Annotated in this window: 43 protein-coding genes, 1 tRNA gene, 1 other RNA gene and 1 riboswitch (1 of these 46 only partly in view); of the genes, 30 read left to right on the top strand and 15 right to left on the bottom strand. The window is 62.8% G+C overall.

What is annotated here, in order from left to right:
• Positions 1-113: 113 nt before the first annotated feature.
• Positions 114-198 (bottom strand) — tRNA-Ser (locus ACX80B_RS06620).
• A gap of 93 nt (positions 199-291) precedes the next feature.
• On the opposite strand from ACX80B_RS06620, the gene ACX80B_RS06615 reads away from it, so the two are divergent.
• The 4 genes from ACX80B_RS06615 (at position 292) to recR (ending at position 4,137) form a co-directional block, all read left to right on the top strand.
• Entirely contained in the window at positions 292-675 is a 384-nt protein-coding gene (locus tag ACX80B_RS06615; protein ID WP_459294291.1) for a hypothetical protein, read from the top strand.
• Positions 676-751: 76 nt separating this feature from the next.
• Positions 752-847: signal recognition particle sRNA small type (ffs, locus tag ACX80B_RS06610), an RNA gene on the top strand.
• A gap of 278 nt (positions 848-1,125) precedes the next feature.
• Positions 1,126-3,504 (top strand): DNA polymerase III subunit gamma and tau, encoded by a 2,379-nt coding sequence (locus ACX80B_RS06605; protein WP_459294334.1) that lies wholly within the window; start codon positions 1,126-1,128, stop codon positions 3,502-3,504.
• 33 nt (positions 3,505-3,537) lie between these two features.
• Positions 3,538-4,137 carry a recombination mediator RecR gene (gene recR / locus ACX80B_RS06600; protein WP_459294289.1) on the top strand — a complete coding sequence of 200 codons (600 nt, stop codon included), beginning with the start codon at positions 3,538-3,540 and terminating at the stop codon, positions 4,135-4,137.
• Between the two features lie 35 nt (positions 4,138-4,172).
• On the opposite strand, the gene ACX80B_RS06595 is transcribed toward recR, so the two are convergent.
• Positions 4,173-4,931, bottom strand: a complete 759-nt coding sequence (locus ACX80B_RS06595) for a GntR family transcriptional regulator (protein ID WP_459294287.1) — start codon at positions 4,929-4,931, stop codon at positions 4,173-4,175.
• A 332-nt stretch (positions 4,932-5,263) separates the two neighbouring features.
• On the opposite strand from ACX80B_RS06595, the gene ehuB reads away from it, so the two are divergent.
• From ehuB to ACX80B_RS06570, 5 genes are all read left to right on the top strand, one after another.
• Positions 5,264-6,187 carry an ectoine/hydroxyectoine ABC transporter substrate-binding protein EhuB gene (gene ehuB / locus ACX80B_RS06590; RefSeq protein ID WP_459294285.1) on the top strand — a complete coding sequence of 308 codons (924 nt, stop codon included), beginning with the start codon at positions 5,264-5,266 and terminating at the stop codon, positions 6,185-6,187.
• A gap of 12 nt (positions 6,188-6,199) precedes the next feature.
• On the top strand, positions 6,200-6,934 hold the full coding sequence (gene ehuC, locus ACX80B_RS06585) for an ectoine/hydroxyectoine ABC transporter permease subunit EhuC (RefSeq protein ID WP_459294283.1): 735 nt from the start codon (positions 6,200-6,202) through the stop codon (positions 6,932-6,934).
• A complete protein-coding gene (locus tag ACX80B_RS06580; protein WP_459294281.1) occupies positions 6,931-7,587 on the top strand; it encodes an amino acid ABC transporter permease in 657 nt (218 codons plus the stop codon). The genes ehuC and ACX80B_RS06580 overlap by 4 nt, the downstream gene beginning before the upstream one ends.
• On the top strand, positions 7,571-8,353 hold the full coding sequence (gene ehuA / locus ACX80B_RS06575; protein ID WP_459294279.1) for an ectoine/hydroxyectoine ABC transporter ATP-binding protein EhuA: 783 nt from the start codon (positions 7,571-7,573) through the stop codon (positions 8,351-8,353). Before ACX80B_RS06580 ends, ehuA begins: the two co-directional genes overlap by 17 nt.
• A 160-nt stretch (positions 8,354-8,513) precedes the next feature.
• Positions 8,514-9,800, top strand: a complete 1,287-nt coding sequence (locus ACX80B_RS06570; protein ID WP_459294277.1) for an aspartate kinase — start codon at positions 8,514-8,516, stop codon at positions 9,798-9,800.
• 61 nt (positions 9,801-9,861) lie between these two features.
• On the opposite strand, the gene ACX80B_RS06565 is transcribed toward ACX80B_RS06570, so the two are convergent.
• Complete coding sequence (locus tag ACX80B_RS06565; RefSeq protein ID WP_459294275.1) at positions 9,862-10,110, bottom strand: hypothetical protein; 249 nt, start codon at positions 10,108-10,110, stop codon at positions 9,862-9,864.
• 99 nt (positions 10,111-10,209) lie between these two features.
• Between ACX80B_RS06565 and ACX80B_RS06560 the strand changes: the two genes are divergently transcribed.
• The 6 genes from ACX80B_RS06560 to purL all read left to right on the top strand — a co-directional run bounded on the left by ACX80B_RS06560 (position 10,210) and on the right by purL (position 15,875).
• The gene (locus tag ACX80B_RS06560; protein ID WP_459294273.1) at positions 10,210-10,725 is read left to right on the top strand and encodes a MarR family winged helix-turn-helix transcriptional regulator; all 516 of its coding nucleotides are present in this window, start codon (positions 10,210-10,212) and stop codon (positions 10,723-10,725) included.
• Positions 10,712-11,644, top strand: a complete 933-nt coding sequence (locus ACX80B_RS06555; RefSeq protein ID WP_459294271.1) for a 3-methyladenine DNA glycosylase — start codon at positions 10,712-10,714, stop codon at positions 11,642-11,644. The genes ACX80B_RS06560 and ACX80B_RS06555 overlap by 14 nt, the downstream gene beginning before the upstream one ends.
• A gap of 28 nt (positions 11,645-11,672) precedes the next feature.
• Complete coding sequence (locus ACX80B_RS06550; RefSeq protein ID WP_459294269.1) at positions 11,673-12,266, top strand: serine protease inhibitor; 594 nt, start codon at positions 11,673-11,675, stop codon at positions 12,264-12,266.
• A gap of 108 nt (positions 12,267-12,374) precedes the next feature.
• Positions 12,375-12,671 (top strand): phosphoribosylformylglycinamidine synthase subunit PurS, encoded by a 297-nt coding sequence (gene purS, locus ACX80B_RS06545; protein WP_459294267.1) that lies wholly within the window; start codon positions 12,375-12,377, stop codon positions 12,669-12,671.
• A gap of 71 nt (positions 12,672-12,742) precedes the next feature.
• Positions 12,743-13,480, top strand: coding sequence for a phosphoribosylformylglycinamidine synthase subunit PurQ (gene purQ / locus ACX80B_RS06540; protein WP_459294332.1), 738 nt, complete (start codon positions 12,743-12,745; stop codon positions 13,478-13,480).
• A gap of 7 nt (positions 13,481-13,487) precedes the next feature.
• On the top strand, positions 13,488-15,875 hold the full coding sequence (gene purL / locus ACX80B_RS06535; protein ID WP_459294265.1) for a phosphoribosylformylglycinamidine synthase subunit PurL: 2,388 nt from the start codon (positions 13,488-13,490) through the stop codon (positions 15,873-15,875).
• Positions 15,876-16,203: 328 nt separating this feature from the next.
• Here purL and ACX80B_RS06530 read toward each other — a convergent pair whose 3' ends face one another.
• From ACX80B_RS06530 to ACX80B_RS06520, 3 genes are all read right to left on the bottom strand, one after another.
• On the bottom strand, positions 16,204-17,097 hold the full coding sequence (locus ACX80B_RS06530) for a hypothetical protein (RefSeq protein ID WP_459294263.1): 894 nt from the start codon (positions 17,095-17,097) through the stop codon (positions 16,204-16,206).
• A gap of 296 nt (positions 17,098-17,393) precedes the next feature.
• On the bottom strand, positions 17,394-18,155 hold the full coding sequence (locus tag ACX80B_RS06525; RefSeq protein WP_459294261.1) for a hypothetical protein: 762 nt from the start codon (positions 18,153-18,155) through the stop codon (positions 17,394-17,396).
• On the bottom strand, positions 18,149-18,544 hold the full coding sequence (locus ACX80B_RS06520) for an MmcQ/YjbR family DNA-binding protein (protein WP_459294259.1): 396 nt from the start codon (positions 18,542-18,544) through the stop codon (positions 18,149-18,151). Before ACX80B_RS06520 ends, ACX80B_RS06525 begins: the two co-directional genes overlap by 7 nt.
• A gap of 76 nt (positions 18,545-18,620) precedes the next feature.
• On the opposite strand from ACX80B_RS06520, the gene ACX80B_RS06515 reads away from it, so the two are divergent.
• Positions 18,621-19,427 (top strand): DUF1206 domain-containing protein, encoded by an 807-nt coding sequence (locus ACX80B_RS06515; protein ID WP_459294257.1) that lies wholly within the window; start codon positions 18,621-18,623, stop codon positions 19,425-19,427.
• A gap of 90 nt (positions 19,428-19,517) precedes the next feature.
• Here the strand turns inward: ACX80B_RS06515 and ACX80B_RS06510 are convergent, their stop codons facing one another.
• A complete protein-coding gene (locus tag ACX80B_RS06510) occupies positions 19,518-19,934 on the bottom strand; it encodes a CoA-binding protein (protein WP_459294255.1) in 417 nt (138 codons plus the stop codon).
• Positions 19,935-20,082: 148 nt separating this feature from the next.
• Between ACX80B_RS06510 and ACX80B_RS06505 the strand changes: the two genes are divergently transcribed.
• From ACX80B_RS06505 to ACX80B_RS06490, 4 genes are all read left to right on the top strand, one after another.
• Positions 20,083-21,099 (top strand): ABC transporter ATP-binding protein, encoded by a 1,017-nt coding sequence (locus tag ACX80B_RS06505; protein ID WP_459294253.1) that lies wholly within the window; start codon positions 20,083-20,085, stop codon positions 21,097-21,099.
• A gap of 103 nt (positions 21,100-21,202) precedes the next feature.
• A riboswitch (SAM riboswitch) is annotated at positions 21,203-21,305 on the top strand.
• Between the two features lie 5 nt (positions 21,306-21,310).
• Positions 21,311-23,359, top strand: coding sequence for an acetate--CoA ligase (gene acs / locus ACX80B_RS06500; protein WP_459294251.1), 2,049 nt, complete (start codon positions 21,311-21,313; stop codon positions 23,357-23,359).
• A 43-nt stretch (positions 23,360-23,402) separates the two neighbouring features.
• On the top strand, positions 23,403-24,785 hold the full coding sequence (locus tag ACX80B_RS06495) for an O-acetylhomoserine aminocarboxypropyltransferase/cysteine synthase family protein (RefSeq protein ID WP_459294249.1): 1,383 nt from the start codon (positions 23,403-23,405) through the stop codon (positions 24,783-24,785).
• On the top strand, positions 24,782-25,297 hold the full coding sequence (locus tag ACX80B_RS06490) for a CoA-binding protein (RefSeq protein ID WP_459294247.1): 516 nt from the start codon (positions 24,782-24,784) through the stop codon (positions 25,295-25,297). Before ACX80B_RS06495 ends, ACX80B_RS06490 begins: the two co-directional genes overlap by 4 nt.
• A 45-nt stretch (positions 25,298-25,342) precedes the next feature.
• Here ACX80B_RS06490 and ACX80B_RS06485 read toward each other — a convergent pair whose 3' ends face one another.
• Together ACX80B_RS06485 and ACX80B_RS06480 are read right to left on the bottom strand one after the other, a co-directional pair.
• Positions 25,343-25,771, bottom strand: a complete 429-nt coding sequence (locus ACX80B_RS06485) for a DoxX family protein (RefSeq protein ID WP_459294245.1) — start codon at positions 25,769-25,771, stop codon at positions 25,343-25,345.
• Between the two features lie 98 nt (positions 25,772-25,869).
• Positions 25,870-26,496: a Pr6Pr family membrane protein gene (locus ACX80B_RS06480; protein WP_459294330.1), complete on the bottom strand. Its 627-nt coding sequence runs from the start codon at positions 26,494-26,496 to the stop codon at positions 25,870-25,872.
• Between the two features lie 143 nt (positions 26,497-26,639).
• Between ACX80B_RS06480 and ACX80B_RS06475 the strand changes: the two genes are divergently transcribed.
• The 3 genes from ACX80B_RS06475 to ACX80B_RS06465 all read left to right on the top strand — a co-directional run bounded on the left by ACX80B_RS06475 (position 26,640) and on the right by ACX80B_RS06465 (position 29,371).
• On the top strand, positions 26,640-27,272 hold the full coding sequence (locus ACX80B_RS06475; protein ID WP_459294243.1) for a hypothetical protein: 633 nt from the start codon (positions 26,640-26,642) through the stop codon (positions 27,270-27,272).
• A gap of 110 nt (positions 27,273-27,382) precedes the next feature.
• Positions 27,383-27,937: a hypothetical protein gene (locus tag ACX80B_RS06470; RefSeq protein ID WP_459294241.1), complete on the top strand. Its 555-nt coding sequence runs from the start codon at positions 27,383-27,385 to the stop codon at positions 27,935-27,937.
• A 126-nt stretch (positions 27,938-28,063) separates the two neighbouring features.
• Positions 28,064-29,371 carry a hypothetical protein gene (locus tag ACX80B_RS06465; RefSeq protein WP_459294239.1) on the top strand — a complete coding sequence of 436 codons (1,308 nt, stop codon included), beginning with the start codon at positions 28,064-28,066 and terminating at the stop codon, positions 29,369-29,371.
• Positions 29,372-29,377: 6 nt separating this feature from the next.
• Here the strand turns inward: ACX80B_RS06465 and ACX80B_RS06460 are convergent, their stop codons facing one another.
• Both ACX80B_RS06460 and ACX80B_RS06455 read right to left on the bottom strand, forming a co-directional pair.
• A complete protein-coding gene (locus ACX80B_RS06460) occupies positions 29,378-30,184 on the bottom strand; it encodes a carbon-nitrogen hydrolase family protein (RefSeq protein ID WP_459294237.1) in 807 nt (268 codons plus the stop codon).
• 107 nt (positions 30,185-30,291) lie between these two features.
• Positions 30,292-31,581 carry an adenylosuccinate synthase gene (locus tag ACX80B_RS06455; protein WP_459294235.1) on the bottom strand — a complete coding sequence of 430 codons (1,290 nt, stop codon included), beginning with the start codon at positions 31,579-31,581 and terminating at the stop codon, positions 30,292-30,294.
• Between the two features lie 222 nt (positions 31,582-31,803).
• Here ACX80B_RS06455 and ACX80B_RS06450 point away from each other — a divergent pair, with 222 nt between their 5' ends.
• Together ACX80B_RS06450 and ggt are read left to right on the top strand one after the other, a co-directional pair.
• Positions 31,804-32,412, top strand: coding sequence for a hypothetical protein (locus ACX80B_RS06450; RefSeq protein WP_459294233.1), 609 nt, complete (start codon positions 31,804-31,806; stop codon positions 32,410-32,412).
• 142 nt (positions 32,413-32,554) lie between these two features.
• Positions 32,555-34,483, top strand: a complete 1,929-nt coding sequence (ggt, locus tag ACX80B_RS06445) for a gamma-glutamyltransferase (RefSeq protein WP_459294231.1) — start codon at positions 32,555-32,557, stop codon at positions 34,481-34,483.
• 82 nt (positions 34,484-34,565) lie between these two features.
• Here the strand turns inward: ggt and ACX80B_RS06440 are convergent, their stop codons facing one another.
• Positions 34,566-35,543, bottom strand: a complete 978-nt coding sequence (locus ACX80B_RS06440; protein ID WP_459294229.1) for a D-2-hydroxyacid dehydrogenase — start codon at positions 35,541-35,543, stop codon at positions 34,566-34,568.
• Positions 35,544-35,680: 137 nt separating this feature from the next.
• Between ACX80B_RS06440 and ACX80B_RS06435 the strand changes: the two genes are divergently transcribed.
• The 4 genes from ACX80B_RS06435 (at position 35,681) to ACX80B_RS06420 (ending at position 42,467) form a co-directional block, all read left to right on the top strand.
• Positions 35,681-38,698, top strand: coding sequence for an FAD-binding and (Fe-S)-binding domain-containing protein (locus tag ACX80B_RS06435; RefSeq protein ID WP_459294227.1), 3,018 nt, complete (start codon positions 35,681-35,683; stop codon positions 38,696-38,698).
• 82 nt (positions 38,699-38,780) lie between these two features.
• Positions 38,781-39,962 (top strand): M24 family metallopeptidase, encoded by a 1,182-nt coding sequence (locus tag ACX80B_RS06430; RefSeq protein ID WP_459294225.1) that lies wholly within the window; start codon positions 38,781-38,783, stop codon positions 39,960-39,962.
• Between the two features lies 1 nt (position 39,963).
• The gene (locus ACX80B_RS06425) at positions 39,964-41,187 is read left to right on the top strand and encodes an aminotransferase-like domain-containing protein (protein ID WP_459294223.1); all 1,224 of its coding nucleotides are present in this window, start codon (positions 39,964-39,966) and stop codon (positions 41,185-41,187) included.
• Positions 41,184-42,467 carry a M20 family metallopeptidase gene (locus tag ACX80B_RS06420; RefSeq protein WP_459294221.1) on the top strand — a complete coding sequence of 428 codons (1,284 nt, stop codon included), beginning with the start codon at positions 41,184-41,186 and terminating at the stop codon, positions 42,465-42,467. Before ACX80B_RS06425 ends, ACX80B_RS06420 begins: the two co-directional genes overlap by 4 nt.
• On the opposite strand, the gene ACX80B_RS06415 is transcribed toward ACX80B_RS06420, so the two are convergent.
• The 3 genes from ACX80B_RS06415 to ACX80B_RS06405 all read right to left on the bottom strand — a co-directional run bounded on the left by ACX80B_RS06415 (position 42,456) and on the right by ACX80B_RS06405 (position 44,644).
• Positions 42,456-42,878 (bottom strand): DUF3151 domain-containing protein, encoded by a 423-nt coding sequence (locus ACX80B_RS06415; protein ID WP_459294219.1) that lies wholly within the window; start codon positions 42,876-42,878, stop codon positions 42,456-42,458. The genes ACX80B_RS06420 and ACX80B_RS06415 overlap by 12 nt on opposite strands.
• An 11-nt stretch (positions 42,879-42,889) precedes the next feature.
• On the bottom strand, positions 42,890-43,909 hold the full coding sequence (gene fbaA, locus ACX80B_RS06410; RefSeq protein ID WP_459294217.1) for a class II fructose-bisphosphate aldolase: 1,020 nt from the start codon (positions 43,907-43,909) through the stop codon (positions 42,890-42,892).
• 99 nt (positions 43,910-44,008) lie between these two features.
• A complete protein-coding gene (locus ACX80B_RS06405; RefSeq protein ID WP_459294328.1) occupies positions 44,009-44,644 on the bottom strand; it encodes a TrmH family RNA methyltransferase in 636 nt (211 codons plus the stop codon).
• Between the two features lie 94 nt (positions 44,645-44,738).
• Here ACX80B_RS06405 and ACX80B_RS06400 point away from each other — a divergent pair, with 94 nt between their 5' ends.
• Positions 44,739-44,886, top strand: partial view of an HAD-IIA family hydrolase gene (locus ACX80B_RS06400; protein WP_459294215.1) — the 5' portion only. The gene runs 659 nt beyond the window's last position; 148 of the gene's 807 nt are visible here — the first part of the coding sequence; its start codon is at positions 44,739-44,741; its stop codon lies beyond the right edge, outside the window.

Below are 44,886 nucleotides of genomic sequence, written 5' to 3'. Positions count from 1 at the left end.
AAAATCGACCCATCGAAGAACTACCAAAAAGCAATTTCCCGCCTGAACAGGTGACTCGTTAAAGACTAATGTCTCGGGACATCGTTCTACCGATGTCCCGAGACATTACACAGCGGAGGATGGGGGATTTGAACCCCCGAGGGCGTTAACCCAACACGCGTTCCAGGCGTGCGCCATAGGCCGCTAGGCGAATCCTCCTTGAATGAAGCAGGTTCCAGACTACCTGAACCCCCTCCGTGTGCCGAATCGGAGCCAACCAGTGCACCGCCGTCGTCGTGCCACACTATTGACATGACCGAGATGGATTGCCTGGTTGTCTATGTCCCTACTGATTCCGTTCCCGCTGTAATGGGGGCCCTCGACGCGGCCGGTGCCGGACGGATCGGAAACTATTCGCAGTGCGCGTTCCTCTTCCCGGGCACCGGCCAGTTCAAACCCAACGACGGCGCCGCCCCGGTGATTGGAGACGTCGGCACCCTCGAGCAGGTGGCGGAGACGAGAATCGAGACCAGATACCCGCGAAGCCGCCGGGACGACGTTCTCGCCGCCATGGCCCGCGCCCACCCCTACGAAGTTCCGGCCTTCATGACCTTCCCGATTGGTGCTCCCGGCAAGGTGTTCGACGACGACGGCCGGCCCCTTTCGGGTACCCAGCCCCAAGGTCGGGACAACTGATTCATCGCCTCACTGCCGCTCCTGTTCGTCCATTCACAGTGGACTTCGGCGGGTCCTCAAATCGGGTAGACTATTCAGCGGCCCCTCACGTGGCGTCATCCTGTGAACTCCCCCAGGACCGGAAGGTAGCAAGGGTAAGCGGGCTCTGGCGGGTGCGTGAGGGGTCTTCAACTTTAACGTCCTTCGGTGGCCCGCCGGCTGCCGCCACCGGTGGAAGACCGCCGCTGTCAACAAGTCCATATTTGAGGTGCATTCTGTCGGCCAGTGCCGATAGGGTTTTACTGTGACTGGAGGAACGCCGTGAGCTCTGCTGATATCCAAGCGATCGATGAGATCCCCGTGGACAGCCCTGCCCCGGAAACCGCCCATTTAGGTGCCGCGGCCGGAGCGGCGGCCCAGTCGAACGTTGCGCTGTACCGGCGGTATCGTCCGGAAACCTTTGCCGATGTCATCGGCCAGGAACATGTCACCACACCGTTGATGACTGCCTTGCGCAAGAACCGCGTCAATCACGCCTACCTCTTTTCCGGACCGCGTGGCTGTGGAAAAACGACGTCCGCCCGCATCCTGGCGCGGTGCCTGAACTGTGTCGAGGGCCCTACGGATGTTCCCTGCGGTGTCTGCGGCAGCTGTGTGGAGCTTGCCCGTGGCGGCAGCGGCAGCCTTGACGTTATCGAGATCGACGCGGCAAGCCACGGCGGTGTCGACGACGCGCGCGATCTGCGCGAGCGTGCCACCTTCGCGCCGGTGCGCGACCGCTACAAGATCTTCATCATCGACGAGGCCCACATGGTGACCTCCGCGGGATTCAACGCCCTGCTGAAGATCGTTGAAGAGCCGCCGGAACACATCAAGTTCGTCTTCGCGACGACGGAGCCGGACAAGGTCATCGGCACGATCCGGTCCCGCACCCACCACTATCCCTTCCGGCTGGTTCCGCCCGAACCGTTGATGGCGTATCTGGAGCAGCTCTGCAACCGGGAATCCGTACCGGTTGCCCCCGGGGTGCTTTCCCTGGTTGTGCGTGCCGGCGGTGGCTCGGTCCGCGATTCGCTTTCCGTGCTGGACCAGCTGATGGCCGGGGCAGGAGATACCGGCCTGGACTATGAGCTGGCCGTCTCGCTGCTTGGCTACACGCACGCATCACTGCTTGACGACGTCGTGGACGCCATTGCCGCGGCTGACTCCGGCACCGTCTTCCGTGCAGTCGACCGGGTCATCCAGACCGGACACGATCCGCGCCGCTTCGTTGAGGACTTGCTGGAACGGTTCCGGGACCTCATCATCATCAACGCCATGCCGGACAGTGCCCAGGCAATCCTGCGCGGAATGCCCGAGGACCAGATTTCCCGGATGCGGAACCAGGCCAACCGGCTCGGCTCCGCCGAACTGTCCCGCGCCGCCGACATCACCAACACGGCTCTCACCGAGATGACCGGCGCCACCTCGCCGAGGCTGCACCTTGAGCTGCTGTGCGCCCGCATCCTGCTGCCCGGCGCAGATATGAGCGAACGCGGCGTCGCGGCCAGGGTGGACCGGATCGAACGCCGGCTCGAGTACGGCGGCACACCGGTCGCCGGAGTACAGGCTGCACAAAGGGACGCCGACGACGGATCTGCCTCCAGTACCCCGCGACCACGGCCTGACGCAGCGGAGGCACGCAGGCCGATGCCGGACCCCGAGGAGCCCGCCGCGCAAAGCCCGGCACCTGGACCTGAACCTGCGGAGCCGCAGCCACAATCACAGCAACAGGGCCCACCTGCCCAATCACCGTCAGCACCTGCTGAATCCGGACCCTCCCAAGACTCCGCTGAGCCTGCTTCCCCTGACGCCGCCGAATGGGAGGGCAGACCGGAACCTGCGGCCGACTGGTCCAGCGCGCAGGCCGATCCACCCTCAGATCCGGCACCGGAAGCTGCGGCGGCGGGAGCCTCCCGGAGCGTCGAGTCTTCCGGCGGCGGCAGCGGGAGTGTGGAGATGGTCCGCCGGGCCTGGCCGGAAATCATGGACGAGCTCTCCGGGATCCGGAAAGTCTCCTGGATGATGGTCAAGGATTACGCTTCCGTGAAGTCATTCGATGGTTCCCTTCTTGAGCTTGGCTTTGACTCCCCGGGACGTGCTGCCGGCTTTAACCGTCAGGACCACCTCGACAATCTCAGCCGTGCCATCAATAAGGTGCTCGGAATCAATTGCGCGATCAAACCGGTCCATGATGCTCCGGGAGCGGGTGACCCAAACCCAAAAGCATCTAGCCGGCCAACGCCGGCGGCGGGGACCAGCAACGATTGGGACGCGCCGCCGGCTGCCAACACCGCTTGGACAACTCCACCCTCGGACGACCCTGCCCCGGCAGCCCCAACCCCGGCAGCCTCAACCCCGGTTGCTCCACCCTCGGACTGGGACAGCGATCCTGCCGAAGAACCGCCCGCGACCTGGGAACCCGAACCGGAGCGCGATGACAGCTGGGATGCCAGTGCCGTTCCCACCTCGGACGGCGTGGAAGCAGGACCGGACCCCGCTGCTGGTGCAGGCGACTGGCAGGATGCCAACCCAGAGCCTGCAGAACCCGTCCCGGATGCCGAAGCCTCCAATGGGCAACGCCCCTCGCCGGAGCGGCTAAGCCGGTACCAGCAGATGTCCCAAAGGGCAGCCGCCGAAGTTCCGGCTGCACCGGTCCCGGACAGCAGTAACTTAGACTTTAGGGACATCGAGGATATCCCCAGCGCCGATGACGAAACGATCGAGGACTCGGGGCTGGTCGGCCGTGCCGCCGTCGAACGGATCCTCGGTGGCCGGCTGGTGGAAGAGCGCAGTGTCGGCGGTCCTTAACCAACGCCGTTTCAACTATTAGATTGAGGTTCCGTGTACGAAGGTGCCGTTCAAGAGCTTATTGACGAGCTCGGCCGCCTGCCCGGGGTGGGTCCAAAGTCGGCCCAGCGGATTGCCTTCCACATTCTGGAAGCCGATCCGGAAGACATGAAGCGGCTCGTCGCCTCCATCACCACGGTGAAGGAACGGGTGAAATTCTGCGAAATCTGCGGCAATGTCACGGAGCAGGAAACCTGCAGCATTTGCCGGGATCCGCGCCGCGACCCCAGCATCATCTGCGTCGTCGAGGAATCGAAGGACGTTATTGCCGTCGAGCGGACCCGTTCCTTCAAGGGTAGGTATCACGTGCTGGGCGGCGCCATTAATCCGATCGCCGGTATTGGGCCCGAGCAATTGCGAATTCGTGAATTAATGACCCGGCTCTCGGATGAACAAATCCAGGAAATCATTATTGCCACTGACCCGAATCTGGAAGGCGAGGCAACCGCGACTTATCTCGGACGGCTGCTCAAAAGCATCGGTATCACCGTCAGCCGGCTGGCCTCGGGGCTGCCGGTCGGCGGCGACCTGGAGTACGCGGACGAGGTCACGCTTGGCCGCGCCTTCGAGGGCCGGCGCAGCGTTAACAGCTAACGGCAACGTCCATAGTTTGCCGTCGGGCAGCTTGTTCAGCGCTGCGCAATCCGCTCAAGGGTGATAGCCCCGGTGTGGTGTGGTTCCTCGACCGTCTCTACATCAAGGTCGTCCGGATCACCTCCGGTCAACCGCGCTACCGCCTTGTCCATCAACGCCCGGACAGCGGCGACGGCGGCCTCGGCATCACCGGCCCGGATAGCCTTCAGAATCGAGTCATGGGATTCCGCGATATTCCGGCGGACAACGTAGCCCTGGCTGACACTGAAGCTGGCAATCCTCGTTTCGAGCACCAGCGTGGACATGTATTGGCGAAGCCGCTGACTGCCTGAGGCATCCACGAGTGCCCAGTGGAAATCCAGATCCGAGTCGCCAATAGTGCGCGGATCCCGCCCCTGGCTTGCGGTCACAAGTTTTTCGTAGGCGGCTTCGACGGCGGCCACCGCGTCAGGGTCCCCGGTCTCAATCAGCAGCCGGACAGCCTCTGATTCCACGGCTTTCCGTGCCGAGTAGAGATCATGTATTTGCCCGCCCTCGACGACGCTGACGCGCAGCCCACGCCCGGGGGTCGCGGTCAGAAGCCCCTCCTGCACGAGCCGTTGGGCCGCTTCACGCAACGGGCTGCGGCTCACACCGAGCTGCTGGGCAATTTCGATTTCGCCCAGTTGTGTTCCCACGCTGAGGGCGCCGGAATAGATTGCGTTACGGAGCTCCCTGGCAATCAGATCAACTGTTGAGGCACGGGGAACGCGAAAGACTGCTGGAGCTCCGGCAGGCGATATATGTTGGGCCATCTGCGTCCTAACTTTCGACACCACGGCCGCTGAACGCCGCCAACCGACGGACCTTGCTGGTCCGCACTAACCGTAACCGAATCGTTATCCCGGAAAGAAATCGCCTACCAGCGCGAAACCTTAATCATTTTGTGCTGGTGACCGGGCGAAAAAAGGTCTATAAGTTGTATTTGTAGACAATTCTACATACGGATTTAAATATTGTATGTGGTGCCAATCATTGTTTACCGTAGACCAAGATCCATGACCGTTTTTCGGGTCGGGTCGGCTGGGTCAAGCCTTTGGGGGCAGGCTCGGTGGCTTCGTCCCATCGCAACGACCGAAAGAGGCACATGATGAAATCACGTTTTAACTCCGCTGGGCGCATCGGCGTCGCAGCCTCCAGCGTTCTTGCGCTGGGGCTCCTCGCCGGTTGCGGTTCCGGCTCAGGCTCTGACGGTGGCGGCGGGGGTGCGCCCGAGGGCGGTAACACGCTTGAGCAGATCAAGGAAGCGGGCACCGTCAAGGTCGGCATTGCCGGCGAGGCTCCGTACTCCTTCCTCGATGATGGTGATCTCAAAGGCGGATCGGTGGCCATCGCCAAGGAAGTCTTCGCCGGCCTCGGAGTGGAGAATGTCGAAGCCGAACTGGTCGATTGGGACGCACTGATCCCGGGGTTGAACGCGGGTCGGTTCGATGTCATCAGTGCAGGGATGTCCATCCTTCCCGAGCGGTGCGCAGAAGCCGACTTCAGCCTGCCGACCATTATGTACACCACGGCATTGATGGTTGAAGAGGGCAACCCACTTGGCCTGAGTGACCTGCAATCGGTCGTCAACTCCGAGGAAGATGTTCAACTGGCCGTGCTGGCCGGCGGCATTGAATCCGGATATGCAGAGTCCCTGGGCATTGAAGGCGTGACCTCCGTACCCGACGCACAGACTGGTATGGATACCGTAGCCAACGGCCGGGCGGATGCCTTCGCCATGACCGCGATTTCGCTGAATTACATGGCAGATAACAATCCTAACGTGCCGATTGAAGTCACGCAGGCCTTCACAGCCGTCATCGATGGCGAGGAGCAGGTTGGCTCGGGCGCAACGGTATTCCGCCCGGGCGACGACAAGTTACGCGAGGCATACAACAAGGAACTGGAGAAGAACGTTCTCGCCGACGAGGACACCTACCTCGGGGTTGTTGGAGAATACGGCTTCACCGCCGAAAACCTTCCACCCAAGGACCTAACCACAGAGGAATTGTGCGGAGAAGCAGGATAACCTCTCTTCCCCATGGCTACTAATTTCGAAGAGCTGTCGGAGGCGCTGCCGCGCATTCTGGACGGGGTTTGGGCGACCTTGGGCCTGACTATCGGTGGCGCCGCCGCGGCCATAATAATCGCTATTATCCTGGGATTGATGGCCCGGCAACCTAATATCGTCCTACGCGGAATTGCGCGCACGATTATCGAACTCTTCCGCGGTACATCGTTGGTCGTACAGCTCCTGTGGTTCTTCTATGTGCTGCCGATTGTCTTTGGTATCCGGATGGATCCCGTCACAGTCGCTATTCTCGCACTTGGATTGAACTACGGCGCCTACGGAGCCGAGGTGGTCCGCGGTTCGATCAATTCCGTAGCGAAGGGCCAGTGGGAAGCCACCCAGGCTCTGAGCATGTCGAAGATGCACCGGATGCGGCGGATCATATTTCCCCAAGCGTGGGCACTGATGATCCCGTCGCTGACTAACCTGCTGATCCACATGCTCAAGGGCAGCGCCATCGTCAGCTACATCCTCATCAATGACCTAACATTCCACGTGGACCAGCTACGGCTGGACACCAGCACCTGGTTCGCCTACGGGCTGGTCGGACTTGGCGGCTACTTCATCATCGCCTACCTGCTGACGCTGTTGATGAACGTGCTTGAGGTGAGGGCCAAGCACCGCTTGGGACGCGGAGAATCATTGCGCGAGATACTGAGTTTTAAGCCGCCACGTACAACAGCGGGAACGGGGGAACCGGCGTGACCGACTTCAGCTGGCAATGGTCAGCCGTTTGGGAAGTGCTGCCCGAACTCCTGCTCTCTTTTCTCCAGGTGACTCTGGTGGTCACCGTGGCCAGCACCGCCGTCGCAGCTGTCCTCGGCCTGATTATCGCTATGCTGAGGCGGTCAGTGCCCAAGCCGGTGGACGTGGTGCTTAAGTTCACTGTGGACTTCATCCGGATGACGCCCATCGTGGTGCAGTTGTTGCTTGTCTCTTACACCTTTACGAATCTGACACTATTGACAGTCGGCATCGTCGTCTTCGCCATTCACTACTCCACCTACATGGCGGAGGTCTATCGAGCGGGGATCGACGCCGTGCCTGAAGGACAGTGGGAAGCCACAACTGCGCTTTCCATGCCCAAGGGCCGCACATGGCGGGCGGTGATCATTCCTCAGGCTCTGCGGAACACGGTACCCGCGCTGGGTAACTACGCCATCTCCATGTTCAAGGACACTCCATTTCTGATCATTATTGGATTGGAGGAACTGGTGCGGACCGGTCTCAACTACGGCGGCAATACCTTCAGGTACACGGAGGCCCTGACGCTAATTGCCATCATTTTCCTCGCCGCCAGCTATCCCACCGCTCTGCTTATTGGAAGATTGGAAAAGCGCCTTGCCTTCAAGTACTGATATCAGTCCCGCCATCCTGTTCGAGGATGTGGAGAAACGGTTCGGCGATAATGTCGTCCTCAAAGACCTCAACTTCTCTGTCGCCAAGGGCGACCGTGTCACCCTGATTGGCCCCAGTGGCTCCGGCAAGACGACAATCCTCCGTTTGGTCATGACCTTGGAGGAATTGAGCGGGGGGTATATCTACGTCGAAGGTGATCCGTTGACGTACGAACTGCGCGATGGCAAGCGCGTTGCGCTGAAGGAGAAACACCGCAACGAAATCCGCAAGCGGATCGGCATGGTGTTTCAGCAGTTCAACCTGTTCCCCAACATGACGGTGATTGAAAACATCATCGAGGCACCGGTCCACGTTTTGGGGATATCCAAGGCTGAAGCCAAGGAGAAAGCCCATGGACTGCTGAAGCAGGTTGGACTGGAGGACAAGGCCGACCAGCATCCGCTGGAACTTTCCGGCGGTCAGCAGCAGCGTGTTGCGATTGCACGTGCTCTGGCTATGGACCCGGATATCCTCCTACTCGACGAGGTAACTTCGGCACTGGACCCGGAAATCGTGGGTGAGGTTCTGGGCGTGCTGAGGAAGGTCGCCGAAACCACAGACATCACCATGCTGATCGTCACCCACGAGATGCAGTTCGCCAAGGACGTCTCCAACCGCGTGATGATGTTCGACGGCGGTCGCATTGTCGAGGAGGATACGCCCGAAGTGCTGTTCAGCAACCCCAAGGAAGAACGCACCAAGAAGTTCCTCCACGCCATCGTATAAACGCCTGAATTGTGGGCTCGGCGGCCGGCGTGAGGCCGATCGCCGTGCCCACGTTACGTCTTCTAATTCCTGCGCCACCAACAGTCACCGCTAGAATGACTGTGCAGCGCCGTCGATGGCGCCCTGGCTTCCATTTCCTACACTCAGCGAGAATGTGTCTATGAGCTTGATTGTCCAAAAATTCGGTGGATCCTCTGTGTCCGACGCCGAGGGCATCAAGCGTGTCGCGCAGCGGATCGTCGACAGGCAGCGTGAGGGAAACGAAGTAGTCGCTGTGGTTTCGGCCATGGGAGACTCCACCGATGAACTCCTTGACCTTGCCGCCCAAGTCAATTCGGCTCCGCCGGCCCGCGAACTGGATATGCTCCTGACCGCAGGGGAACGGATTTCGATGGCGTTGCTCGCCATGGCTATCGACTCCCTGGGTGCAGTGGCCCAGTCATTCACCGGCAGCCAGGCCGGCCTGATGACCGATGCGATCCATGGCAAGGCGCGTCTGGTTGAAGTGGACCCGCACCGGGTGCAGACCGTTCTCGCCAAGGGCCATATCGCCATCGTTGCCGGCTTCCAGGGGATGAGCCGGGAAACCAATGACATCACCACCATGGGCCGCGGCGGATCGGATACCACTGCCGTGGCCTTGGCTGCCGCCCTTGACGCCGACGTCTGCGAGATCTATACGGACGTCGACGGCATCTACACCGCCGACCCAAGAATCGTCTCGACCGCCCAAAAGATTGACCGGATCTCCAGTGAGGAAATGCTGGAGATGGCGGCCGCGGGCGCGAAAATACTTCACCTGCGGTCGGTCGAATATGCGCGCCGGTTCGGCCTGCCGTTGCATGTACGCTCATCATTCAGCCGGAATGAGGGAACGTGGGTCATCCCCAATCCCGGCGACAAAATCACCATCTCAGAGGGAGTTGCCTTGGAACAGCCCATCATTTCCGGCGTGGCCCATGACCGTTCCGAAGCCAAGGTCACCGTCGTCGGCGTCCCGGATATTCCCGGCAAGGCAGCGGAGATCTTCGGAGTCATCGCCGGCGCTCACACGAACATCGACATGATCGTGCAGAACGTGTCCACCAAGGGCACCGGACGGACGGACATTTCGTTCACGCTTCCGATGGTCGAAGGGGCCGAGGCCCTGGGAGCGTTGGAAGCGGCGCAGCCCGGAATCGGCTTCGATTCCATCCAGTACGACGACCACATCGGCAAGCTGTCGTTGATCGGTGCCGGCATGCGCTCCCACCCGGGTGTTTCGCACCGCTTCTTCAAGGCGCTGTCCGACGCCGGGATCAACATTGACCTGATTTCAACGTCGGAGATCCGGATTTCCGTCGTTACCCGTGCCGATCTGCTCGACTCCGCGGTCCAGGCCGTTCACAAGGCGTTTGACCTCGACGGCGAAAGCGAAGCGACGGTCTACGGCGGAACCGGGCGGTAGCCGGACGTTCCGGGGCGGTAGCCGGACGTTCCTGGCAGGACGTGCTGGGAGGCGATCCGTACTATCGCAGGTTCGATCCGTCTGTCGGGTCTTTGGCCACCAGATAGACCTGGCCGTTCGGCAATTTCTCGACCGTGAACCGGGACATTTGATCGTCGTGTTCCCGTCGCTGCTCATCCGTCGGCGCCTTCACCGGCTCACGCAAGTCGCCCACAGCCGCAGGGCCGAAGATGTGCCGGAGGACGCCGGTACGGCGCATCATCCGACTAGCGAAACTCTCGCCTTTAGCCATGTCGCTGGATCCTTTCACGCAACGCTCCCTGACCTTCAATGATACGCTAACAATTAGTGCCCTAACTAATCCGTGAAGCCATCGCCTGCTTTCCGCAGCGCGGTAGAATCGAAAGCCATGACACAGACCACGCCCGCCCAGGACGAAGACGACCTGCTTCTGGAACGCCAGCTCTGTTTTGCGATCTCCGTCGCGTCGAGATCAATCATCTCCGCGTACCGTCCGGTGCTGGCTGAGCTCAACCTCACCCATCCCCAGTACCTGGTAATGCTGGCACTGTGGGAACGGAGTCCCAGAACGGTCAAGGACCTGAGTTCGGCACTCATGCTGGAACCGGCAACCATTTCCCCGCTCCTGAAGCGGCTCGAGACTTCCGGTTTGATCACCCGCCGCCGGCTTCCAGCCGACGAGCGGTCGCTGGCGGTGCAGCTGACGCCGGAAGGCGCGGCATTGCGGCAACGCGCCTTGGCTGTGCCAGCGATCATGGGCGAGCGTTTGGGGCTCGACCGGTCCGACGCGGAGGAGCTGCATGCCATGATGCGGCGGATTATTGCCGCCACGCACTCCACCAGGGAGCGCCCGGATACCGGGGAGGACCCGGACAGTGGGGAAGAGCTGGATGCCGCCAGCTGAGACGCTTTCCGCCACCGTGCTGAGCCAGGACGGATGGCAGCAACGCGAGCGGACACACCACGAACGGGTCCGCCCGTTTGCCGATCCCTACCTGCAGCGGCGCTCGGCGGGCCGGAAGCATCCGGTGGAAGATTTCCTCTTCACCTACTACAACCACAAACCAGGCCAGTTGCGCCGCTGGCACCCGGGTCCCGGCGTCGTACTTACCGGTGATGCTGCCGCTGAACGCGCTGCCTGGAAACATTACCGCCGGCTCGACGACGGCGAATTGCCCGCCCTTGGACTGGCTCCCGGCACGACGGCGGTGGTCCTGGACCTGCCCCGGTTCACCATCGACCGGAAGGAGGCCGTCGATTTCAGCCGGATTATTCTGGGCCGCACAGCGGCGAGGAAGGCCAATCTCGGATGTTTCGGGTTGCACGAATGGGCCATGGTGTACAAGCTGGACGCCGACGACGTGCGGCACGAGTACCTGCCGCTGCGGCTCGGCGCCGACGGCACCGATCAGGTGGTGGAAAAGAGCCGGATCAAGTGCTCTCACATCGACGCGTTCCGCTTCTTCACGGACAAAGCCGCTCCGCAAAATGAGCTGCAACCGACGCGCGAAACTCAACGGGATCTCGAACAGCCTGGCTGTCTGCACGCGAACATGGACTTGTACAAGTGGGCCTACAAGCTGTCGCCGGCCGTTCCGAGTGAGCTGCTGATGGACTGCTTCGAGTTGTCCTGGCGGATCCGGCGGATGGACATGCAGGCCTCTCCGTACGATTTGGCCGAGTGGGGGTATGGGCCGATCCGGATTGAAACGCCTGAGGGCAAGGCCGAATACGTCGCAGCGCAACGCGGATTTTCCGAAGAGGCGCAGATCTTACGCGCATCGTTACTCAAAGTTGTCGAGGAATTTCCTGATCCTCGTTAGGCTCTAATCCTAGGGACAGGAGAGCTCGATGAAACCAGCCTCGGCCGTGCGCCATCTTCGAGCTGCTCCCCGTTTTGCCGTTGCCGCCGTCACCGTCCTGTTGCTGGCAGGCTGCGGTGGTTCCCTCGGTACCGAACCCGCAAGCAAAGCTCCGACGCCGAAAACCCCGGCCACCGCACCGACGTCCCCGGCACCAAATTCCCCGCCGCCCAGCGAAACTGCTGCCGTTCCGACGTCGTCCCCATCTCCTGCAAGCCCTGCCCCCGAGCCGGACGACGGGAACTTCAATGTCGAGCTCCGGATCACGGTGATTCCGGAGCCCGGCGCCACGCCACAGGAATACCTGCTGCAGTGTGATGGGACGACGCCGGGGAGCGCCTCCAACGTTCCCGATCCCAAGGAGGCCTGCGTCCTGATGGAAGAATCCGCGCGCGCTCTCTTCTTTACGAAGCCTGACCCCACCCTCCAGTGCACACAGCAGTACGGCGGACCACAGACCGCCGTGGTCCTCGGAACGATCGACAACCGGCCTGTGGAGGCAGAGTTCGCCCGCACGAACGGCTGCGAAATCGACCGCTGGGAAGCCATGGAGCCCGTCCTCGGTCCCGGTGGCGTGATGTAAGCAGGTCACGATTCCTGCCTTCAGAAGGGCGGCCGGTAGACTGGGATCGCACCTTGGCCGGCTTGAGCCGTTGCCGCCTGGAACAAAGACCCATACAGGAGTGACCGGATGCCCCGGATCGTTGTCGATGTCATGCCCAAGCCTGAAATCCTGGACCCGCAGGGAAAGGCCATCGCCGGAGCTCTGCCCCGAATCGGCCTGTCCGGTTTCAGCGAAGTACGTCAGGGCAAACGCTTTGAACTGACGGTCGACGGCGAGATCACCGACGAGGTCCTGGAACACGCCCGCACCGCCGCCACCACCCTGCTGTCCAACCCCGTGATCGAAGATGTCACCCGCGTTGAGGTCCTCGACGACGCATCCCCCGCGGACGGCAGCGCCGGAGCAGCAGGAGCCGCCCGGTGACATCAACGGCTCAGGAAACAGGTTCGACGGCGTCGCCTGTCGAGGACTCGGTCAACGCGTTCGAAGGCTCCATCTCCGGGGCCCGGATCGGCGTCGTTACTTTTCCCGGCACACTGGATGACCGCGACGCCGCCCGTGCCGTCGCGCTGGCCGGCGGAACCGCGGTCAGCCTCTGGCACGGCGACGAATCCCTGAAAGACGTGGACGCCGTCGTACTCCCCGGGGGCTTCTCCTACGGCGACTACCTGCGCGCGGGCGCAATCTCACGGTTCGCACCCTTGATGGACGAGATCATCGACGCCGCGAAGGCCCCGTCTGCGCCGCTGCCGGTGCTGGGAATCTGCAACGGTTTCCAGGTCCTCACGGAAGCGCATCTGCTGCCCGGCTCGATGATCAAGAACGAAAATCTGCACTTCATGTGCCGGGACCAGCGGCTCCGCGTGGAGAATGCCTCGACGTCCTGGACCAACCAGTTCAGTGACGGCCAGGAGATCGTAATTCCGCTGAAAAACCAGGACGGTCAGTTCATCGCGGACGAGCACGTACTCGACGAGCTCGAGGGCGAAGGCAGGGTGGTCTTCCGCTACGCCGGCGGCAACCCGAACGGTTCACGCCGCGGCATTGCCGGCATTTCCAACGCCGAGGGCAACGTCGTCGGTTTGATGCCGCACCCCGAGCACGCCGTCGAGGCCGGCTTCGGTCCCGACTCTTCCGGGTCAGATAAACGCTTCGGTGACACGCCACTGGCCTCCGGCACCGACGGGCTCGGCCTGTTCACCTCTGTACTTCATTCGCTCGTCACTCGGTAAGGGAAGCATGACTGAGAAGTTCAACCTCGACACGGTCAAAAACGCCGCCACCACTCCTGAAACCGAGCTGCCATGGGCGGAACTTGGGCTGAAGGAGAACGAGTTCCAGCGGGTCGTGGAGATCCTGGGCCGCCGTCCCACAGCCGCAGAGCTGGCGATGTACTCGGTGATGTGGTCCGAGCACTGCTCCTACAAGTCCTCCAAGGTGCATCTGCGCCAGTTCGGCGACAAGGTCACCGAGGCGATGAAGGAACACCTGCTGGTCGGCATTGGCGAGAACGCCGGCGTCGTCGATATTGGCCATGACTGGGCGGTGACCTTCAAGATTGAGTCGCACAACTCCCCCTCCATGGTCGAGCCCTTCCAGGGTGCGGCCACCGGCGTCGGCGGCATTGTCCGCGACATTATCTCGATGGGCGCCCGCCCGGTTGCGGTGATGGATGCACTGCGTTTCGGCGCGATCGACCACCCCGACAGCCAGCGGGTGGTGCACGGCGTCGTCTCCGGCGTCGGCAGCTACGGGAACTCGCTGGGCCTGCCCAATATCGGCGGCGAAGTGGTCTTCGACTCCGCATACCAGGGCAACCCGCTGGTCAACGCACTGGCCGTGGGGGTGATGCGGCATGAGGACATCCGGCTGGCCAACGCTTCCGGTGTGGGCAACAAGGTGGTGCTGTTTGGCGCCCGGACCGGCGGCGACGGAATCGGTGGAGCATCGGTGCTGGCATCGGAATCCTTCGACGACACGAAGCCGTCGAAGCGCCCCGCCGTTCAGGTCGGCGACCCGTTTGCCGAAAAAGTCCTGATCGAATGCTGCCTCGAACTGTTCAAGGCCTCCGTCGTCGAAGGCATCCAGGATCTCGGCGCCGCTGGCATCTCCTGCGCGACGTCGGAACTCGCCTCCAACGGCGAGGGCGGGATGCACGTCGAGCTGACCAACGTGCTCCTGCGCGACCCGACTCTGACACCGGGCGAGATCCTGATGTCCGAGTCGCAGGAACGCATGATGGCCGTCGTGACGCCGGAGAACGCTGCGGCGTTTGAAGCCATCATGGACAAATGGAATGTCGAGTACTCCTGGCTCGGCGAGGTCACCGACACCGGCCGGCTGATCATCGAGTGGGAGGGCGAGGAAATTGTCGACGTCGACCCGAAGACGGTTGCCCACGAGGGCCCGGTCTACGATCGGCCTTTCCACCGGCCGGAGTGGCTCGACGGGCTGCAGTCCGAATCCTTCACCGCGAGCGCCCAGTACCGCGACCGACCGCAGTCCGGGGCGGAGCTCTCTGCAGCCGTGCTGGAGCTGATCTCGTCGCCGAACATGTGTTCCAAAGACTGGGTGACGAACCAGTACGACCGCTACGTGCAAGGCAACACCGCCCTGGCCATGCCCGACGACGCCGGTGTGATCCGCGTTGACGAGCAGACCGGTCTCGGCATTGCCCTCTCCACCGACGCGAATGGCCGCTACAGCTACTTGAACCCCTACGAGGGCGCCCGCCTGGCACTGGCGGAGGCGTACCGCAATGTCGCCACGTCCGGGGCGAAGCCCATGGCGGTCTCCGATTGCCTGAACTTTGGCTCCCCCGAGGATCCGGAAGTGATGTGGCAGTTCGCCGAATCCATCCGTGGCCTGGCCGACGCCTGCCAGGAGCTCGGCGTGCCCGTGACGGGCGGAAACGTCTCCCTCTACAACCAGACCGGCGGCGTTGCCATCCCTCCCACCCCGGTCGTCGGTGTCCTTGGCGTGTTCGACGACGTCGCCCGCCGCACGCCGTCGGGCTGGCGTGATGATGGGCAGGCAATCTATCTGCTCGGCACCACCGCCGACGAGCTGGACGGGTCGGAATGGGCAAACCTGCGAGGCCATTTGGGCGGCCAGCCGCCGGCCGTTGATCTCGCCGTGGAGAAGACACTGTCCGAACTGCTGATCAACGCCTCCCGTGACGGCATGATCGATGCCGCCCACGACCTCTCCGAAGGCGGCCTCGCCGCGACGCTGGCCGAAATGGCGCTGCGCTTCAACGTGGGAGCTCGGGTCGGGATCGACGAGCTCTGCGAACGGGACGGCATCGACGCGTTTACCGCGCTCTTCAGCGAGTCCCAGGGACGCGCCGTCGTCTCGGTTGCCCGCTCGGAGGAGGTACGGTTCACCGACATGTGCTCCGCCCGCGGCTTCCCGCATCTGCGGATCGGCGTCGTCGACAACCCGCCAGTGGGTCCGGGAAGCACCGCCCCCAGTGGGACTAGCCAGCCGGGTGCCGGTGCGTCCATGACCGGTAACCACCAGCAGAGCACCGCCGAACCCACCCTCGACGTTCAGGGATACTTCACGCTTTCCCTCGCCGCACTGCGCGAGGCCCACGAAGGAACTCTCCCCGCTTACTTCGGCTAGGCCCGCGGGGTATTGATGGCGCGGTATCCGCCATCTTCTCTGCGGCGTTTCCTTCCGGTCGGAAGGAAACGCCGACGCCGCCGTAGCCGGTCGGTTGGGGATATCCTGTCCCCGCCCGTCCAGATCCACCTCTGGTGAGCAATAAGTGTTCGTTTCCCGCCCTTGAGGGATCTGGTGGACAATATGTGTTGCTCTCAATGCCGATTCCCACCACAACTGTCAACCACAAGGTTTCAGGAATGGCGATAAACCAGCTATCGAGTCTCTTCAGGAGGTAACGCGTGGTTCTGAGGATCCGCCTCGGAGGAATCGTCTCCGGTTAGCCCATTCATCTCGGTGCCCAACCCCGACTTATCAGCGCTGTTCTGACCTTTTCGCAAGCTGGCCGGGCGTCATCGATCATGTGCCGTCTCGACACACGCACCTCGATCCAACCAGCCGCCTCCACCCGTTCTGTCCGGGCGATGTCCCGCTCGACCTGCCGGGGATCACTATGGCCAGCGCCCTCGTATTCGACGGCGATACCGTAAGCGCGGATCGACAAGTCAGGTTCAGGAATGGCAATCCCGGATGCATCAATAATCGGCTCGTTCACTTCTGGAATCGGAAGGCCCGCCCGCACGATGGCGAGACGTAGCTTGGTTTCAGGAGCTGAATCCGATCCAACCCTACTGAGGCTGAGGGCCTTACGCGCGAGCGGAACACCTTTCTTGCCTGGATGAGATGCGACCATTTTCGAAAGATATTGCTTGTCCGTATATGGCAACTCCCTGCCTTCGAAATATTGCCGGGGAATGCGGATGAGGTGATCAGTGACAGCGGTGAGATCATCGAGGCCGAGCATCTCTGCCAGATCCAGCCAGGTTCGTTGCCGTGTCGTCATGTACGTCCCGTTGATGCAAACGACTTCATTCGGAAGTATGCGGGATAAGTGGCCTATGACGCCCTCGCGGCGAGGCAAACTGGCGCCCAGTTCGCGACTAATATGAAACTTCTCCACCGACTCGGCCCAGGCGGGCAAGGGGAACTGCCACAATCGAGCGGCTGTCAAATGAGAAGCGGCTGTCCGGTCGGTTATGCGGGTGTATGGACGAACCAGTTCGGCATACGGGTCCTCGCCCGATTCACCGCCGGAACCAGAAATGGCGTGCAGGCGGATCCCCCGGCCAGCAATGGTAAACCGGCGGTTCCGCAGTTGATTCCTCGACGCTCCGCGTGCCAAGCCATCACGGACTGTGAATGATTGGGAGTTCAGTGGTTCAGGCAGAGGATCCGGCCGGCGCATTCCGCCAGTATGCAACAGTCGACGAGGCCGTGCAGGAGTTTTCCACAGGTCGCGCCTGCCCTGTCAGCCGGACGCACCACTCAGATCTGGTGAACAGTACGTGTGGGATACGACATCCGGACAGACACATATTGCTCAGTAGGGTTCGGTGCATCCTGGGACGAACACATATTGTGCACCAGAATCCGTCCTACCCGAGTTTGGGCTCCGTCGATGGGCCTACCCATGGTGAGCTATGCGCCGGCGCCGCCCTCGGAATCCGAATCTGCCATGGCCCGGAGGAGCTCGTTCAGTTCGTCCTTCACATACGGATCCTCGGGGTCGTTCGCGTCGAGCTCCTCCTGGATTTCCAGTGCATCCTCGTACCGTCCCATCGCCCGAAGACACCGGCCGACGGTCCATTGAGCAATGTGTTTCTGCGCATCTGTGCCGCATTCATCGGAGGCGATTTTAGCCAGCCGGAAGTGATGCAACGCGGCCCAATGGTCACCGGCGTCATCGAAATGCCAGCCCAGGTTATTGTGCAGGGAGATAGACCATTGGGCGGTACGCGGGTCCTGCGCGTTGTCGGCCAGATCGAGGGCCTTCAGCGTCCAACCTTCGGCGTGCGCGGGATCGGCGATAGCCAGCATGTGCAGGGCATCGACTCCGAGAAATATCAGGTGGTGCAGAGCAGTATGGTTGGCCGCACGCTCAAACAGCGTGGTGGCAAGTGTTTTGTGTCCGTAGGAGTTCAGTATCCGGCCGCGTTCGAGCAGCACGCGTGCCCACACCACCGGCTCCTGGCTCGCGGGCGATTCGGAGACCTCGTCCAGGACTTCCTTCGCTTCATCGAACAACCCCTGCCGGCCCAGCGCCCTGGCGATCTGGGTTGCCAGTTCAGCCTGCTCGACGTCGTCGTACCTGCCGCTGAGCAAGGCCCGTCGAAGCCGGTCTTCGGAGCCAGCCGGGTCGGAAAAATCCCACAGGATATCGAGCAGTTCCTGGGTCAGCATGAGGTATCCCGGGCAAGTCCGCTCCATTTGAGCGATTCGCGGTCTTTACGTGGGAGTGAGGCCACCACCAGATCGTAAGAGTCTTCAATCATGTCCCGGATCATATCCGCTGGCAGTGCTCCGTCGCAGCGCACGCCGTTCCAATGGGTTTTGTTCATGTGGTACGCACCGGTATTTTCCGGATGAGCAGCGCGTAGCTGTTCCGCCAGCGCTGGCTCACACTTCAGGCTCACGCTCAGCCCGGGGGCATCCAAGTCGGCGAGTGCGAACATTTTGGCCGTTCCGCCGGGGGCACGTACCTTGAACACGGACGCGTCCGGTCCGAAGGGAAAATCCTCATAGGCTCCGGGCAATGCCAGACATGCGCTTTTCAAGTCGGCAGCTTCCATATCGAGAGCTTATCGCGGCACTCATTCCGCCGCATCGCGTGGCAAAATGGAGCCACAACAGAAAAAGGAGGGGCCAGTGGCTTCAGCGGCCGAGCAGACCAGGCGGGCTTCAAATTCGCGTCCATTCGAATTGCTTGCCCGGGCGGGATTTATCGTCACCGGCCTGCTGCATCTGGTGATCGGCGCCATCGCCTGGCATATCGCCGTCGGCGGTGCCGGTGAGGCCGACCAGGGCGGCGCCATTGGCAGACTGGCCCAGCAGCCATTCGGCGAAGCGCTGGTATGGGCAGGATTCGTCGGCTGTGTGGCGCTCACCCTCTGGCAGGTCAGCGAAACCGTGTTCCAGGGCATCAGCACAGATCCTCGCGTGCAAAAGAAAAACCGGCTCATCGCCGTCGGACGGGCCATCCTTTTCGCGGCAATGGCTGTCTCCCTGGCACAGTTCGTTCTTGGCGCGCCGAAGGACAGCGGCGAGGCCACGAGCGACTTCAGCGCCGCCTTGATGAAGTCGGAGACCGGGTCGATCCTGCTCATTGCCATCGGGGCGGGCATCATCGGCATGGGCGGCTACTGCGTCTTCAAAGGTGTCAGCCGGAACTTCCTTAAAGACCTCAAAACCACTGGTCCCCACCACATCGGCAAGGCCACCGTCCCGCTTGGCATCACTGGCTACACGGCCAAGGGAGTCGCGCTTGCCGCCGTCGGCCTGCTGTTCATTGTGGCCACTGTCCAGTCCGATCCGCAGGAAGCAACGGGCCTCGACGGAGCCCTCAAAGCACTGGGTGAGCAGCCGTTCGGGCCATATATTCTCGGCCTTGTCGGGATAGGACTGATCTGCTTCGGAATCTACTCGATTGCCCGCGCCAAGTTCGCCAACATGTAAGACGGCCATTGCTGGTGGTCAGCATGCAGGACGGTGGTGGAACGCGCGCCTGCCAGGAACCGCATCGGGAGCACCAGCGCCCTCGCGCGGTCAGAGCCCCAGCCGCGGCGCCTCTATCGCAGGACAAGTATCCATCACGACGTCGAGACCCGCTTCCGCTGCCCGTGCGGCCGCCGCTTCATCTATGACCCCGAGCTGAAGCCACACCGCCTTCGCGCCGACCTCGATTGCCTGGTCCACCACGGCGCCGACCCGCTGGGAATTGACGAAACAGTCGACGACATCGATCCCGCCGGGAATGTCCGCGAGCTTCTTGTAACCCTGTTCGCCATGGACGTCCTCGCCCTTCAGGTTTACCGGGATGATTTCCATCCCCAGATTCCGCTGCAGGAACTTCGACACCCCAACGGCCGGGCGGGCGGGATTAGTGGAAAGCCCGACGACGGCCCACCGCCCCTCCGTCGTCAGTAACCTCTTGATGGTGTCGCGATCATTGGTGTGAGCCATGACTGTTCCTCCTCATCCGCGGAACCGCTGCCCTGATGCGGCCACGGCGTCGCAATATTACGCGCCGGATTTGTCGCCGGGACGCTTTCTCCAGTTTAGTAATAGTCAACCCGTCCCGGGCCGGACACCTGGACCAACTGGAGTATCCATGAGCGAAGATGTGGCAGCGGCCCAGGAGGCGGCGCCCACCCAGGTAACACCTGCCACCGGCCGTTCAGGCACTTCCGCACCGGCGCTGGCCACTCCCTCACCATCCGCGCCTGCATCCTCAGGTCCCGCGCCGTCCTCTCCCTTTCGCATCGCTCCACCCCACGCGCTGCCCATTTCGTTCAAAGCCGTGGACCGGAACTTCGGCACGGGCGATGCCCGCCGGACGGTGTTGCGGGATATTAATTTGGACGTGCACGCCGGCGAGATCGTAGCGATCCTCGGGCCGCGCGGATGCGGCAAATCCACTCTGCTGCGTGCCACCGGCGGTCTCGACACTGCTGGAACCGGAACTGTTTCCATCGGCGGCACCCCGGTTTCCGCCGTCGACAACCGTTGTGCAGTCGCGTCACATGAGGCGCAGCTGTCACCCGAACATACCCTGCAGGCAAACGTGGCGATGGGGCTGCCGATTGGAACCAGCGCCAAGAACGGCAAGGCCAGGGTCGCAGACCTGCTGAAACTGCTGGGACTCGAACAGTTCGCCAAGCACTGGCCCCGCGATGTGCCGGCCGGGCTGGCCCAGCGTGCCGCCTTGGCACGCGCACTGGCACGGAATCCAGGCGTGCTGCTCCTGGATGAGCCTTTCAGCAAGCTCGATGCAAAGACCCGCGCGAAGATGCAGGACCTGCTGCTGGACATTCACCGCGTAGCCCGCACCACCGTCCTGCTCGTGACCGACGTCGTGGACGAGGCGCTGCACCTGGCGGACCGGATCATCGTGCTCGGAAGCCCAAAGGACGGAAACGGCGGCAAGACGGGCGATGGCGGCACAACGGAAACAGGCAACGACGACGGCGCGAAGCCAACCACGGCGGACGGCGCCGGGTACGGCTCGAGCATTGTCCACATGGTCGATGTTCCCGAGGAGCGGCCACGGAACAGCAACTCGTCCGCCTTCGTCCGGGTCCGCGACTCCCTCCTGAATACCATTGGCATTGGCAATCAGCCCCACTAGCCCCGCTGCTCCAACCGGTCCCGCCTGCCCTGCTGCTTCACGTTTCAGTTTATGACGTCCGGAAGTTGATCCCGGCACCCTCTACCCGTCTAAACTTGAATATTGACCATCCCGAGCGGCCGAGAGACCTGGATCGATGAAGCCGCAGCAACCACCTGGTGCCCCATAGAGGCACAGGACGGTGCTACCGCCAGGACCGATGGAGACGACTATGACTATCGAACTGGACGCCGTACCGGCCCACCCATCCCCCAACGGGGAGCCAGACGAATCCGCCCGCATCGCCTACTGGGAGAACGCCGCCCGGAAACTCGACTGGGACGAACCCTGGCACACCGCGCACACGTTTGAGTCCGCGGCTCCCCTCAGCGGCCTCGACTACGACGCTGCCCTTGCCGCTGAGGGCGAAGACCTTGCCCTCAGCGTGCCGAAGATCGAGTGGTTCTCCGGCGGGAAGCTCAACGTCGCCGCGAACTGCGTGGACCGGCACGTCGCTGCCGGGCGCGGCGGCAAGGTCGCGCTGCACTTCGAAGGCGAGCCCGGCGACCGCCGCTCAGTCACGTACGCCGAACTCCAAAAGGAAGTCTCCAAGGCCGCCAACGCGCTGATCCAACTTGGTATCGGCAAGGGTGACCGGGTTGTCATCTACCTGCCGGTCCTGGTCGAAACCGTCGTCATCACCCTCGCCTGCGCGCGGGTCGGCGCGGTCCACTCGCTGGTGTTCGGCGGCTTTTCCGCCGCGGCGCTCCGCTTCCGTGTCGAGGACACCGGCGCGAAGCTGCTCGTCACCACGGACGGGCAGTTCCGGCGCGGCAAGGCTGTGCCGGTGAAGGAGAATGCCGACGCCGCGGTGGCCGGGGACAACGCCGTCGAACACGTCCTGGTCATCCGGCGCACTTCCAAGGCCGGGACCGCGACCTCCGGAAAGGGCCGCCGCTCCAATCAGGAACTGTCCGTTCCGTGGACGACCGGCAGGGATGTCTGGTGGCACGACGTCGTCGATTCCGCTTCCGACGTCCATGAGCCGGAGGCCTTCGACGCCGAGACTCCGCTGTTCATCATGTACACCTCCGGGACCACGGGCAAGCCCAAGGGCCTGGTGCACACCTCCGGCGGTTACCTCACCCAGGCGGCGGCCAGCCACGAACTGCTGTTCAGCAACCCGGACCCGCAGAAGCGCGATGCAGACGTGCATTGGTGCACCGCGGATCTGGCCTGGGTCACCGCCCACACCTACGAAATCTACGGCCCGCTCGCCAACGGTGTCAGCCAGGTGATCTACGAGGGAACCCCGGACACCCCGCATCCCGGCCGGCATCTGGAGATCATCGAGCGCTACGGCGTCACCAGCTACTACACCGCGCCGACGCTGGTCCGTTCGCTGATGGGCTGGTTCCCGGACGGCGTACCCGAGCACTACAACCTCTCCTCCATCCGCGTGCTCGGCACGGTCGGCGAGGCCATCAACCCCCCGGCCTGGCGCTGGTTCCGTGAGAAGTTCGGCCGCGGCGAAGTGCCGGTGGTCGACACGTGGTGGCAGTCCGAAACCGGCGCCACCATCCTCTCGCCCCGGCCTACCGATTCCGGATTCAAGCCTGGCTGCGCCAACCGCGCCTTGCCTGGAGTCAGCACCAGGATTGTCGACGACGGCGGAGCTGAAGTGCCGACCGGCGAGCAGGGCTTCATCGTCGTGGACAAGACCGGACCGGCCATGGCGCGGACCGTCTGGGGTAATCCGCAGCGCTATCTGGACTCGTACTGGCGCCAGTATGCCCGGCAAGGCTGGTTCCTTGCCGGCGACGGCGCAAAGTACGACGACGACGGCGACATCTGGATCCTCGGACGGGTGGACGATGTGCTGAACGTATCGGGCCACCGGCTCTCCACCATCGAGATCGAGTCCGCCCTGGTCTCGTACCCATCGGTTGTCGAGGCGGGCGTGGCGCCCATCGCGGATCCGAAGACGGGCCAGGCGATTGTTGCGTTCGTCGTGCTTGCAGCCAACGCCTCCACTGATTCCCAGGCTGTGACGAACGAGCTCCGTGCCCACGTTGCCCGGGAGATTGGGCCGATTGCCAAGCCGGCCGCCGTCGTCGTCGTGCCTGATGTCCCCAAGACCCGCTCCGGCAAGATCATGCGCCGGCTGCTCACCCAACTGTACGAAGGCGCCGAACTTGGCGACACGACGTCGCTGCAAAACGAACCCTGCATCGACGACATCCAACGGGTGCTCGCCGCAACGGACAAGGAAACACCATGAGCGAGACCCGCACCAACACAGCAACACCAGTAGGAGCAATTAATTGAGCGACCGCACCTTCGGATTCCGCACCCGGGCCCTGCACGCCGGCGGCACTCCCGATGCCACGCACGGTTCACGGGCCGTGCCGATCTACCAGTCGACGTCGTTCGTCTTCAAGGACACCAACGACGCCGCCAACCTGTTCGCCCTGCAGAAGTACGGCAATATCTACTCCCGCATCGGCAACCCCACCGTCGCGGCCTTTGAGGAGCGCATCGCCTCGCTGGAAGGCGGCATCGGAGCTGTTGCGACGGCGTCGGGCATGAGCGCCGAGTTCATCACCTTCGCCGCGCTGGCCGGTGCCGGCGACCACATTGTCGCCGCTTCAGCACTCTATGGGGGCACGGTTACCCAGCTTGACGTGACGCTGCGCCGCTTCGGTATCGAGACCAGCTTTGTCCCCGGAACGGACCCTGCCGACTACGCCGCCGCGGTGCAGGAGAACACTAAGGCGGTCTACGCCGAGGTGATCGCCAACCCCTCGGGCGAAGTCGCGGATATCGCCGGCCTCGCCAAGGTGGCGCACGACGCCGGTGTCCCGCTGATCATCGACGCCACCTTGTCCACGCCTTACCTGGTGCGGCCGATCGAGCACGGAGCGGACATTGTCATCCATTCCGCCACCAAGTTCATCGGCGGGCACGGCACCACGTTGGGCGGCGTCGTCGTCGAATCCGGCCGCTTCAACTGGGGCAACGGCAACTTCCCGTCAATGACCGAACCCGTCGCCTCGTACGGCAATGTCAGCTGGTGGGACAATTTCGGTGAATACGGGTTCCTCACCAAGCTGCGCTCGGAGCAGTTGCGCGACATTGGCCCATCGCTGTCCGCGCAGTCGGCCTTCCAGCTGCTGCAGGGCGTCGAAACCCTGCCGCAGCGGATCGACGAGCACCTGAAGAACGCGCAGGCCGTAGCCGAATGGCTCGACGCCGACGACCGGATCGAGTACGTCACCTACGCCGGCCTGCCTTCGCATGTGCACTTTGAGCGGGCGAAGCAGTACCTGCCCAAGGGCCCCGGTTCCGTCTTCAGTTTCGGCATAAAGGGCGGGCGCGACGCCGGTCAAAAGTTTATTGAGTCGCTGCAGCTGGCCAGCCACCTGGCCAATGTCGGCGACGCACGGACGCTGGTGATCCACCCCGGATCGACCACCCACCAACAGTTGAGCACCGAACAACTGGCCGACGCGGGTATTCCCGAGGACCTGGTTCGGATTTCCGTCGGGCTGGAGGATCTGGAGGACATTCTCTGGGACCTCGACCAGGCACTCGACGCCGCGGTTGAGGCCGATGGAACCTCGCCGGTTGACGAATCCGCCGACAGTTGCGCCACGGACCCTGCCCCTGCACCCACCGAACCGAGCACGATCGGAGCGACACTATGAGCATCACCGCTGAAAAGCCGGAATCCGCCGCATCAGCCTGGCTGCCGCCGTCGGCCCCGGAACGCCTGGGAATCCTGCGCAACACCAAGTCGATCGCGATCGTGGGCGCCTCGAACAAGCCCTCCCGCGCATCGTACTTCGTGGCGACCTACCTCCAGTCTTCGTCGCCGTACAGGCTCTATTTCGTCAATCCTGTGGTGGACGAAATCCTGGGTCAGAAAACCTACGCCTCGCTGGCGGACCTGCCGGAAAAGCCGGATCTGGTGGACGTGTTCCGGAAGCATGACGATCTTCCCGGCGTCCTGCAGGAAAGCATCGACGTTGGAGCGAAGACGCTGTGGCTTCAGCTCGGTTCCTGGCATGAAGACGTCGCCCGCGATGCCGAAGCCGCCGGGCTGAAGGTCGTGATGGACCGGTGCGTGAAGATCGAGCACGCGCGTTTCCATGGCGGATTAAACCTGGCCGGATTCAACACGGGAGTGATTTCCTCCAAGCGCCAGGTCACGTCCTAAGCTCCCCGCGCCAGGCTTCGCTGCATACTGATCCTCGGCCTTAGGTCACGTCCTAAGCCTTGTTCCGTGCGTCTGCCGACCGTGTCCCGACGGCAGACGCAGGTTCTCCCGCGACTGCCACACCAGCAGCAGCGAACCTGCGATCAGGACCGCGTTAAGGATCACATAATCGGGATGGCCGTTGGCGAAGTTGGTGAAGGCAGCGCCGATCATGATGAGCGTCAGGAGCAGCCCGCCAAACGGACGCGTGCGCGGAATGATCAGGGCTATGGAACCGATTATTTCGCCGGCGGCTGTCAGGTACGCCATCCACATAGGCCAGCCGAACTCCTGGAACGGCTCCAGCGCGACGGGAACTCCCATGACTTTCTGTATCGCTGCGCGAAGGATCACCGCTGCGACTATTACGGCAAGAACTGTCCACAGCACTGAAATCACGGTGGACTTTCGCCAACTCCGGTCTGACTTTCCCATGGCTGGAACCCCTCCTCATCCGCGTTGACGGGATTCTTTTAGAGCTCTTGCGCCAATCCTTCCACCTGCGGCCGGATCGCGGTAGATGCTTGCCGGTTTTACTCGTCAGGGAGCCTCGCTATCGGCAGCCGGCTGGAAGCCACCACTATAAATGACACCAGCAGGATGAAGGCTGCCAGTAACGCCGCATAAATCGAAACCACCTGGTATCCCCCCACCAGATTGGGATCCAGGAAGAAGTATGGATACCAGTCGGCCACCTGCCCGCGGATCAGAGTGTAGACCGTCCAGATCAGCGGAAACACCATGGAGAGCCAGCTGACGCTCCAATGCAGCCGGTGCCGCGCGGGAACGAAGAGAAAGTCCAGCAGGGCGTAGCCGGGCAGCACAAAGTGCAGGAACTTGGACGAGAGCGGCACCAGGAACAGGTGGCCCATCAACTCCGCGTTTATGAGCAGCACGCCGAAGGTCACGCCGGAAACAATCATGTACGTGGTGGTCAAGGCACGCACCGCCGTCAGCCATTCCGGCTCATGCATGGACAGAGCCCCGTAATACATCGCGATCATGAGCACGAGGACGAAAATGATGTTGCTGTGGATGGTGAAATAGCTGAATAAATTCGCGGCCAGGCAGGTTCCGGTGGCAAATACACAGTCGGCGCGGGAGATGAGGGCTGAAACGGCGGTGACGAGGAAAGTCACGCGCACGATCAGGAAAAACATCCGCACCGCGTATCCTCCATTTGCCAGCTCGACACGCCGTTTCCCCCCACCGGCGGATGATCATCCTACGTGCCTAGAATACTTTGCGCGTAGGGTGTTGATTAATGGAATGAGGCCGATATGGAGGCGAAAGGCGGCGACCGGTGAGACATTCAGCAGCCGGAAATCCGACTTATTCCGCAGCCCGGCTCCCGGCGACTTATGCAGCCGCGTTGGTCATCCTTGTCATGCTCACTGGGTGCACCGATGATCCCTCCGACCCCGGCGGGGATGAAGGGGCCAGCGCGTCCGCAGGACCCTCCAGTTCTGCCGGGACGACTCCAGTCGAGCCATCGCCGGTGTCTCCCGCATCCACTGTCCCGGCGACCGCCGAGGGCGAATGGGGCTCGTATGAAAGCCGGTCGGATGCATGCGCAGCCGTTGCGGCCGATGTCGTAGCCATCGCCTTGCTTCCAGTGAGCTTGGGCCTCGGTGGTAGTGAACGCGACGTGGCGAACTCCGAAGGGAAAATCGAAGACATGAAAGAAGCTGCCCCACCTGCGCTGACGTCTGAGTTTGCTCACGTTCAGCTGGTGATTGACTCCTTCGGGGAACGCCTCGCCGCAGGTGAACGGGGCGGTGGCAGGGACGTCGGAGCCGGCACCAGCGATGCCGAAGATCCCACCACGGCAGACGCACGGCAGAGTCCACGGCTCGACGACGACGCCCTCGACCAGGCATTGACGCCGGTTAAGGATTGGCTGAGGGAAAACTGCGAGAACCAACCGGAAGCCTGACCCACTTCTCCTCCACATGTGTCCTGCACTGGCACTTGTCCACAAAACCGCGATGCACACTACCGGTAGCCTCTGCGTCCCTGAAGAGTGAAGTCAGACAACCAACCGTTTTGACTTCATCCGGAGGATCCTTGCTGCCGCATTCCACTGTCCCATCGCGGACCTATGATTCCGTCCCCCCGTTGCGCTGGACCAGCCGGCTGGCTGCCGCTCTCGCCCTCATTATGTGCGCCTGGCTGCTCATGCCCGGAGCCGCTGCCGAGGCCACGCCTGTCGCCGGCGGCTGGACGCAGGGGCCCGGGCTTGCGGGCGACAAACATTTTGTTGGACAGCACCGCGACAACGCCGGAAGGATCGCCTATTGCACTGACTTCAAGAAACTCGCGCCTCCATATGCCGGCGGCTACGACGGGGGCCACAACGGCGGTTTCATCCGAAGTGACGGACAACCGCTCGATGATGCCGGCAATGCCGCTTTGTCTTATCTACTCAACCGTTGGGGCACCACTTCCGACGACCGGACTGCTGCAGCGGTCCAATTGGCCGTTTGGGCTATGACGTCGCCCGATATGGCGTGGGGAGCAGTTGGAATGAACGCCATTGTCGATGAGGAAAACCTTCCGGAGAACGTCATCAGGAACGCCAAGTGGATGACCGAAGAATAACGTTCCAATGCGGGCCCGTACACCATCCGCTTCGAACTTGGGGACGGTCACGAAGCCGGGCTCATTACCCAGGCAGGGATATCTGTTCTCGGCTCGGCCGGCACACCCGTCGACGGTCTGACCGTTATGGCCGACGTTTCGAATGCATTCACCTTTGAGGACGGGCGCCGCTCCATCAGTTGGACCAGCGGCACAAAACCCAAGCTCATCGATCTGCAGCGCACCAGCCTCGGCCAAGGACAGTTGCGTGTCACCGTTTCAGACACTCCGGCGGCCGGTGTCCGTTGGCTTGAACCCGACCAGCCAGACGCGCAGCGGCTGCTCACGGCAGCCGTACTCGAACCGCAGAAAGCCACCGCCGCGCTGGCGGCCTTACCGGCGTTCCAGCCCACTGTGGCCACCCGGACCTCAGCACAGACGGCCGAAGCGGGAAGCCAACTGCATGACGTGCTTCAGATTGGAGTCGCGGACACCGCGGATAATCCGCTGGACCGATGGCTGCACCATCCCGCCACAGGCGAGCCGTTGTCGGTGGAAGTCACCTCCACGCTGTGGGGCCCGCTGCCCACGAAGCCACAACCGAGCAACACCATACCCGCTGGCACTCCGGAAGTCGGCAAGGTGACCACACGCGTCAACGGGCCCGGTGAGTACAGGACACCGTCGCTGACACTCGAAAGCAGTGGCTACTACGTCTGGACGGAGTCGATCAACCCACAAAACACGAAGCCGGAAAGCGCCTCCGCATTCATTCAACCCTGGCAAGGAAAATTCGGTATCGCCGAGGAGACGACACTCGTTCCCTGGCAGGTGGATATCAGCACGAACCTGTCCCGTAACGAGGCAAAGGTCGGTGACGTCGTGACCGATGAAGTGACCGTAACCGGTTTTCCGACGGCCTCCAGCGGCGGGGAAGTCATTGAGCTAACGATGTATGGACCGTTGAAACAGAGGCCGGACCGGAGCGCAGAGGTTCCTGAAACAGCACCGGTCTACGCCACATCCACAGTTCCCGCCGCCAATGGGACGCACGAAAGTGGCAGCTTCGGGCCGTTTTCCGAGGCGGGATGCTACACGACCGTGGCGCACTACCCCGGTGATGGACGGACATTGTCGTTTACGTCCGCCTATGGTTTGCCGGATGAAACGGTCTGCGTCGCTGAAGTTATCCAACCCGTCGTGGATATAGAACCGGCGACCTCCGGCGAAGAATCTCCCGCTTACACCGCAGACGCGCCCGTCCCGACCAGTTCCGCCCCGGCTCCGGCGGCTGCTCCGGCTCCGGCGGCAGCTCCAGCTCCGGCATCCCGGCCAGTTGAACGCCAGCACTTGGCCGAAACGGGTTACAGCGCCCGGGCTCTTGCGGCTGGCGGAGTCATTGCACTCGGCCTGGGACTCTCGTGCGGAATCCTCACCTGGCGCCGGCGGGCGTAACCGCCGTTAGTGGCTCTCGACGATGTCCAGCGAGCTTTTCAACCGGCGGTTCTTCAAAACCGGCAGGAATTCGCGGACCTCGTCGATGCGCCGCTTGGTTACATCAACGGTCACGACGCCTTCCGTCTCGTCGTTGAGGTATCCATGTGGCACGCCCATTGGATCAAGAATCACCGAATGGCCGATGCAGTGATCGCTGGAAGTCCCGGCCGCCGCGACCCATACCGTGTTTTCGATGGCCCGGACTTTGAGGATGGACTCCCAGTGTTCGATTTTGTGATCGCCCTTAAACCAGGCTGCTGCTACGGCAATGAGGTCAACGTCCATATCCGCCATTGCTCGTCCGAGTTCCGGGAACCTGATGTCGTAGCAGGTCATGACGCCGACATTCAGGCCGCCAATGTTGACGGTCTTGATGCCGCCGTCCCCGGGCTTGATCCGCTTCGATTCCTGGTAGGAGAAGGCATCGTAAAGGTGCAGCTTCCGGTAGGTATCAACGATCCGCCCCTCGGTGTCAACGACAACCAGCGTATTGTAGGGACGCTCCTCGCCACTGGACTCATATCCGCCGGCCACGATCGCGATCTGGACTTCGCTCGCCACAAACGAGAGTTGCTGGACAAACCGGGCCCAGTTGTCATCAACAGCAGCTATGAAGCTCCCCTCAACCAAACCCACAGTGAACATGGATTCCTCCGGGAAGATGACCAGACCCGCACCGTCGGCTTTGGCCTCCTCTGCGAGACGGCGCATCGTGGCGAGGTTCTCGTCCATAATCCCGCTCGGATTGAACTGACCAACGCTGACTTTCATGCCGGGCCCCTCTGACTGCAGACGTTCTGTTGGACTTCAAGCCTACAAGTTGAGTCCATCCGACACGAGGAGCGCCGTCATTCACAGAGTCTGGACTGCCGGAACCGTTAGTCGGTGATCAGGTCGTGCAGCACAATCGTTTGCTCGCGGTCGGGGCCAACGCCGATGGCAGAGAACCGTGTACCCGACAACTTCTCCAACGCCCGGATATAGGCTTGCGCGTTGTCCGGCAAGTCCTCAAACGTCCGGGCCTTGGTAATGTCCTCGGCCCAGCCTTCGAAGTACTCGAAGATCGGCTCGGCGTGGTGGAAATCGGTCTGCGTGATGGGCATTTCGTCGTGCCGTACGCCGTCGACGTCGTAAGCGACGCAGACCGGAATCCGGTCGAGCCCGGTAAGCACATCAAGTTTGGTGAGGAAGTAGTCGGTGAACCCGTTGACCCGGCTGGCATACCGCGCGAGAACCGCGTCATACCAGCCGCAGCGGCGTGGCCGGCCGGTATTGACACCGAACTCGCCACCCGTCTTCTGCAGGTACTCCCCCATCTCGTCGAACAGTTCCGTCGGGAACGGTCCGGCGCCTACGCGGGTCGTGTAGGCCTTCACGATGCCAACGACTCTGCTGATCCTGGTCGGTCCAATGCCGGAGCCGACGCAGGCGCCGCCGGAGGTGGGGTTCGATGACGTGACGAAAGGGTAGGTGCCATGATCGACGTCGAGGAATGTGGCCTGGCCCCCTTCGAGCAGCACAACTTTGTCCTCGTCCAGCGCCTGGTTCAGCATCAGCGAAGAGTCGACGATCATGGGTTTGAGCCGCTCGGCAAAGCTCAAGAAGTACTCAACGATTTCGTCGACGCTGATGTCGCGCCGGTTGTATACCTTGAGCAACAACTCGTTCTTTTGCCGGAGTGAGCCCTCGACCTTCTGGCGCAGGATCGACTCGTCGTAGAGGTCCTGTGCCCGGATACCCAGCCTGGCGACCTTATCCATGTACGCCGGACCGATGCCGCGGCCGGTCGTACCAATCGCGCGTTTGCCAAGGAACCGCTCGGTGACCTTGTCCATCACCTGGTGGAAGGGAGCGACCAAGTGCGCGTTGGCCGAAACCCGAAGCCGGGAGGTGTCAGCTCCACGGGCGTCAAGCCCGTCGATTTCCTCGAACAGGGCCTCAAGGTTGACGACGACACCGTTGCCGATGATCGGCACCACGTTCGGGCTGAGGATGCCGGCGGGAAGGAGTTTCAGCTCGTACTTCTCACCGCCGACGACGACGGTGTGCCCGGCGTTATTGCCGCCGTTTGGCTTTACAACGTAGTCGACTCGGCCGCCGAGTAGATCGGTTGCTTTGCCCTTACCTTCGTCGCCCCACTGGGCACCGACAATCACAATCGCGGGCATGGAAACTCCTGCCTTCTGCTGCGGCTTTCGCCAAGGGCCCTGCACGGATGCAGGGCACGAAAATGCCCCTTACGAGTCTTACCCGGACGGTATCAACCTTCCGTTCTGTAAGAGAAAAAGGGGCTCTTACCAACCAAGTCTACCGGAGCAGCGCCACGGTTTCGAGTCGCACGTCACAGCTGGCGGCACGTGGGGTTCGTCGTTGGGAATTAGCCTTGGATGGTGAAGTCTTTGGACCGCTTCGACGGCCTGATCGCCGGCGTGGGCTCAGATTCTGGAGTCCGGGTTGTTATTGGCTTGTGGAATCGGTCGCCATTCGGGCCCTTCACGGACGTAATGCTCCAACAAGCCGATGGCGAGCGCGTCCTGCTTGCTCCAACCCAAGCCATCGCTGATTACGTCAACACGATCTACCGGTTCGATCGGATACAAGTCACCGAGGTGACCGTCGTTCGTTCCCAGCCGAAACTAAATCTACAGGCAGGGCCGCTGTCGCTCGACGTCGAAATTGGTGGTCGACTCCTGCTGGGCCGGGCACTCTCCTTGCTTCCGGGAAGCATCGCCGCCCATCCTGCCTGGCTTCGGCTTGTAGATCCTCTTGCCGCAAGGGTGATGCCTGGCGTGCGGACGGCGGGAACAGCCGGTAACGGCTTCCGGGAATACTACGGGGTACGGGACTTGCACCGGATCACGGGAATCTCCGGAAGTTGGGAAGGAGCGCCGCTTGGCGGGCTCCGGCCGGTCGCGCCACCGGTTGGCTTCAGTTTCGGCTCCACCCCCTCCCGGCCGATGCTTGCCACCGTGGCCACGAGCATTATCGGTGGGCGTTAGCCGCCGCGGACGTCCTTGCATGAGTCCTGAACTATGGCCTGGCGTCCCGCTGGTGTTGGTCCCAACTCTTGCGCCAGAGTGAACTACGGTGCAAGATCAAGGCTAGGCGGGTCATTGTTGGGGGAATCACTCCGGAGGAGCCATGGCACAATCGAGAACTCTTATCCAGCATGCACGTTTTGGGCGACGCTCTGTGGCCGGTATCGGGGCAGGTGCGATCATCATCGCCGGTACCGTGATGGGTCTGGGAACCAGTACCGCCGACGCCGATCCTCGCTATCCTGACAAAACCCCCACGAGTGTCGGATACGGCGGCGCAGTCACCTCGGTCGATCCGGAGGCGTCGAAGGTCGGCCTCGACGTCCTCAAGCGCGGGGGTAATGCGACCGACGCGGCGGTGGCCACGGCCGCAGCCCTGGGCGTGACCGAACCGTACAGCGCGGGTCTCGGCGGTGGCGGCTACTTCGTCCACTACGAGGCATCGTCCGGCGAGGTGGAGACCATCGACGGGCGCGAAACTGCACCGATGGCTATGCCCGATGATGCGTTCATCGATCCGTCCACCGGTGAGCCATACAATTTCACCCCGGAGCTTGTGACGAGCGGCGTCTCGGTCGGCGTGCCCGGTACGCCGGCGACCTGGGAGTCCGCCCTCGATCAGTGGGGAACGTACTCACTGGCCGAGGCCCTCAAGCCTGCCGCCAAGCTGGCCAGCAGGGGCTTCGTCGTCGACGAAACCTTCCGCCAGCAGACGCTGGACAATCAGGAGCGGTTTGAGGCGTATACGACGACGCCGAAACTGTTCCTGCCCGGCGGCCACGCGCCCGAGGTGGGATCGGTGTTCAAGAACCAAGCACTCGCGAAGACGTACCGGATGCTCGGCCGGACCGGAATGGAAGCCTTCTACACCGGCCCTATCGCCGATGAAATCGCCGACCTGGTACAGAATCCGCCCAAGAGCCCAACAACCGAACTGCCGGTCCCCGCCGGCTTCATGAAACCCAGCGACCTGGCGGACTATGAAGCCCTGATCCAGGACCCAACCCATGTTTCGTACCGCGGTTACGACGTGTACGGGATGGCGCCGTCCTCATCGGGCGGCTCAACAGTCGGCGAATCGCTCAATATCTTCGAACCCTACGACCTCAGCTCAATGGACGACGGCGCGGCGCTGCACCATTATCTGGAGGCCAGCGCACTCGCGTTCGCCGACAGGGGCGCCTATCTCGGTGACGCTGCATTCGTTGAGGTTCCACTCGATGATTTGCTTTCCCAAGAGTTCGCCGACGAACGTGCCTGCACAATCGATGGAGACACCGCCGCCGAAAAACCGGTGGCACCGGGCGCTGTCGACGACTATGACGGAGTGTGCGACGCGCCTGACCGTTCCGGCTCTCTCGACGAGGACACAGAGAACCGGTCCACCACGAATCTGACCGTCGCGGACCGGTGGGGCAACGTCGTGGAGTACACGCTGACGATCGAACAGACCGGCGGATCGGGAATGCTGGTTCCAGGTCGCGGCTTCCTGCTGAACAACGAGCTCACGGATTTCACGACGGTCTTCGAAGCAGGCGATCCTAACCGGATCGAGGGCGGGAAGCGGCCGCGTTCGTCGATGGCTCCGACGCTGGTGCTGGAGGAAGGTAAGCCCTTCCTCGCCCTCGGAACGCCGGGAGGCTCCACGATCATCACCACGGTCTCGCAGATGATTTTCAACCGGATCGACCGTGGCATGACGATTCCCGAGGCGATCGCCGCTCCCCGCGCGTCACAGCGGAATACCCCCGAGGTTACAGCTGAGCCGGAGTTCATCGACCGCTACGGTGCCGTGCTCGCACCCTTCGGACACGACCTGGTGGCCTCCGGCGATCAGTTCACCAGTGCCGCGGAGATCGGGGCGGCCACCGCGATCGAGTTCGGTCCAAACGGCCTGCTTACCGCGGTCTCCGAACCGACCCGTCGTGGCGGCGGCTCGGCCCTGGTGGTCCACCCAACTCAAATTTTCCCCATGCCGGAAGGCGGCGTTGATACCGGTGTGACAAAAGACAGCAAATCTGAGCACCGGTAGCCGGCAGGTTCGTGTCGTGGCGGGGTACTGGGCCCAGGCGCTTGGGCCGGGCGCCTGGCCCAAGCGGCAATTACCGCCCCGGCTATTTGGAACCCGACACGTACCCGCGTTCCTTATCGACGACGTTCGCGAGCTCGCCGCCGTCGAGCCACCGGATGGCGTTTTCCTTGAACTGCTCCCCTAAGGATTCCCGCCAACCGATTACGTCCCCGGACATGTGAGCGGAGACGTGCACCGAGGGAAGATCCCACAGCGGGTTTGCTTCGGGAAGCGGTTCCTCTTCAAAGACGTCGAGTGAGGCTGCGGCAATCGAACCGGACATCAACGCTTCGATCAGGGCGGCCTCGTCCACCAGCTGACCCCGGCCAACATTGATCAGGTGCGCCGACGGGTCCATGGCGGCGAGCACTTCGGCGTTGATCATGCTCCTCGTCTGCTCTGTCAGCGGAGCTATGACGACGACGTGGTCCGCCCAGCCGACATGCTCGACAAGATCGGAACTCGCGACCACGGTTCCGAAGTCGTCGTCGTTCTCCCTCGCGGTGCGGCCCACTCCCCGCACCTCAATTCCGGCCGAACTGAGCAGCCGTGCCGTTTCACGCCCAATCCCGCCGGTACCCACCACGAGGGCCTTTGAACCTGCAACCAGCCGCGTTTCCCGGTGCTGCCAGGTGCGCCCTCGCTGCAGGTCGTGGCTGCGGTACAAGTCCTTGTTGTGCGCGAAAACCGCTGCCAGCACGTATTCGGCGATCGGCCGGTCGAAGGTGCCGTGGGCATTGGTGATCACGACGTCGGACGCGGCAAGTTCGTCGAAGAGGATTGCATCCACGCCTGCCGCCGCGACGTGCACCCACCGCAGCTTGTCCGCATGCGGCCACGCGTCCTTCAGCGCGGAGGAAAAGAAGTCCCACAGCAGCAGCGCATCGGCTCCCTCGATCACCCCGGCCAGCGAGTCCGCATCGGCGTAATGCACATCCGCGCGCGCCTCTATCTCATCCATACCGGCGGGCTTGGGATGGTCTGCGCCGCCGAGGACGACGAGTTTCGGTTTGTTCTGCATGGCTGCCACCTTCATGACTCTAGGAACGCGTATCCACAGTGTCAATGCGGATTGTTGACAATCCATCATGGCGGCACAGACGATGTACCCATAATGGTTGTGACTGGGGATACGGAAAGGCAGGCCCGATAGCGGCAATGGCATCACTGACGACCAATCCCGGCATCACCGCCGACGGCACTTTCAGCGAACTTGAGGCGGCGGGAGTCGACGTCGACACCAGCGCACGCTGCCTGGCCGAGTATTCCTATGACGCCTCGAACTACCGCGTTCGGCCACTCGGAGTGGTGTTTCCACGCCATGCCGGCGACGTCGCGGCCACCGCCGCGTTCTGCACCCGCAGCCGCACTGCGCTGATCAGCCGGGGCGGGGGAACTTCCATGGCGGGCAACGCCGTCGGCCCTGGTCTTGTGCTGGATTTTTCCCGCTATATGACGGCCATTACCGCCATCGATGAAGAAAACCTCACGGCTGAGGTGCAACCCGGGATCGTGCTCTCCACCCTGCAGCGCAAATTGCAGGAAGCCACCGGCGGCGCCCTGACGTTCGCGCCGGATCCGTCCAGCAAGAGCCGCGCCACCCTGGGCGGATCCATCGCCAACGACGCCTGCGGGAACCACTCGGTCCGGTATGGACGCACCTCGGACCATGTCATCAGCCTGGACCTGGTCACCGCCGATGGGCTCAGGCTGACCGCCACGGAGAGTGGACTGACGGCCACGGACCCACAGGATGAAGAGGCCGTCCGGCGGGCCGAATCCCTTACCGACGAGCTGAAGATTCTGACCCATGACCATCTGAAGGAATTCAGGCTGGAGCTGGGACAGATTCCGCGTCAGGTTTCGGGTTATCACCTCGCCCATCTGCTGCCGGAGAACCACTTCGCAGCTGCCAGGGCGCTGGTGGGCAGCGAGGGGACGTGCGCCATCGTGGTTTCCGCCAAGGTGAAACTGGTCCCCTCCCCCAAGGCCGCACTGCTGGTCAGCCTCGGGTACGACGACGTCGTGGCGGCTGCCAGGGACGTCATGACGATCTTGGAATTCAAGCCTGCAGCGATTGAGGGCATCGACGAGGCGATCGTCAAAACCATGCGGGTCCGCCGGGGACCGGATTCGGTGCAGGGACTGCCGGAAGGCAAAGCGTGGCTGTATGTCGACCTGGACGGCGACGACGCCGGTGACGTCGCGGCGCAGGCGGAGGAACTGTTGGCCCGGCTGAAGGAGAACGGCCGCCTGATCGAAGGCAGGACCGTTCCGGACACCGCCGAACGGGCGTCGCTGTGGCGCGTCCGCGAGGATGGCGCCGGCCTGGCCACCCGGCTCTACAGCGGCGGGGAATCGTGGGGCGGCTGGGAAGATGCCGCCGTCGCGCCGGAAAGGCTGGCCGACTACCTGGCCGATTTCCAGGACCTGCTGGACTCGTTCAAGCTCAACGGCGTGCTGTACGGGCACTTCGGAGCCGGCTGCACGCATGTGCGGATCACCTTCGACTTGCGCACCGACCACGGGCGCAATGTCATGGCCAGCTTCGTTCGCGCCGCAGCCAAACTCGTCGTGAAGCACGGCGGCTCGCTGTCCGGCGAACACGGCGATGGCCGGGCGCGCTCGGAACTGCTGCCGGTGATGTACTCAGACCGGATCCTGGCCGCCTTTGCCCGGTTCAAGAAGATTTGGGATCCGGCCGGGGTGCTCAACCCCGGAACGCTGGTGAATCCGGACAGCATGATGGACAACCTGTGGCTGGAGGGTGTTCCGGACCGGGAATGGCGTACCAGTTTCGATCTGCGGCCGGTACACGGAGAAGTGGTCCAGCCCGGAACAGATATGGCGGCCAGCGGCCGGTCCGGCCAAGACGCGGCCCTGCTCAATGACGGCGCCGGCAAGGAAAAACGTCAGCTGGACTCCTTCGTGCACGCTGTCCAGGGCTGCGTCGGAATTGGCAAATGCCGCTCGGAATCCGGCGGCGTGATGTGCCCGAGCTACCGCGCAACCCGCGACGAAAAGGACTCGACCCGTGGCCGTGCCCGCGTGCTGCAGGAGATGGTGCGGGGAGCGAAGACTGTCAGTGAAGGATGGAAGTCCGAGGAGGCCCGGGAAGTCCTCGACCTCTGCCTCTCCTGCAAGGCCTGCTCGACGGACTGCCCGGTTGGCGTCGACATGGCCACGTATAAGTCGGAGTTCTATGACCACTACTACGCTGGCAAGCGCCGCCCGATGTCGCACTACTCCCTCGGCTGGCTGCCGTGGTGGCTGAAAATCACCACCCGGACAGCGCCACTGGTCAATCTGGTGCTGGCCACGCCGTTGAAGAATGTTGCGGCCCGGCTGGGCGGACTCACCACCAAACGGACCCTGCCAAAATTCACGACGACGGCAGCCCTGCGCCGGGCACTAAGCTCTGACGGCACCGCCACCATGCCAGCCGACGTCGTGCTCTTCATCGACACCTTTACGCGCGGATTCCGCCCGGAAGTCGCCGGTTCCGCCCAGCGGGTGCTGCAGAGCGCCGGCAAGACAGTGCAGTGCAACGCGGAATCCTGCTGTGCGCTGACCTGGATTTCAACCGGCCAGCTCGGTACGGCGAAGAAGATCCTCACCAAGACAGCCCAAACGCTCGACGACGGCACCGACCGGCCCATCGTCGTCGTCGAACCCAGCTGTGCGGCCGCTCTAAAGGAGGATCTACCCAAACTGGTGCAGACCGAGGCGGCCCACCGGGTTGCAGCACGGATCAGCAGCTTCGCCGGCGCCGTCTCCGAGCTGGCGTCCGGTGGCTGGAAGCCACAATGGAGCGGTGGACAGGCTCCGGCCGCCGTTACCGTCCAGACGCACTGCCACGAGTATTCGGTCTTCGGCGACGCCACTCAGCGCTCGGCGCTGAGGGCCCTCGGCGTCGGCGATGTCCGCGAAGCGACAGGGTGCTGCGGCGTCGCGGGCAACTTCGGGTTCGAGGCCGAGCACTATGACGTCAGCATGCAGGTGGCCGAACAGGCGTTGATTCCTGCCCTGCGCGCCACGGCCGACGATGTTCCGGTGCTGACCGACGGTTTCAGTTGCCTGATGCAGGTCAACCAGGTCGAACCAAGACGCGAAGGCCTGCACCTGGCGCAGTTGTTGGACGGAAATTCCGGCGCCCGCCATCCAGCAGAGGAATGACATAGCCGGACCGACCCTTGTTACGGCGGTAAAGGCAGACGTAGCGTGAGTATTGTGACCGGCGAGTGAGAGAAGGTTTTCCGTGGACTTTTCGGCGGAAGAGTACGCTGAGCGGCTTGCGGCCACCCGGCGTCGGATGGCGGAGCAGGGGTTATCCGCGTTGCTGATCGCGGATCCAGCCAATATCAATTACCTGACCGGCTACAACGCCTGGTCCTTCTACACGCCGCAGATCCTGTTTGTCCCCGCCGTCGGAGAGATGATTTTCTTCGCCCGGGAGATGGACGCCAGGCCCGGCTTCCGCACCTCCTGGCTGCCGGTGGAGAACATCATCGGCTATCCGGAACGGTACGTTCACCGCCCGCACCTCCATCCCTTCGACTGGGTGTCGTTCATGCTCCGCGAGCGCGCCGTCATTGCTCCTGCGGCGTCCGGGTACATCGGCTTGGAAATGGATGCGCACTTCCTCTCCCCTAAGGGCTACCGGGCCCTGGTGAACGCGATTCCCGAGTGGGACTTCGTGGACTGCTTCGAGCTGGTGAACTGGGTCCGGCTGATCAAATCCCCTGCCGAAATCGAGCTGATGCGAAAGGCCGCCGTCGTCGCCTCGGCAGCGATGAGCGTCGCCCTGGACACCATCCGCGTGGGCGCGCGCCAGTGCGACGTCGTTGCTGCCGTCAGTCAGGCACAAATTGCAGGAACACCCGACGTCGGCGGAGACTACCCGGCGATTGTCCCGATGATGCCCACCGGCGAAGCATCGGACGCGCCACACCTGACCTGGACGGAGGACCGGTTCGAGCCCGGGCAGGCCGTCGTCCTGGAACTGGCCGGCGCGTACAAGCGGTACCACACGCCACTGGCCCGGTCCGTGATCCTGGGCGAGCCGTCCGAGGAGCTCGTCCGGGTTTCCTCAGCCGCCGACGAAGGCATCAACGCGGTGATGGACGCCATCCAACCCGGCGTGCCGATCCGCGACTTGGTGCGGATCTGGAACAACGTCCTTTGGGCACACGGATTGGAAAAACCCTCCCGGCTCGGTTACTCGATCGGCCTCGGTTACCCGCCGGACTGGGGCGAGCGGACCGTCAGCATCCGCTCCGAAGACGACACGGTCCTCGAAGAAAATATGACGTTCCACCTGATCGGCGGGATGTGGATGAAGGGTTACGGCTATGAACTCTCGGAACCTTTCCGCGTCTCTGCCACCGGCGTCGAACCATTTACCAGCTTCCCCCGCCGACTGACCCAGATTAGGAGTTGAGATGAATCCGAAGACCCTGCCCCTCGCACGGCGCGCCGACCAGCTTGTGGGGTCCGTCATTGACTCCAGCACGTCACTGCTCGCCGCCCAGAAGCACGATATTGTCCGTTTCGCCATGGGCGCCCCCGCGGATGAGGCGATTCCGATGGAGATCTTCCGCGAAATTGCCGGCACCAAACTGGATCACAGCTCCTTCACCTACGGCGCCACCGAGGGTGAACCTCAGCTGCTGGAACAATTACTCGGTTACTTATCGACGACGGCGGAGCCCACCTCGGCCGAGCGGGTCTCCATTACCGCCGGCGGCATGCAAGGGCTGGACCTGGCCTGCAAGATTTTCGTCGATCCCGGCGACCTCGTCGTGGTCGAAAGTCCCACCTATACGAACGGCAGCGCCACCGCGCTCAGCTACGGCGCGGAACTGCTCGAGGCGCCAATGGACCAAGACGGCATGGTGGTCGAAGCCCTGCCGGACCTGATCAAGCAGGCTGGGCGGAAGCCGAAGGCCATCTACGTCATCCCCAATTTCCAGAACCCGTCCGGAACCACCATGTCGGCGACACGACGGGAACGACTGCTGGAACTGGCCCACGAGTGGGACTCGGTCATCATCGACGACGACCCGTATGGGCTACTGCGCTTCGCCGGTGAGGACATTCCCGGTTTCCACTCGATCAGCCCGGAGGATCCACTGCTGTTCTCGGTGCGGACATTCTCGAAAATCCTCGCCCCGGGCCTCCGTGTGGGCTGGGTCAACACCGATCCGTCACTGCGCCAGCTGGTTATCAACGCCAAGCAGGCGATGGACACCTGCACCAACGTACCGAGCCAGCACATCGTCACGGAGTTCATCCGCCGCGGCGGCCTCGACGACCACCTGACCGAACTGCGCTCGGTGTACCGGGAACGGAAAATCGCCATGCAGGACGCCCTGCAGCGTTACCTCGGTGACCGGGTCCGGTGCACCGATCCGGAAGGCGGCTTTTTCCTCTGGGTCACGCTGCAGGGTGAGGACGCGCAGATCTCAACGAAGGCGTTGTTCGAAACGGCGCTCGCCGAGGGTGTCGCCTTCATCCCGGGACCCTCCTTGTCGCCGTCCGGAAAGTTCGACGACGCTTTGCGGCTGTGCTTTGCCTCGTCCACTCCGGAACGAATTGATGAAGGCGTGCAACGCCTGGCGAACGCGATGGACAAGGAACTCGCAGCAGGAAAGGCAGGCCGTTGAGCCCCGAAACGTTGACCCCGGCAGAACAGCGGGTACTGGAATATATCGACGAAACGGAACTCATCCAGCTCGCGTCCGACCTGATTGCCGCTCCCAGCGAGAATCCCGGCGGCACGGAAGCGTCCGCCGTCGAAGTCCTCCGCCGGGCCTGTGAGCAGTATGGGCTGGAAGTGGCGGTCTCCGAGGCCGCTCCCGGCCGTCCCAACCTGGTGGCGACCCTGCCGGGTGGAGAAGCGGGGCCGGTGATGTTCCTGGGCCACTCGGACGTTGTTCCCGCCGGTGAAGGATGGACGCGCGAACCGTTCAAGCCGGTAGTCGATGCCGGACGGCTCTATGGCCGCGGCTCGACGGACATGAAAGGCGGGCTTGCCGCCGTCGTTCTGGCCATGGCCGCCCTGGCACGGGCGGGGAACCGGCTGTCCGGCCCGGTCCAGCTGGTATGCACGGTCGACGAGGAGGATCTCGACCTCGGCATCCGTGCCTTCGTCGAGCAAGCAGGACAGCAGGCGGGACTGCAAGCGGGACAGTCAGCGGGACAACAAGCCGGGCAGGCAGCGGGAAATCCGTCTGGTCAGATCGCCCCGCAGTCGTATTCCGCCTGCATCGTGGCCGAGCCGACTGACCTTGAAACCGTGATCGGCTGCCGCGGAGACAGTTATCTCGAACTGACAGTCACCGGCATCCCGGCCCATTCCGGAAAGCCCGCCGACGGCCGCAACGCCATCGACGCCGCCTCGAAAATCCTGGAACTGATCCGCCGGGACGGCGAACGCCTGGCCCAGGACCCCGATCCCTTGTTGGGCTATGGAACCTGGAACGTGGGCCGAATCGAAGGCGGACATGGAACGGCAATTGTCGCTGGGACCTGCTCCGTTTCGCTCGACCGTCGCCTGATGCCGGGCGAGGATCCGCAGCAGCTCGCGGAAACGTTACTGAAACAGATCCGCGCCGCTGAAATCGATTCCGACGGGATCAGCGTCGACCTCGAAGTCACCATGGAAATGCCCGGTTTCCGGACAGACCCCGACAGCGCCGTCGTCGCTACGGCGGTTAACGCCATTGCTGACGCGGGTGGCGGGGAAAGTCCAGTGGGAGGTTGGACGGCAGCCTGCGACGGCGGGTTCATCGCCCGCCACTTCGGCGTCGACACCATCGTCCTCGGTCCCGGCGGCCTCAATGATCAAGCCCACCAACGGGATGAGTCTGTGGGAGTTGATGAATTGACGACGGCGGCCCGCGCCTATGCGCTGATGTGCATGCGGCTGCTGCTACCCGCTTAGTTCGGCCAATGCATTCGGATCGGAGTCGTTGAGGAACTTCGCAATCCGTTCGGCTTCCTCCGCCTCGTTGATCGCACCCGCGGCCCGTCCCAGCGCATACAGCGCCCGCAGGAACCCACGGTTGGGTTCGTGCGTGTACGGTACCGGCCCATGGCCGCGCCAGCCGGCACCGCGCAAGGCATCAAGCCCGCGGTGGTAGCCAACGCGGGCGTACGCGTAGGACTCGATGGTGCTTCCCTCGTTGTAGGCTTCATCGGCCAGGATGGCCCACACCAAAGACGACTTGGGGTACTTGGCCGCCAGATCCACGGCCTCGTCGCCGGCTTCGAGGCGGGCGACGACGTCGGGCTCCTCCGGAAGCAGCGTGGGCTCCGGACCGTCCAACAGATTCTTGCCCAGCATGTCAGACATACAGGTCCTTCCTAGAGCTTTTTGCCGGCGGAACCGAGTGACTCGGCTGCTTCGACGATGCGGGCAGCCATGCTCTTCTCGGCCGAAGCGCCCCAGACGCGCGGGTCGTACATCTTCTTGTTGCCGACCTCGCCGTCGACCTTCAGGACGCCGTCGTAGTTGGCGAGCATATGGCCGGCCACCGGACGGGTGAACGCGTACTGGGTGTCGGTGTCGATGTTCATCTTGATCACGCCGTAGGAAACCGCATCGGAGATTTCCTGCTGGCTGGAGCCGGATCCGCCGTGGAAGACCAGGTCAAATGGAAGCTCCTTGCCGATCTTCCGGCCAACCTCGTCCTGAATCTCCTTCAGGATCTCCGGGCGAAGCCGGACGTTGCCCGGCTTGTAGACGCCGTGCACATTACCGAACGTCAACGCGGTGATGTAGCGGCCCTTGTCGCCGGCGCCCAGCGCGTCGATGGTCTTCAGCCCGTCATCGACAGTGGTGTACAGCTTGTCGTTGATCTCGTTGGCGACGCCGTCTTCCTCGCCGCCGACAGTGCCGATCTCGACCTCGAGGATCATCTTGGCCGCAGCGGTGCGGGCCAGCAGATCCTCGGCGATCCGCAGGTTCTCCTCCACCGTTTCGGCCGAACCGTCCCACATGTGCGAGTTGAAGATCGGGTCCTCGCCGCGCTTCACGGCCGCCTCGGAGGCCTCCAGCAGCGGAATCACGAAACCGTCGAGTTTGTCCTGCGGGCAGTGGTCGGTGTGCAGGGCTACATTGACGTCGTACTTCTTGGCGACCTCGCGGGCGAAAGCGGCGAAGCCGAGGGACCCGGCGACCATATCCTTGACGGAGGACCCGGACCAGTAGGCAGCACCGCCGGTGGAAACCTGGATGATGCCGTCCGAACCGGCGTCAGCGAAACCCTGCAGGGCAGCGTTCAGCGTCTGGGAGGACGTGACGTTGACCGCGGGGTACGCGAATTTGCTCTCCTTCGCGCGGTCGATCATCTCGGTGTAAATCTCTGGTGTCGCGATGGGCATACGAACTCCTCGTAACTTGAAGATGGAGATATAGCAGGGGCTGACTCCATCCTAACGAGTCCTGCCCGTTATTCAGACTGTGTGAAGCTCACCGCCACATCAGGACACCAGCTGTCCAAACACATTCCGCCTGACCCAGGCATGCATCGCAATCGCCGCGGCCGCAGAGGCATTCATCGATCGGGTGGAGCCGAACTGTGCGATGGAAAGCGTGGCATCCGCCGCTTCATGAATCGCCGGCGTCAGCCCCGGGCCTTCCTGCCCGAACACCAGCACGCAGTTCTCCGGCAGATCGTAGCTTTCCAGCGGCACCGAGTCCGGAAAATTGTCGATCCCCACAACCCGCAGGCCCTCACCGGCGGCCCATTCGACGAACTCTTCAACCGTCGGGTGGTGCCGCACATGCTGATAGCGGTCGGTGACCATCGCGCCCCGGCGGTTCCACCGGCGTCGTCCAATAATGTGCACTTCCTTGGCCATGAACGCATTGGCCGTCCGGACGACGGATCCGATATTGAGGTCATGCTGCCAGTTTTCGATGGCGACATGGAAGTTGTGCCGCTTCGAATCCAGGTCGGCGACGATCGCGTCATGCTTCCAGTAGCGGTATTCGTCCACGACGTTGCGGGTATCCCCGTTGGCCAACAACTCGGCGTCGTAATGCTCCTCTTCCGGCCAATGACCCTGCCATGGTCCGACGCCGACAGTCAGGGCCGGCGCGGCCCGGATAGTCAAGCCAGACGCCTCCGGTGGGTAAGATGCGGTTGTGGCGGGTGCGCCGCCGTCGTTCTCTTTCACGCTTTAACCCTAAGGTGCAAGACTTGAGCTGATGTCCATACCTAGCGAAGGGACCACGATGCGGGAAAACGAGCACATTGAGTGCTGGCTGACGGATATGGATGGCGTCCTGGTGCACGAGAACCAGGCGATCGAGGGGGCCTCCGAACTTATCCAGCGGTGGGTTGACACGTCCAAGC

Source organism: Arthrobacter monumenti (genome assembly GCF_054511255.1).
The sequence above is the reverse complement of the archived record's forward strand: the minus strand, read 5'-3'. Positions and strand labels throughout refer to the sequence as shown.

Bases quoted from the DNA above. Each gene is read 5' to 3' on its own strand.
- ACX80B_RS06455 (WP_459294235.1), bottom strand. From the start codon at position 31,581: ATGCCCGCGATTGTGATTGTCGGTGCCCAGTGGGGCGACGAAGGTAAG.
- acs (WP_459294251.1), top strand. From the start codon at position 21,311: ATGACTATCGAACTGGACGCCGTACCGGCCCACCCATCCCCCAACGGG.
- ACX80B_RS06525 (WP_459294261.1), bottom strand. From the start codon at position 18,155: ATGCTGACCCAGGAACTGCTCGATATCCTGTGGGATTTTTCCGACCCG.
- ACX80B_RS06560 (WP_459294273.1), top strand. From the start codon at position 10,210: ATGACACAGACCACGCCCGCCCAGGACGAAGACGACCTGCTTCTGGAA.
- purL (WP_459294265.1), top strand. From the start codon at position 13,488: ATGACTGAGAAGTTCAACCTCGACACGGTCAAAAACGCCGCCACCACT.
- ACX80B_RS06555 (WP_459294271.1), top strand. From the start codon at position 10,712: ATGCCGCCAGCTGAGACGCTTTCCGCCACCGTGCTGAGCCAGGACGGA.
- ACX80B_RS06485 (WP_459294245.1), bottom strand. From the start codon at position 25,771: ATGGGAAAGTCAGACCGGAGTTGGCGAAAGTCCACCGTGATTTCAGTG.
- ACX80B_RS06550 (WP_459294269.1), top strand. From the start codon at position 11,673: ATGAAACCAGCCTCGGCCGTGCGCCATCTTCGAGCTGCTCCCCGTTTT.
- ACX80B_RS06490 (WP_459294247.1), top strand. From the start codon at position 24,782: ATGAGCATCACCGCTGAAAAGCCGGAATCCGCCGCATCAGCCTGGCTG.
- fbaA (WP_459294217.1), bottom strand. From the start codon at position 43,909: ATGCCCATCGCGACACCAGAGATTTACACCGAGATGATCGACCGCGCG.
- ACX80B_RS06615 (WP_459294291.1), top strand. From the start codon at position 292: ATGACCGAGATGGATTGCCTGGTTGTCTATGTCCCTACTGATTCCGTT.
- ACX80B_RS06480 (WP_459294330.1), bottom strand. From the start codon at position 26,496: ATGTTTTTCCTGATCGTGCGCGTGACTTTCCTCGTCACCGCCGTTTCA.
- ACX80B_RS06505 (WP_459294253.1), top strand. From the start codon at position 20,083: ATGAGCGAAGATGTGGCAGCGGCCCAGGAGGCGGCGCCCACCCAGGTA.
- ACX80B_RS06465 (WP_459294239.1), top strand. From the start codon at position 28,064: ATGGCCGACGTTTCGAATGCATTCACCTTTGAGGACGGGCGCCGCTCC.
- ACX80B_RS06570 (WP_459294277.1), top strand. From the start codon at position 8,514: ATGAGCTTGATTGTCCAAAAATTCGGTGGATCCTCTGTGTCCGACGCC.
- ACX80B_RS06415 (WP_459294219.1), bottom strand. From the start codon at position 42,878: ATGTCTGACATGCTGGGCAAGAATCTGTTGGACGGTCCGGAGCCCACG.
- ACX80B_RS06520 (WP_459294259.1), bottom strand. From the start codon at position 18,544: ATGGAAGCTGCCGACTTGAAAAGCGCATGTCTGGCATTGCCCGGAGCC.
- ggt (WP_459294231.1), top strand. From the start codon at position 32,555: ATGGCACAATCGAGAACTCTTATCCAGCATGCACGTTTTGGGCGACGC.
- ACX80B_RS06435 (WP_459294227.1), top strand. From the start codon at position 35,681: ATGGCATCACTGACGACCAATCCCGGCATCACCGCCGACGGCACTTTC.
- ACX80B_RS06595 (WP_459294287.1), bottom strand. From the start codon at position 4,931: ATGGCCCAACATATATCGCCTGCCGGAGCTCCAGCAGTCTTTCGCGTT.
- ACX80B_RS06425 (WP_459294223.1), top strand. From the start codon at position 39,964: ATGAATCCGAAGACCCTGCCCCTCGCACGGCGCGCCGACCAGCTTGTG.
- ACX80B_RS06460 (WP_459294237.1), bottom strand. From the start codon at position 30,184: ATGAAAGTCAGCGTTGGTCAGTTCAATCCGAGCGGGATTATGGACGAG.
- ACX80B_RS06440 (WP_459294229.1), bottom strand. From the start codon at position 35,543: ATGCAGAACAAACCGAAACTCGTCGTCCTCGGCGGCGCAGACCATCCC.
- ACX80B_RS06510 (WP_459294255.1), bottom strand. From the start codon at position 19,934: ATGGCTCACACCAATGATCGCGACACCATCAAGAGGTTACTGACGACG.
- ehuC (WP_459294283.1), top strand. From the start codon at position 6,200: ATGGCTACTAATTTCGAAGAGCTGTCGGAGGCGCTGCCGCGCATTCTG.
- ehuB (WP_459294285.1), top strand. From the start codon at position 5,264: ATGATGAAATCACGTTTTAACTCCGCTGGGCGCATCGGCGTCGCAGCC.
- purS (WP_459294267.1), top strand. From the start codon at position 12,375: ATGCCCCGGATCGTTGTCGATGTCATGCCCAAGCCTGAAATCCTGGAC.